Genomic DNA, 53,741 nt, shown 5'->3' with positions numbered 1-53,741 from the left:
GGATCACGGGTGTCGATCCGCGACGCGATCCGCATGGCCTCGCACGCCCACCACTACCTGACCATCTTCGACGACCACGGCCGAGCCCTGTACCTCGGCCGCTCGAAACGCATCGCCTCCGCCGACCAACGCATCGTGCTCATCGCCCGAGACCGAGGCTGCAGCTTCCCCTCCTGTACCCGCCCTGCGACCTGGTGCCAAGCCCACCACGTCACCGACTGGAACACCGGCGGCTACACCGACATCGACGGATTGACCTTCGGCTGCGACATGCACCACGCACTCGTCGGCACCGGACCCGGCAAGTGGGCCACCACCAAAACCGGAGCCCGACATCGCTACCCGGGCCGCACACTGTGGCACCCACCCGCCGGAATGGACCCCACACGCCGAGGCCTGATCAACCACGCCCACCACCCAGAAGAAGTCCTCTACCCACCCGACAACCACAACGACCCCGGCGACGAGGAACCACGACAACCCGCCTGACGGTCCGAACCAGTCTCGGGGCACAGTCCTGCCTGAAGCCAGCGCAACGCGCGGCCATGTCGAGCGTGCGCGCACGTCCGGACGGGCGGCGTGCTGTAAGCCGAGAGATCGACCCAGCTCGAGAGGTGGCTCCAGTCGACGCCCACCCTCGAATCCGTCGCCATCCGAGCAACATTCAGGCCCGGATGCGCCGGATGCTCGGTGTCGTACGTTGCTTCGGCGGTCCCGCTATGCGGGGAAATCCGCACTACGAGAGAGTATCTCGTTCGATCGTATGTCGCTCAGGTTCTGTTCCAACGCGTCGATGACGGCGTCGTACCCGCTGTTGCCCAGGATCAGTCGGCGTGGCGGCGGGTCCTGGGTCATCGCTGCGATCACCGCATGGGCACCGCGATGCGGATCTCCCGGTTGCACCCCGTTCATGTCGACGAAGGCTGCCCGCACCTGTTGCACCATGTCGTGGTACTCCGGAATCACCTCCGCGACCGGCTCTTCGGCGAATCCGGCGTACGCGTTCGTGCGGAAAGCCCCTGGTTCGACCGCCAACACGGAGATGCCGTGCTCGGCGACCTCCTGGCGCAGCGCATCGGTGACGGCCTCGATCGCGTATTTCGTGGCGCTGTAGTAGCCGAATCCGACCGCCGCCACGAGTCCGGCCACCGAGGACACGTTGACGATCCACCCGCTTCCGCGGGCGCGCATACCTGGTAGCACTGCGCGGGTCACGGACAGTACGGCGAAGAAATTCAGCTCGAACATCGCCCGTATCGAGGTCTCGCTCATTCCCTCGATCGATCCGTACCAGCCGCGGCCGGCGTTGTTGACCAGCACGTCGATACCGCCGAAGTGCTCTTCGGCTGTTCGTACTGCTCGTGCAACCTGTTCCGCGGCGGTGACATCCATGGGCACGACGAGAACGCGGTCACCGTACTGGTCGGCCCACGACGTCAGTTCCGCCGGACGCCGGGCGGTGAGTACCACGCAGTCTCCCGCCTCCAGCGCCACCTCGGCGTAGGCCATGCCGAAGCCGCCCGGTGTGCCACCGGTGATGAACCATCGCTTGCTCATGGCTCGATCACCAAGCGGTCGATCAGCGCGCCGTCCAGCGTGAAGCGGTAGTGCAGGTCGACGACTCCCCCGGGGAAGTTGCCTTCCAGGTGCTGCACGACGTCGACCGTCGAGCCGGTCGTGGTCGCCCCGGTGACCTCTGTTGTGTAGGTGTATTCGCTCTCGCTGACCGAGGCAGTCAGCCATGCCTCGATCTCGTCACGGCCGGAGTGGTCGTGGCCCTCATCGGTCACCACGGCGTCCGCGGTGAACACGGTGAGCGCTCGCGCGCCCTGTCTGGCGTCGAGTGCGGTCATGAACGTCTTCACGTTGTCCGGGAGTCCATCCCATTCTGTTGTCATGACCCCACGGTGATGCTTCCCCCAAGGGGAATGTCAACACTGGGTCTGCACCGGTATCCGTGCCCGACACTCGGTCCCGGCTTCCTGTTGACCTTGCCCTAGGGGGAAACTTCACGATGGGCCCAACCGACAACGCGAACGGTGCTACGGACAGGAGGACGCCATGGGCGCACAGGTCTCGATCGGCGACTTCGCAGTGATGACCAGCCTCAGCAGAAAAGCGCTACGCCACTACCACGAGATCGGGATCCTCGAACCGACTCTCGTCGACGCACACACCGGTTACCGCTTCTACGACACCAGCCAGGTCGATCACGCACACATCATTCGCCGATTCCGATCGCTCGGCATGTCCATCCCGGACATCAAGGCGCTGCTGAGTGCAGACGACGCCGCGGCCCGCACCGCGATCCTCACGAGTCATCTCGAACGGATGGAGATGCAGCTACAGCACACTCGCGATACCGTCGGCGCGCTGCGCGAACTACTCTCGCCCGTGCACGCACCCGCCGAGATCGAACTGCGCCTCGAGCCGGCCCTCGCCGTGTGGTCCATCGGCACCACCATCGAGGTCGCCGAGATCGACAGCTGGTTCGCGGTGACGGTCGGGAAACTGCGAGATGCAGTCGCGGCGAAAGGCGACGACTCCGAGGTCGTGCCGGGCGGCCTGTACGACCGGGCACTCTTCCTCGAATCCCGGGGCGAAGCAACGCTGTTCGTCGCAGCTCCAGGATCGGCGGACCCTCCGGACGGTATCCGGGCCCAGGTCCTACCCGAGACCCAGTTCGCGGTCCTCACACACTCCGGCGGTCACGAGGGTATCGACCGCAGCTACGCGGCCCTGGGGACGTACGTGAACGAACGACTGGTGAGCGGCCGAGGACCGATCCGCGAACACTACCTCGGCGCAACGCCATCGGAGCCGTATGCGTTCAGCGCAACCGAAATCTGCTGGCCCATCTTCGGTACCGCTCCAACGTCGGAATGATCCTCGCCGAGTCGGGTGGGGACAGGCCCTGGACCGAAAGCCGTTGACTCTGATCAGCGGACGAGTTCGTAGCGGGCGAGCCACAGCCCGGGCAGTACCTGAGTGTCCTCGGTGTGCACGAAGCCGAAGGCCTCGTACAACGTGCGTGCCGGTGGATTGTCTCGCCCGGTGGCCACACGCACGCGTTGTGCGACAATCGATTCCAGCATTGTGCCGACCAATGCCCTACCGATGCCTCGCCGATGGGCGTATGGAGCAACGACCAGGCGGTCGATCTCAGCCTCGGACCACGCTGCAGCCCCGAGGATGTCGTGCTGGTCCTGCGCGACGAGCCAGTGGACCTGCGCAGCGCACAGATCGTCCACCGACTCGTGCAGCAGCGGGATTCGCTCGTCGCCGATCAGTCGCGCCTCGACTGCATACGAACTCTTCTGCACCGCGAGAATCCGTTCGGCGAGCCCCCGATCGGCGGCAGGGTCGACGCGGACGATCTCAATAGCGACTACCGGCGGGTGCAGGCAGAGCGTCCAGTGCCGCAAGGTGATCCGGGCTCAAGGTCAGCGTCGCCGCTCCTGCGTTCTCGTCGAGACGCGACGTGCGTCGAGTACCGGGAATCGGCACCACGTGCTCGCCCTGCGCAAGAACCCAGGCCAAGGCCACCTGTGCAGGCGTCGCACCGAGGTCGTCGGCGACACCCGCGATGGCGTCGACGATCACGAGGTTCGCATCGAGGTTGTCCTGGCTGAAGCGTGGCAATCGCGATCGGAAATCGTCTGCGGCAGGGGTGGTTCCGCGGAAGTTGCCGGTGAGGAATCCGCGGCCCAACGGTGAGAACGGGACGAACGCCGCACCGTTGTCCTGCGTCCACTTCAGCGACGTGGCAAGGTGATCGCGTGTCCACAGCGACAACTCCGACTGCACCGCCGAAATCGGATGCACCTGCTGGGCTCGATCCAGCTGCTCGACGCTGAATTCCGAGACCCCCAGTGCACGCACCTTTCCTGCCTGCACGGCCTCAGCCATCGCGCCGATGCTGTCCTCCACGTTCACTTCTGGGTCCGGACGGTGGAGGTAGTACAGATCGATATGGTCGACGCCCAAGCGGCGCAGCGAATCGTCGATGGCCTGCCGAAGGTGATCGGGCTTGCCGTTGGGGCCCGAAATGACGGGTTCACCGGCGTCGCCGACGTGGGAGACGAGACCGCCCTTGGTCGCGAGGATCACCTCGTCACGCCGGTTCCCGATGGCTTTTCCGACAACTTCCTCGTTGGTGAACGGCCCGTACACATCGGCCGTGTCGATGAAGTTCACACCCAGATCGAGGGCATGACCGATCACTCGATCGGGGCTCTGCGTCTGATCGTCGGCCTTGTATGCCCAGGTCATCCCCATGCATCCGAGGCCTATGGCACCGACTTCGGGGCCGTCGTTCCACAGGGTTCGGGTCGGTACGGTGCGTGCGCTCATGCACTCGACGATAGAGAAGAAAAACCGTTGTCGCCCGCATTCGATGGGCGGCTAGCATCGCCACATGGCTCTTCCACACTCGAAGGTGTATTTCGGCGACCGTCTGGTCGACGCGCAGGACGCGACGCTCGGAGTGGCAACTTCGGCCGTTCTGTACGGTCTCAGTGTCTACACCGTCTTTCCGGTGCAGGTGGACGGTGATCGGCGTACCGCGTTTCGGTTGCTCGACCATTATCAGCGGCTGGTCGAGTCGTGCAAGATCATCGGCATCGACACCTTCGCGTCGCAGTGGACCTTCGAGAGGTTCGTCCAGGCGACGCGCGACGTGGTCGCCGCCAACGCTCCGACGACCGAGGTCTACGTTCGGGCCACCGTCCACGTGGACGAGTCGATTCCTGGAACGCGCGTGCGGGGCCTGCACACCACCGTGTCCATCTTCCTGTACGACGCCACCCCCATCGTTCCGCAGAACGGAATGCGTCTGAAAACGAGTGTGTGGCGACGCATCCCGGACAACGCCATTCCCTCGCGCGCCAAGGTGAACGGAGCCTACGTCAATTCTGTTCTGGCCAAACAGGATGCGATCGACAGTGGCTTCGACGACTGCATCTTCCTCGACATCAACGGTCACGTCTGTGAGCTCAGTGCCGCGAACATCTTCCTCGTCCGTAATGGAACGCTCATCACCCCTGACGTCACCAGTGACATCCTCGACGGCATCAACCGTCGGACGCTCCTGACGCTCGCGCGTGAAGAGGGGCTGACGGTTCAGGAGCGCACCGTCGACCTCACCGAGCTGTACATCGCCGACGAGGTCTTCGTCTGCGGCACCTCGGCGGGAGTTGCCCCGGTGTACGAAATCGACGGTCGCGCAATAGGAACGAAGGAGTCGGGCCTGGTGACGCTCACCCTGCGAAAGCGTCACCAGGCCGCGCTCACCAGCGACGAAGTGCACGGCTGGGTGAGTGTGCTGTGAGTGCTACGCCGGACAGGTGGAGGTGAGTCCGGCGATCAATGCTTCGGAGGCAGGCTGTTCGAGTGGATCGGCGGCCGGGTTGGGACCGGCCGTGGTCCAGGCCATCGATACCTGACGCTGACCGTCCGGGCTCGAGAACGCGTAGGTGCGGTAGCCGAAGCCGTTGCCGCGGTTGCCGAACACCAGCTCACCCGAACCCGGGTTGCACGTGTCTCCGCCCAGCAGCAGACCGAGTCCGTACGTCGACGGCGTCACGACCTGCATCTCGTCGATAAGGTTCTGCGGGATCAGTGTGCCGTCGAAGAGTGCTCTGAAGAAGGTGTTCATGTCGCCGACGGTCGAGACCACGGCGGCACCGGATGACCAGATGCCGGCGTCGTAATCGGTGACGTCGGTGTAGGTTCCGTTCTCGAGGACATAGCCGTGCAACGCGTTCTCGTCCAGAGCGGAATCGGTGGGGTACGTCGTGTCGGCCATCTCCAGCGGATCGAAGATCCTGTCCTGCAACGCTTGTCCGATGGACTTGCCGTCCAGTTCGGCGACGATCCGTCCGAGAAGAACATAGTTGGTGTTCGCGTAGCTGAACTCCTGGCCTGGCTCGCTCGTCCAGGGCATGGCCAGAGCCTGCGCGATCAACTCGTCGTCGGCGACGGCGTCGTTCGCACGGGCGGCAATCTGCTCCGCAGAGTCGAATCCGGTGAAGTAGTCCGGAACCCCACTGGTGTGATCGAGCAGTTGACGGACGGTCACCGGCTTGGGTAGCACCCCGGGAAGCAACTCGTCCACCTGCTGATCGAGCTCGAGTTTCCCCTCGTCGACCAGTTGCAGCACGACGGCCGCAACCATCGCCTTGGTGACGCTGGCGATCCGGACCGGGTCGTCGGCCGACGCCGCCTCGGTGCCGTCGCGCTCGACGAGCCCTGCGGCTCCCGACCACGAACTCTCGCCGTCGCGTACCTGCGCGACCGCGGCGACGGAACCGGCGTCGACCAGTGCGTCCAATGCTGCCTGAACGTCGTCGGTCTCGATGGTTCCGCTCGAGGGTGCGGTGGTGCTCGGCTCGACGGTCGACGGCTGATCGGTCGACGAGCACCCGGCGACCAGCAGGGACGTCGACACTGTGAGGGCGGCGAGGATTCGTAGCTTGCTCATGTCGTCGACGCTAACGACGCCCCGCAGATGATTTCAGTGTCAAATGTCAGTGATTTTCGATGAGTCAGCGACTCACCTGGCAGAAGTTGAGATGGTTCGAGAAGGGGTCTATGACTGTCATGGTCGGCCCGCCCGGCGCGTCGTGACCGATTCCCGGTCGGCTGCGTGGGTTGTTCTTCTGGAGCAGTTCGGCATTGAAGGACGCGACATCGGTGATCGGTATCCAGACGGAGGTTCCCGGAGTGCCGTCGCCGTAGTGTTGGGACAGATCCAGGGTGCAGTCCCCGCGCGAAAGACGGATGTACAGCGGCAGATCCGGCTCGAATCGATGTTCCCATTGGACCGAAAAGCCCAGATAGTCCAGATAGAACGCACGCGCTTCGACGTCGTCGAAGATGCGCAGAATCGGAACAGCCGGGCCGAATGCCGTCATGGCATCGAGTGTGGCACGTTCGGTGCCGCCTACACCAGGGCTGCGCTACTGCTTACCCGAATCCAGCAGCACCTCGGCCGCAGCCTTTGCTGCAGTGGCAGATTCGGTGAGTTCGGTGATGGCTGCGGTGGTTTGCGCACCTTCGGCGAGCAACGCGATCTGCAGTCCCACCGACGGAGCGCATCCGGCTTCGACGGCCAATCGAGTGACGTAGTCGATGAAGTTCTTCTTGTGCTGCTGTGCCGCGTCGGCGACCTCGGGCATGGTTGTACCGAGTTCACCGAACGAGTTGATGAAGGCGCACCCGCGGAAATTGTCCTCCCGGAACCAGTGGTCCAGAAAGTCGAAGATCGACAGCAGTTTCCGACGAGGTGACTCGTAGGCAGCGGCCTCGGCGTTGATGCCGTCGTTCCACTGCCGAGTACGACCACGAAGAACCTCGGCGACGATGGCGGTTTTCGAGGGAAAGAGCGAGTACAGGCGCTTGAGGGAGATACCGGCCTTGGCACGCAACTCGTCCATCCCCACCGCCTGGATACCGCGCGCGTAGAACAGTGCGTCCGCGGCGTTCACCACCTGTGCGCGTCCGATTTCCGTACTGGTCATCGCATACCCCTTGCCGAGAGAACCAACGTTCTCTACTGTAGTCCACATGCGCAGAGAACGACCGTTCTCCCGCTCGATGATCAGGACACAGGAAGGCAGGATCATGGCGTACATCAACGTCGGAACCGAGAACTCCACCCCCGTCGAGGTCTACTACGAGGATCACGGCTCCGGTCAGCCGGTCGTCCTCATCCACGGCTACCCACTCGACGGCAACTCCTGGGAACGTCAGTCACGGGCGCTGCTCGACGCCGGCTACCGCGTCATCACCTACGACCGCCGCGGCTTCGGCCAATCCAGCAAGCCGACCGTCGGATACGACTACGACACCTTCGCCTCGGACCTGGACAAGGTTCTGACCGAACTGGATCTGCGCGACGTCATCCTGGTCGGATTCTCCATGGGCACAGGCGAACTCGCTCGGTACGCGGCGAAGCACGGCACGGATCGCGTCGCGAAGTTCGCATTTCTCGCCTCACTCGAGCCGTTCCTGCTGCAGACCGACGACAACCCAACCGGAGTTCCGCAGTCGGTGTTCGACGGCATCGACAGTGCCGCGCGGGAGGATCGCTTCGCCTGGTTCGACAATTTCTACAAGGATTTCTACAACCTCGACGAGAACCTCGGGAGCCGTATCAGCGAGGCGACGGTACGTGCGAGCTGGAACACCGCGGCCAACAGCGCGCCCGTGGCCGCCTACGCCGTCGTGCCCACGTGGCTCGAGGACTTCCGCGGCGATGTGGAGAAGGTACGCGAATCGGGCAAGCCCACGCTGATTCTGCACGGCACGGCCGACAACATCCTGCCGATCGATTCCACCGGCCGTCAGTTCCACAAGGTGTTCCCGGAGGCCACGTACGTCGAGGTCGACGGCGCACCGCACGGACTGCTGTGGACGCACTTCCAGGAAGTCAACGACGCGCTGCTCGCGTTCGTGAAGTAGAGGCAAACGCAGAAAAGGGACGGCGAAATCGCCGTCCCTTTTCTGCGTCGGACTAGACCGCGACGACGCCGTCGTGGTCGCTGTAGACGATCTCGCCCGGGGTGAAGGTGACGCCGCCGAAGCTGACCGGCACGTTCTTCTCACCCGAGCCGGTCTGTGTGCTCTTACGCGGATTCGTGCCCAGTGCCTTGACGCCGATGTCGAGCGTGCGCAGGATCGCCGAGTCGCGCACCGCGCCGTTGACGATGACTCCGGCCCAACCGTTGGTGACGCCCCGGCCCGCGATGATGTCGCCGACGAGTGCGGTGTGCACGCTGGCGTCGCCGTCGACCACCAGAACGCCACCGTTACCGGGTTCGCTCAGAGTCTGCTTCACCAGCAGGTTGTCCTGGAAGCAGCGGATGGTGGTGATGGGGCCCGCGAATTCGGTGTGCTTGCCGTACTGGATGAACTGGGTGTCGCAGCTGCGGATGTCGGGACCGATCTCGTCGGCCAGATCAGCTGTTGCCTTGAATTCCACAGGTGAAGTCATGCGGCACAGACTATCGCCCGGACATCAACCGCGGCCGTGACGGCGTTCGTAGTCGTTTCGAGTGCGGTCGGCGCGGCTCTGCGCCTTCGCGTTGATCAACTGCGGATCGAGGCCGTGGATCAACAAGCGATGCCGCCGGTAGACGTTCATCAATGCGATCGCGAAGTAGACGAGCGGAATGAACAGCAGGGCCATCATCGCCAGCGACATCCACAGCGGTCCCGGGATCAACAAGAACAACAACAGCAGCGGGATGACGGGCACCGTGAACCGCGCGATGTAGCGGACCTGCGCTCCGTTGCCCACCAAGTCCTTGCGTACCCACTCCTGCATGGACTCGGGCAGCGTGCGACCGAACGAATACCCCAGAAATTGCAGCGGGCTCGGCTTCGTACGTTCGGTGGTCATCGCGCAATGCTAGTCCGATCTTCGTTGGTACATCTCACCGTTGACTGCGGATTATCTCATATGTGACGATAACGTCAGTTGAGTCGGTGGCATCGAAACGAGGACCTCCACTGTGATCGATCGCAGAACGCTGCTGGGCACTCTCAGTGCCGCGACGATCTCCGGGGTTGCCCTCTCGACCTTGACCTCCGCCATGGCATCGGCGTCCCCCGGCCTCACGTCGGCCGGGCTCGTCGACGTCCACTCGCACATGGTTCCCGACTTCTATCTCCGCGAAGCTCTCGCGTCGGGCATCGTCCTTCCCGACGGCATGCCGAAGTGGCCGTCCTGGTCGGTCGATGAGCACCTGCAGATGATGGACGGCTGCGGCATCGACAGCGCGATCCTGTCCGTCTCCTCGCCCGGTGTGCACTTCGGTGACGACGGAAAAGCGGCCGAACTGGCTCGACGGGTCAACGATTTCGGAGCCGGGGTGGTCGCGAATCGGCCCCGACTCGGGTTCTTCGCGTCCTTGCCTTTGCCGAACGTCGTCGATTCGACGGTCGAGGCCATCCGTGCGCTGGACCAGCTGCGGGCCGACGGAGTGACGGTGATGTCGAACGCCGGCGGAATGTATTTGGGCAACGCCGCTTTGACGCCACTGCTGGTGGCGCTCGATGCGCGATCGGCGGTCGTGCTCGTACATCCGACGTCACCGCCGAATTCGGGGGCAGTATCGCTCGGGCGTCCGGCACCGATGATCGAATTCCTCTTCGACACAGCACAAACCGTCGTCGACCTGCTTCTGCTGGGCGTGGTCGATCGATTCTCGAACATTCGCTGGGTGTTCACTCACGGCGGCGGAGTTCTACCACTGCTGGCGGACCGAGTCGATTTCTTCCGAACCCAGGTGGGTCTGGGGACCCCGACCACGCCGGATGTGCTGCAGCGCTTGTGGTTCGACCTCGCCGGAACTCCTGTACCGAGGCAGCTGCCCGCCTTGCTGTCCACCGTCGGCCCCGATCGTCTGGTCTACGGCAGCGACTACTGCTTCACGCCGATCGCCGCGGTACAGGACCAACTGCAATCACTCGACGCCGGTGCCGCGAACGGCGGACTGGACAACTGGCGAGGGACCACATCCGGCAACGCTCGCCGACTGCTCGATCGCTGATCCGAAAGAGGTGGACACTGCCGATGAAAGCGCAAGCACTGCAACCGATCGCCGAGCACTGGGACTGGCAGATCGATGCCGCCTGCCGCTCGATGCCGGTCTCGATGTTCTACCCGCCGTTGGGATTGCGAGGATACTCGCTGAAAAGCCTCGAGCGACAGGCGAAGCTCGTGTGCGAACGATGCCCCGTGATCGCACGCTGCCTGCAACACGCGCTCGACTCCGACGAAAAGCACGGAGTCTGGGGAGGATCGACCGCACACGAGCGTTCTGCGATGGTCCGCGTCACCCCTGACGAGCGGCGTTCGCGACAATGACATCACGAAGGTACTGCGCCAAGCCGTCGGCGATGTCGTTGTAGTGCTTGGCGAATCGCTCGTCCGCGATGTACATCTCCGCCAGGTTCACCTGCATCTCGTAGCCGCAGTCGTAGTACCGCTCGATCGATGCCCGGTGACGCTCGGCCAGTTCCCCGGCCTCGGTGGACTCCGGCGACACACCCCGCTGCATCGCGGCAGCGAGATCCGTTTCCAGTAGATCCGTCTCCTCTTTGACGGCCTTCCAATCGTCCTTGGTGAACGACGCCGTCCGCTGCTGCGACTGCTTCCACTCGTCGGTCTCGCCCCAGCGTTGCTCGGCTTCCTCGGCGTACTCCTCGCCGGGCCAGTTGTCGCCGAAGATCTCTCGCTGCTCCTCGGGAGTCAGTTGCATACCCATCTTTTTCGCCTCCATCATCTTGTCCACGGCCGCAGCCATTGCGTGCAAGTGATCGATCCGCTCGTTCAGTAGGTCGCGCTGTCGGCGTAGATGCGCCATGGCATCGACCGTAGGATCGTCGAGCAACGCCGCGATGGCGTCGAGCGGGAACCCGAGTTCGCGGTAGGTCAGAACCTGGTGCAGCCGTTCGACATCGGCGGACGAGTACGTCCGATAGCCCTTCGGCGTTCTGCCCGACGGCACCACCAACGCGATCTCGTCGTAATGATGCAGCGTTCGGACACTGACACCCACCAACTTCGAGACTGCCCCGACCTGCAAGCCGGCCGAACCGTTCGCGGAAGAATCACTCACGAAAGACACTGTGCCGCCTCCCGTGACGTGAGGGTCAAGCTACGAGCCTCGCGGGTCGTTCCGCAGGGTCAACTCTTAGCGGATGACGCGCTCGCACCCGGAGGTCGATTCTCCGGCGAGCCGCTGCCCGAGCCAGTCGTACGCTCCGGGACGGCCGTTGGTCTGCGCCAGAGAATGGTCCCCTGGAATCTCTTCGAGCCGGACCGACGCCCCCGCTGCGCACCACTGGTCCTGCACCGCCTCGGCACCCTCCTTGGGAATGAGGAAGTCCTGCAGTCCCTGGTAGATGTAGATCGGTGCGTCGGGCTTGCGCTGGCCCATGCGGTTCTCTTCGACGATCGCCTTGGTGATCGGATGCTCGAACACGTCGGGGACGTTGGAGAGGTTTCGCTGGTCCAGCAGCAGCAGTCCCGTGTAGGACAACACGTCCACGCATTGATCCTTCTGCGCCAGAGCCAGTCGCTTGCCGTTGTCGTTGGCGAGCTGCCGCATCTCCGGGTACTCGCGGGACAGGCCGATGGCCGCCGCAGTGAACAGACCCGATCCGATCTGGCCGTTCAGTGACGTCTGCAGAATCTTGTAGTCGGTCGGCGGGCCACCGAACGCGACGCCGGCAATGTTCAACTCCGGCGCGTATTCCGGAGCCAACTGCGCGGCCCAACCCGAGGCGATGGCACCGCCGGAGTAGCCGGTTATGCCGATCGGAGCGTCCGCAGCCACCCCCGCGCTCTGCGATGCGCGCAAGCCGTCGAGCACGGTGTGCCCTGAAACGAGACCGGCCGAATAGGCCTGTCGAGGACCCTGATAGTCGGTGACGACCACCGTGTAGCCGCGACCGAGCAGAATTCGAACCTGATCGATCTCCTTGTTGTTGCCCCGCGGCAGTGTGTACGACGGCGCGCACTGATTACCGAGCGAGTCCGTTGCCTCGTTGTATGCGACGACGGGACGATCTCCGGCTCCTGACCACGGCGCGGTGGGCGTCAGGACCGTCGTCGCCGCCGCGATGGGGCGGTTCTTGGAATCGGTCGAACGGAAGAGCAACTGAACGGACGACGCCTCGGGCGTCACCGCGACGTCTCGACGGTTCAGCACCGTGCCCGGCTGCAGGTTCTCGTACCCGGCCGGGGGATCGAACCACGCATCGCCCAGGGGGGTGGGAAGGTACGCAGCGGGGTCCGAAGGGGGAGCGACGAAGTCCTGAACAGGATCGGCTTGAGCCGGGCCTGCCAACGACAGCATCAATGCTGCGGCTCCGGCCAGAACGAGTGCCTTGCGCATGTGATTCCCACCCTGTAGCTCCGTACGCCCCGACGTCCGGTAGACCAGTGACCATCGTGCCATACGGTGGCGCAATTTCGGGTCTGTGAACTGAGCCAGCAAGCAGGTAGGTTGTCTGTTACTCCGAACACTACTCACCAGTAGGGACCCGTCCATGCCAGCACCGTCAGCTGCGACCTTCACCCGGCTCGCCGATCTCATCGCCATCCCCGACGCCGAATCGCGGCCGACGAAGACCATCACCGAGGTGTTCACCGGCAAGGAGCTGGCGACCATCCCGGTCGGTACCGCCGCCGATGCGACCGCCGCGATCGCGCGCGTTCGCGCAGCTCAGGCTGCCTGGGTCAAGCGGCCCGTGTCCGAGCGCGCCGAAATCTTCCACCGCTACCGCGACCTGGTGCTCGCCCACCGCGACGAGCTGATGGACATGGCGCAGGCCGAGACCGGCAAGTCCCGCGCCGCCGCTCTCGAAGAGGTTCTCGACATCTCGATGACCGCGCGGCACTACGCGCGCACCGCCGCGAAGCTGCTGGCTCCGAAGAAGGTCACCGGCATGCTGCCCGTGCTGACCAAGACCAGGGTCCGCTACCAGCCGAAGGGCGTCGTCGGAATCATCGCCCCGTGGAACTACCCGATGACCCTCGCAGTGTCCGACGCCATCCCGGCACTGCTGGCAGGCAACGGCGTCGTGCTCAAACCCGACAGCCAGACGCCGTACTGCGCGCTCGCCTGCGTCGAACTGCTCTACAAGGCCGGTCTGCCCCGTGACCTGTTCGCCGTCGTTCCCGGCCCGGGTTCGGTGGTGGGAACCGCCATCGTCGAGAACACCGAGTACGTCATGTTCACCGGCTCCACCGCTACCGGCCAGCTCCTGGCCGAGCAGGCCGGGCGTCGACTCATCGGATTCTCCGCCGAGCTCGGCGGCAAGAACGCGATGATCGTGGCCAAGGGTGCCAACCTCCGGGAAGTGTCCGACGCGGCCGTGCGGGCCTGCTTCTCCAACTCCGGCCAGCTCTGCATCTCCATCGAACGTATCTACGTCGAGAAGTCGATCGCCGCGGAGTTCACCGAGAAGTTCGGTCAGCGGGTGCGCAACATGAGCCTCGGAGCCGACTACGAATTCGGCATCGAGATGGGCAGCCTCATCTCCGAGGATCAGATCAAGACCGTCTCGGCCCACGTCGACGACGCCAAGGTCAAGGGCGCGACCGTCGTCGCCGGAGGCAATGCGCGCCCCGACATCGGCCCGCTGTTCTACGAGCCGACGCTGTTGACGAACGTCACCGAGGACATGGAATGCGCGGCAACCGAGACCTTCGGGCCGCTGGTGTCGATCTATCCCGTCGCCGACGTCGACGAGGCCATCGAGAAGGCCAACGACACCGAGTACGGACTCAACGCCAGCGTGTGGGCCAAGACCAAGGCCCAGGGCGAAGCCATTGCGGCACGGCTGCATTCGGGCACCGTGAACGTCGACGAGGGCTACGCACCGACGTGGGGCACCACCGGTGCTCCGATGGGCGGCATGGGCGTATCCGGTGTCGGACGCAGGCACGGTACCGAGGGCCTGCTCAAGTACACCGAGTCGCAGACCATCGCGACGACGCGTCTGCTCAATCTCGGTGGACCGCGCGGACTTCCGCCGAAGCTGTGGGCGAAGATCATGCCGCCCTTCGTCAAGGCGCTCAAGTACATCCCGGGTCGGTAGAACCGGGCCCGGCGACGTCGGGCGACGAGGGACGGTCTAGGTCGTACGCAGGACCGAGATGCTCAGGGCCCTGGTGAAGATCGAGTCGGTGCCGACTCGATCGAACATCGGCCACGACTGCCGATCGATTCCCTCGTCGTCGAATGTCGCCACGGGGATGTCCCACACTGTGGATCCGGTTCCGACGTCGATCCCGCGCAGCACTTCCGGTCCGAACAGAGTGGCGACGTCACCGTCGAGCGCACCGACCTCCGCGAAACCTCCTGATTCGCGACTCCACAGCGTGTTCCCGGTGTCGAGGTCGATTGCGGATTCGGCGGCTGTGTCGTCGTTGCGCAGCAGCGCCACCGAACCCGTGACGGCGTATGCCAGTCCGTTGGTCGACAGGAACGCAGCGGCGGGTCCGGTGATCTCCGGCGCAACAGCCCAGACCAGATTCTCGTCGGTCCACACGGGATCCGGATTCGGCGGCCGATAGCCGCCCGTCCCGAGCAGCAACGGGCTCTGCTCGGCGGGTGCGTCGAACGTCAGCCGCTGCAGGGTCACGGAATCCGTTGCAGCGAGCACGGATCCGTCGGCGTCGACGATCTCCGAACCTGTGACCACGGTGGGATCCGAGCAGTCCGTCCGCACCACCCGCACGTTGCCGTCGCTCGACGCGGTGCCCGAGCGAGCGCAGTTCGGAGCTGTTCTGGACCACCGGTTCACCCCGGTGGCGAGGTCGAAGGCGAACACTCCTCGGCCGTCGTCGAACAGCCCGATCCCGTTCTCGGTGTGCAGCGTCGAGGCGAACTGTGTGTTGGGTGAGGACGTGGAATCGAACTGCACCGACCAGTCCGCGTCCACGTCGTCCGCGGTGCCGCGAGACACCGTCGGCCGGACGCCCTCGCGGACCGCCCGAGAGGTGTACACGTGGCCGTCTGCGGTGGTCAGACCGGTGATCGGAAACGCTGCGTCCCGAGTACTCGATTCCCCGGATTCAGCGTCGACAGTGAGGATTTCGGAGGTCGTGCCTGCGGAGCCGCGGTAGCAGACGACCTGCCCGTCGACCAACTCCTCACCGCAGCCGACGACGTTCTCCGCGGGGGTACGCCACCGCACCGCACCGTCGGCGATGTGCAATCCCACCAGGGTGGCGTCGACGAACTCTCTGCCGTCGAGGCGGCCGACGAGCGTGACGACCGTCGAGCCGTCGGAGATGGAACCGGATTCCGTCGAATCGGTGTCGCTGCCCTGAACGGGATCACGAAACTGACCGCCCTCGACACCCACATCCGAGGGAGTGAGAGTCCAGCCCAGAGTCGGAGCAGGTCCTGTTGCACCGTCGATGGGAGTGCCGGCCGTCGACGCTCGTTCCTCGGTTCCGCACGACGCGCAGGCAAGCGCTGCTACCAGGACCGCGGCGGCGGAGACCTGGAGACGACGTGTCATGAAAGATCCTCCCGCCTGTGCAGAACCGAAAGATGGTGGACGGTTCGGTCTTGGAGCATAGAGAACGAAAAATCCCCGCACTCCCGGTGGGGGTGCGGGGAACTTTCGTCGACGCGCGAGCCTAGTTGACGCTGTGTCCGTTCAGTCCGGCGTGTGCGTAGTGATTGCGACTGTCGGGAATGTGGTTGTCTCCCAACACCCGAGCAATCTGCTGCTCACTGAGTCCGAGGCGACGAAGCCGCTCGCAGACGGCATCGAAATCGAGCATTCTCGCGTCGAGTTCCTGCTGCAGTGCAATCACTTCGGCGCGGATGGTCTCGGCCTCGTCCAGTGCCGCCAGCGTGTCCTTCGGCTCGGGTAGCAGCAGGGCGAGCAGCCGGTCACGTGCGTCGGTGCTCAGCCCCTCGAAGGGGCGCTGCCCCGGCTGCGCCTCGTGACGACCCTCGGCGCGGCCGCCCTCGAAGCGACGGTCGGTCTCGTACTCGGCGGAGACGTAATCCTGGGTGGCACCGAAGGAGGGAATCTCGGCGAGCTGGTCCTGCGGCTCATCCTTGGGTCCCTGGGCAGGGGTCGACGCGATGTCGATCGTCTGGCGCAGTGGGCGATTGGGAATGAAGACGACCGCGATCAGCGTGACGATCGCGACGAACCCGGCGATCATGAAGATGCGACCGGTCGCATCACCGTACGCGGTGCGGATGACTTCGAGGACCGGAGCAGGCAGTGAGGTGAGATCGAGCGATCCACCGCCGCCCGACGAGCTGTCGACGCCGAGCTGGGCCAGGCCGGCTGCGGACTTGTCGGCCACCCGGGTTGCCAGCAGGGAACCGAGAACCGAGACGCCGATCGCGCCGCCGAAGGTGCGGAAGAACGCAACAGTCGACGATGCCGCACCGACGTTCTGCACACTGACCGTGTTCTGCACTGCGAGAACGAGATTCTGCATCAGCATGCCGGTACCGAGGCCGACGATCGTGATGAAGATGCCGACCGTGACCAGGCTGGTGGCGTGATCGATGGTGCCCAGGAGCAGGAATCCGATCACCAGCAGGATGGATCCGGTGACGATGAACGGCTTCCACTTTCCGAACTTGGTGATGAGCTGACCCGAACCGACGGAGGCCACGAGCATGCCGAACACCAGTGGGATGGAGAGCAATCCGGCTTCGGTCGGGGTGTAGCCGCGAGCGGTCTGGAAGTACTGGCCGAGGAAGGTGGTGGCTCCGAAGAGGCCGACACCGACGGCGATGGAGGCGATGATGGCCAGGCCGGTCGTTCGCTCGGTGACGATCTTGAGCGGGATGATCGGCGACTTGTGCCGAGCCTCGACGACGACCGTCAGGATCAGCAGCAGAACTCCGCCGCCCACCAGGTAGGCAGTCTCACGGGAGATCCAGGCGTAGTAGTCCGCCTTGCCTGCGAACGAGACCCAGACGAGGAGAACGGAAACGCCTGCGGTGAGCAGGAGTGCGCCGAGCCAGTCGATGGAGACGTTGTCCTTGCGGACGGTCTTGATGTGCAGGGTCTTCTGCAGCAGTCCGAGGGCGATCACGGCAAGCGGCACGCAGACGAAGAAGCACCAACGCCAGCCGAGGGGGCTGTCGACGATGACGCCGCCCAGGATCGGGCCACCGGACATCGACACGGCCATGACCGCTCCGGTGTAGCCGGAGTAGCGGCCGCGATCACGCGGCGAGACGATGGTGCCGATGATGGCGATGACGAGTGCCGTCAGACCACCCATGCCTATGCCCTGGACGACGCGGGCAGCCAGCAGTACCGGCACGTTGTGTGCGAAGCCGGCGATCAGGGAGCCCGCGACGAAGATGACGATCGCGCTCTGGACCAGCACCTTCTTGTTGAACAGGTCGGCGAGCTTGCCCCAGATGGGAGTGGAGGCGGCGTTGGCCAGCAGGGCTGTGGTGATGACCCAGGCGTACGCGGTCTGCGAACCCTTCAGATCACCGATGATGGTGGGCAGCGCCGTCGAGACGATCGTGGTGCTCAGCAGCGCGGTGAACAGCGCAGCCAGCAGGCCGGTGAGTGCCTCGAGGATCTGGCGGTGCGACATCGCGTCGGGATCGACGACTGCCTGATTGGGCGGAGTTTCCGCAGATGTAGTCATGTTCTATCTCGCAATCGATTCAATGCGGACCACGTCCTGGTGCTGGGCGTGGGCGTCTTCGTTGAAGGTGTCGTTCAGTTTGCGGATCGAGTCGAGTGCATCGAGTGCCTCGGACTCGCTCCAGCCGCTCAGCATCTCTGCCAGGCGACGTGCGCGTCTGTCCCAGATTTGTTTCAGTCGAACCTGGCCGACGTCCGACACACAGACCCGGGACGCCCTTCGGTCGTCCGGATCGGGATGCCGATCGATGTAGCCGAGGTCGACGAGGTCCGCGATCTGCCGGCTGAGGGCGGACTGGCTGACGCAGAGCCTGCTGGCCAGGTCGGTCTGTCTGCATTCGCCCTCGGTCGCCAGGATGGCCAACACTCCGGTCAGCGCCTGCGGCAGGGGTGAATCCTCGACTCCGGTGGTCACGGCCCGCTTCAGCGTGCGCCCGAAGAGGAAGACCTCTTCGACCAGCGACTCCGCTGTAGTGGATCGAACTGCCATGAGTGCTCCAACGATGAGTTCCATTTACTTGCTGTCTGCAACCATATATATACATACATGCGCTAAGCAAACATTATTCCTGTCTGGTGGGTCACAGGGTTGGAGCCGGATCGCGATCGGCTCCTCGGATATGGATTCGTGCCTCCGATCGCAGTCGGAAATCCGAAACTGGGGAGTCGATCCGCGGTCGGGGTGGGCGATACAGTCCGGGCATGGACGTTGTGCGCGCGATGCCATTGCTCACGGTCACCGATCTCGATGCGGCGCTGGACAGGTACGTCCAGGTCACCGGCATGGAGGTGGTGATGAATCACGGGTGGATCGCCACGCTCGCGCCGTCGGGTGACAGTGCGGCGCAGCTGAGCCTGATCACCATCGATCCCACCGGGCCGGTCAACCCGTCGGCGTCGATCGAAGTGGACGACGTGGACGCGGCGTACCGGGCAGCGATGGACGCCGAACTCGAGATCGTCTACGAGATCACCAACGAGGAGTGGGGCGTACGCCGATTCTTCTTTCGCGACTCCGACGGCAACGTGGTGAACGTGCTCTCGCACATGTGAGATCAGGCGGGGTACAACAAGTCTCCGCGCCGGATACCGCGAAGAGTGCGGGTGGCCACGGTGAACCAGGCGGCGAGCAGCAAGAGGTACAGGGCAACGGCCAGAGCCTGCACCGCACCGAAATTCAGTGCATGTCCCAGGGCACTCGCCCCGGTGACGCAGGTGCCGACGGGAAAGGTGAACGACCACCACGTCAGCGAGAACCCCAGGTTCCTGCGCGCCGCGTGCACGGTGAGAGCCGTGGCGAGCGCGAACATCAGCACACCGAAGCCGCCCATGATCAGCCCGTAGCCGATGCCGAAGACGTGCAGTCCGACGGCGATCGAGGATTGTGCGCCGGTGAACACCGTCGATGCGTCGGTGCCGAGCAGGTTCGCTGCGGTGATCGACTGGCCGATGAGTCCCAGCGTGATCCACACGGTGGGAGCCGCGTCGACGGGCGGGAGACCGCCGTGCAGCAGACGCCCGTAGATCAGAGTCAGCGTGATCATCCCAACGATCAGCGACAGCCCGAACATCGCGTAGCAGGCGCACAGCAACGCCAGCCGCCATTGGCCCTCAGGTAGGTGCGGAAGCAGCAACGCCCCGGTCGACGCGGAGACCATCGGCGGAACGACGGGCATCAGCCATGCGGGTAGGGCTGTGACCTGCTCCCGGTGAACGGAGGTGATCATGCGGAAGGGAACCACGACGCTGGTGAGCAGACCGGTGATCGTCCCGGCGATCCACAGACCGGCGAACAGCGCGGTCGCCGCGGTGGATCCGAGCAGGTCCGTACCGAGGAGGCCTGCTCCCGCGCCGACGGTGAGCAGTGCCATCGGCGGAGCGCCGTAGAACTGCACCATCACCGGGTGCCGGGCATAGGTGACAGCTCGGTCGCGGTGCCCGATCCAGTGCATCGCGAAGGCCACACCGATCACGACGAGCGCCGTAGCTGCGCAGACCCAGACTGCGACCGCGAACACGTGCAGAGCCGGGGACTGCACCGGCAACGTCGCGGCCGCGGTGGCCACGATGCCGGTCCCCATCACCGCGGCGAACCAGTTGGGGGTGATGTGCTCGAAGGGCTGGCGGCGCACCACGCGGGTAGGAGCTGTCACCGTCATGTGTTCAGCCTGCGGGGTGCCGTGCCGGCTCGGTAGGCACCGGTTCAACACTCAGTCATAACCCAGGGTTATGGCTGCGTCTTCGCAGCCACGGTGAGCAACTCCGCGGCCGGTCCCCTCGGCGCGCGGCCGGACGGCCAGATCGCCCGCAGTTCACGATGCAGTGTCAGTCCTGGAATCGGTACGCGGACCAGGGTCCCGGCAGCCAGCTCGGGAGCGACGGCCAGTGAGCTCAGCACGGCTCCGCCTATTCCCGCTCCGACCGCGGACTTGATCGCCGTCGTCGAGGAGACCTCGAGGAGCGGCGAGGCCGGTTGCCCGAGACCCGCTGCTGCCAAGGCGCTTTCGTAGGCCGAGCGCGTCCCCGACCCGGCCTCCCGCGTCACCAGGGCGGTGCCGACGATCTCGGTGGCCGACGGCGCAGTGGCGGCCCACGAGTGGTCCGGTGCCACCACCAGCACCAGTTCGTCGGTGGCAACGGTACGGTGATCCAGAGCCGTAGGGACACTGGGGCTTTCGATGAAACCGAGGTCGGCGGTTCCCGCGAGCACCTTCTCGGCGACCACCGTCGAGTTACCCGAACTCAGCGTCGGCACGATGTGCGGGACAAGCGTGTGCAGCGTGACCAGCCAGCGCGGCAGTAGATACTCTGCGACAGTCTGACTCGCGGCAATCTGCACATGGCCGATGCGTTCGGCGTGCAACGTGGCGATGGCCGTCGCCAAGTCCTCGGCGGACCGAACGACCGGCGCAGCCCAACTGGCGACGAGCTCACCGAGTTCGGTCAGTACCGTTCCGCGCGCGCCCCGTGTCAGCAATGGCGCGCCGACGCGGCGTTCGAGGGCACGGATGCGCGCACTGGCCGCCGGCTGCGACATGCCGTGGGCTCTGCCCGCTCGCCCGATGCTGCCGAGCTCGGCCACCGACAGCAGCAGATCGATGCTGGTGAGATCGGCAACGTGAGGGGGAAGTGGCACGAGGCGAGCCTACGGCGGGGCGAGTCAGTACTCGCTGAACAGGTCCAACTCGCCGTCGGGCTCGGTGGTGTCCGCGGACTCGATCGCATCTTCCGTGTCTTCGAGATCGTCAGGCTCACTGCGCTCGTGCAGCACCGATCCCACCAGGGCGGTGACGTCGATGGCTGCGGGGTCGGGGAGGGGATGTCCCTCGACGAAGGCGAGTCGCTCGGCCGACAGGTAGGCCAGGCGCACGGCCTGGACCACGAGTACGCGCCGTAGACCCTCGGAGACCTCACCGCGTTCGCGGGTGACCGCAGCCAATCGCGAAATCGTCTCGGCACGACGGGCGATGCGGATGTCGGGGTGCCCGCGCTCGCGGCGGGTCTGCTCCGAGATCAACGATCGACGCAGCGACGCCGGGAGTGCGATGGGCTCCGAGACCGGTGGGATCTTCTCGTTCAGGATCGCCTTGTGTCGAGACTTGTCGATGGCCTCGAGGTACGCCGTGTACTCGTGAGCGTTCAGATCACGCTCGGCTGCGCGGAATCGTTCTGCGCCGTCGGACTTCTTGAGATCCTCGTACTGCCACAGCGGCCAGATCTCGATTTCCGCGACCTCGAAGACGTCGAGTACCCGCATCGCGACGGCGTCGGTGCGCTGGTTGGTCAGGTGACGCTGCACCCGAACGCTGAGCTTTTCCTTGGTCTGCCCCACGTAGATCGGCTCGCCGTCGTAATCGTAGAACGCATACACGCCCCACTTGGCCGCCGACCACACCCGGCCCTGATCGTCCCTCTCGCTCAGCACTTCTCGCAGGGCCGCGCGAAAGGACTGCACATCGTCCGCGGGAAGAGTGCTCTTGCGCGGCGCGACGGCAGACGACCGCAGCGAGGACTTACCGTGACTGGACATGCGCCGCAGCTGTATTCGATGCATGCATCGTTCCGCTGACCAGTGGCATCAGGTAGTGCTCCGCGAGCCACGTGACCACGGGAACGCACACCGCATCACCGAAACCGAAGAGCGCCTGGTTGTTTCGCAGACCGTCGAGTGTGTACTCGCCGGCACCCATCAGGCGAGCGTATTCGAGCGGCGTCATCCAACGCACCTGCAACCGGCCGTTGCCCATCTTCACCACCGCCTGCTTCGACGAACCGCCGCGGGCGGTACGAAGGCAGCCGGAGATGTCGTCGGGCCGAGCCTCCCAGACAGCGACGCCGTTGCGGGTGCGACGGTAGGCGGTGCGGTAGCTGACCTTGCGGGACTTCTTCAGAATCTCGATGCGCTGCAACTGAATCGGCGACAACGACTGCACGAACGCCGCGGTACGGGCTGTGTCCCACCACCGATCGTCTCGGTAGTCCATGCGCTCGACCACATCGCCGAGGCCGCTGGTCAACGGAATCGGCGGACTCGGCAACGGAGCGCGGTGCGTCAGCAACGTCGAATCGCCGTACACCGCCTGCAACCAATCCGGCCGCAGCTCACTGTTGGGATCGCGGGCATCCTCGGGGGGATTCTGCGCGCCGATCAGGAACAGGCGTGGCCGCGACTGCGGAACGAAGCGTCGAGCATCGATGGTGAGCACATCGACCGAGTAGCCGAGCTCGTTGAGTTCTCGCACCGCTGCGGCCAGATCGTCGCCGCCGTGACTGGTGGCCAGCCCGACGACGTTCTCGAGCGCCACCACCTTCGGCCGAGCGGCACCGAGCTCACTCAACACCCGCGTGAAATGCCGGAACGTCGAGGAGTTCTTGCCCGCCAGACCGGCGCGGCCCCCGGCCAACGACAGGTCGGTGCACGGAAACGACGCCCACGCCAACGACAAATCGTCGGGCAGGTCGTCTCCCCGGGTGTGGGCAACATCGCCGAGTTGAAAATGGCCTGCATCGTCACCGAAGTGCTGGCGATACATGTGGTGCTTGTCGCGCTCGATGTCGTTGGCCCACGAGACCTCGAAACCGGCCTGCTCCAAGCCCATTCGCACCAAGCCGATACCGGCGAAGAACTCTGCGACAGTGTGGATGCGGCCGAGCGCAGGTGCCGAGGATCCACCCGGCACCACAGTCAACTTCGGCATGCACTCAGGCTAGTACAGCGCACCGACACGGTTGTGCCTACCGCCGGCTCACGCGGTGGTCGCCAGCGCCGCGGCCAAGCCGAACGCCACCACCAGCAGGCAGACGTGTGCGGCCGCTCGTCCCACCGAGTGCTCCACCGTAGATCGGTGTGCTGCGACGGTCGGCAACCACGTCCCACGGATCCGGTGAGCCAACGCGACCAGGATCACCGTGGCGAGAACCTTCGCGAGAACGATTCGGCCGTAACCGGTCTCGACCACGGCGCCGAGGCTGTCGAGCTTCAGAACCGCGTCCAGCACCCCGGTGGTGGCCACCCCGACGACGCACCAGAACGCGACCCGCGAATAGACCGGCAACAGAGTCGCCCACGCCGATTTGCTCCGTAGACTCAGCGCCATCGCACCCAGTACACCGAGCCACACCGACGCGCACAGCACATGCACGGCAACGGCGAAGGATCCGAACGCGAACTGCGACATGTGACCGGTGATCGGCCGCGCCACCAGGGCGAGGGACGCCAGCACGATCACCGGAATCGGAGACCAGCTCGCCCCCGACCGATACCCGGCCACCCCGACGGCGCACAGAGCGAGCGTCAGGATCACCGTCGCCGAACCCAGACGGCCCACCGAGATCGAGGTGGCGAACGTGGTGAAAGCGCTCGGCGACAACGTCAGTGGCGTACGCCCGGCCGAATCGGCTGCCGCAGCGGCCAGCAGAACGAACTCGGCCACCGCCCACAGCCCCGACAGATAGCCGATCGCGCGCCACATCACCAGCGGGTCGACGGCGGGGCGTCGGGACTCGGAACTGGCGTCCAGGACAGCGAGAACTCCGAACCCCAACACCACCGAGCCCGACGCCACCGCGATCACCCGTAGCCACGACGACCCACCGGGAAAGGTGGGGTACGCCAGCGCGAATGCCGCCGCGACCCCCAGCAACGCCGCAGCTGCGGCGGCGAGCACCAACCGAACGCTTCTCTCGCCCACCGCAGCCACGTCGGTACTACTTCTGGGTCTTCGGCTTGCGCAGGGCGAACCCCAACGCGCCCGCGAAGGCCAGAACCGCGACCACGATCAACACGATGTGTCCGTAGCCGCCGAGGAATCCGCCGTCCGACTCCTCCGAGGTGCCCGACGCGTCGGCCGGTGCCCCGGGAGTGCCGGAACCTTCCTGCGTCAGCGTGAACGTCGCCGTGCCGCTCACGGGATGACCGTCGGCCGAGGTGATGCGGTACGCGAGGGTGTACTCGCCGATCGGTCCCAGTTCACCGACGTCGACGACGACGCTCTGGCCCTCGATGCGTGCGTCGCCCTTCGACCAGATGTTGCCGTCGGGCCCGACGACGTTGAGCGTGGCGAACTGCGACTGCGGCACCTCGTTGAACGACACCGACGCCGTCGCCGGAGACGAGTCGAGGGAGGAGCCGTCGGCCGGGCTGTACCCGGTGACCTGCGAATGCGCCGACGCGATCGGTGCGGCGATCAACAGCACCAGCAGTGCTGCGGCCGAGACGAGCAGTGCCTTCGTGGAAACTACGAGCGATCTCACGAGCGCCGCGCCCTGATCGTCGCGCCGATGCCCAGACCTGCGCCGACGGCTCCCAGTACGAGTCCGACGCCGGCGAGCCAGCGCGCGGTGTTGTCCTCCGACGTCGTCGACGCCTCCGCTGTTGCGGTGGTCTCGGTGTGGGTGCTGCCGTGCGCATCACCGCCGGCCGCGGCCAGAGTCAGAGTGGGAGCGGGCAATTCGGGCTCGCTACCGTCCTCGGTCATCGGCTCGTCCCAGTTCACGACCTCACCGTCGGTGTAGGTCTGAGTGGCCGGGAACGAGACGGTCTCCTGCTCGGGCAGCGGTCCCGCGGAGAGCAGGAACTGCTGGAACTGGCCCGGGCCGACCTCGGAACCGGGGTTCGCCGTCCACGTCACCGACACCGCCAGATCGGCCGAGTCCTTCTCGACGGTGGACGTCCAGCCCGGGATGGGCTGCGTACGAGCAGAATTCAAGCCAGGCAGGGTCACCTTGACCGAACTGGTCGAGGCAGTATCGGACTCGGTGGGAACGCGGAACGTCAGCACCGAGTAGCCGCCCTGCGCGGCGTCGGGTGCCGAGACGACGACGTGTGCGGACGCTGCGCCTGCGCCGATCAGCAACGCGCCGACGGTGGCTCCTGAGACGAACAGGGCACGGGAAAGAGAGCTCTTCATGGATTGGGTCATTTCTGTGCAGAGATGTGCGGGAAAAGGAGTGTCGGTCAGTAGATCGACACCGGGGGCCCGCGACGAGAGATGACCCAGTCGAGCGCAGTGCCGTCCACCGACGGAACCGCAACGGACATGGAGACGCGACCGACGGCGGAACCGTCGGGCAGGGGAGTGAGGAGGGCGAGAACCGCTCGGACGATGGAGGTGATCGGGCCGTAGATGCGCTCGGCCGCGGCGATCGTGAATCCGGCGACGACCGAGGCGACCGCGTGGAAGGCGATCATGGCTGTGCTGGGAAGCAGGGAGTGTGCGTGCATCTGAGCTGCGCTGCCGAGGCTCAGCGCGATGTGGGCGACGAGTTGGCCGGTCAGCAGAGCCGGGAGCAGCAGAACGGTCGAACGCCTGGGCAGGGCTGTCATGGCACCGATACCGATGCCGACGACGATCAGCAGGGCCAGGGCAGAACCGTCGGGCCAGTCGCCGCCGGCCATGCCGTGTGCGGCCACCGCGAGCGCCGCGGTGACGATACCGACAGCTCCGCCGCGAAGCGGGGCGGCGGAGCTGTCGGTCATCGGTTCGTTCAGGGGTCAGCGCACGCCGAGACGGGCGAGCAGATCGGCCTCGATGCCGTCGAGCTCTGCGGAGATAGCGGCGTGTGCGGTCTTGCGGCGAGCGGGCGGCATCTGCTCGGATGCGCGGACAGCGGTGGTCAGATCGTCGAGACGCTCGCTGATCGCGGCACCGAAGCTCTTGGTCTCGGGATCGGAGTGGCGCGCACCGATGGTGCCGAGCGACTTCTCGGCACCGGCGATCCGTGCGCTGAGCTTGCCGCCGTGGCCGGTGTACTCGCTGAGCTGATCGGGTGCAACACCGAGCTGCTGCGCCTTGCGGCTGTCGAGCTGCGCACGAACGACGGTCGCACCGCGGTAGAGGATGGGGGCCAACACCGGAATCAGCAGCCGGGCAATACCGAGATACTTGCGGATCTGAGCCACGCTCAGTGTTCCCTGCATCGCAGCTTTCTGCTGAGCCTTGAGAGCAGAGACCTGCGCCTTCTCGACGTTCTTCTGCGACTTGGCCTCCACCGCGCTGAGCTTGCGCTGTGCCTTCGCGATCGCCTTCAACTGCTTGCGCTCGTTCTTCGCGCCCAGCTTCGCTTCGAGTGTTGCCTTGTGCTTGAGAGCTTTGGCCTCTGCCTTGCGAGTGGCACGACCCTTACGCTTGCGAAACAAACCCATCGACAAGGCTCCTGACATGTGCTGCTGGGCGGGAAAAGTGCGTTCCACACACCTTATCGGGCGGTGGTGTTCGCAGGCTGACGGGCGGTGATCTGCACCGGCTGTCGGAGGGCTGACCTAATGTCTTGAAGTGTGAACGGTCGACGAGCTCCTGCACCCGTGCTGCTCGATGCCGGATCGTTGACGCGGTGCAGGCACCGGCTCTATCTCGACACCGCGTACGGATCGTTGCTGCGCGGTGAACCCGAGAACCCAGGGGTGCGGCAGCGTCGAGAAGCAGCTCAGGCCCACCGGGAGAACATCCGCGCGCAGCTGGCCGTGGACGATCCGATGCTGTGGACCGAGATCGACGAGCCCACCGCCCGAGACGCTGCCGACGCCACCGTCGCCGCCTGTCGGGACGGAGTGGAACGCATCTGGAACGCGGTACTGCCCCTCGAACGCGACACCGGTCGACGCGGGCGCAGCGAACTGCTCGTCCGCGACGCGTCCGGCGGCTACATCCCGGTGATCGTGGTCAACCACAAGGTCACCGACCCCGGCCGCGGCGCGCGCACCACCCCGCTCGATCGATGGTCTCCGGCGATCGACGAGACCCGCAAGGTGCGCAGCCAACTCCGCGACCAGCTCCGGCTCGCTCACCTGTATCGCATGCTGGCGCACGAGGGCCTGGCCACGGCCACGCCCGTCGGCGGCGCGGTGGGCTACAAGGGCGAATGCATGCTGGTGCACGATCTCACCTCGGTCCTCGACGAATACGACACCCGCTTCGCAGACCGGCTCTCGGTGGCACAGGGCACCGCGTTCACTGTTCCCTCCCAGGTCAGTGAGTGCCGATCCTGTTCGTGGTGGTTCGACTGCAAGCCGCAACTCGAGGCCGTTCGTGACGTTTCGCTGGTGGCCTCCGGTTCCCGCGCAGATGTGCTGCGCAGCGCGGGCGTGCGCACCATCGACGAGTTGGCGCAGTGGACCGGCCCGGCACCGGAGGAGTGGCCTTTCGGAAACTTCGACGACGCCGTGTCCGCGGCGCTGGCCTGGCGAGCCGACGTGCCGTTGCTGCGGCGCTCGGAGACCGTGACGGTGCACCGCGCCGACGTCGAGGTGGACGTGGACATGGAGAGCTATCAGGAACACGGCGCGTACCTGTGGGGCACGCTGCTCACCGAAGCGGGTGGCCCGCCGCCGACCTATCGCGGCTTCGTCACCTGGGATCCGCTGCCGACCGTGGACGAGGGCCGCTCGTTCGCGGTGTTCTGGAACTGGCTGATGGACACCAGAGCCGACGCGGCCGCGCGCGGCAAAACCTTTGCCGCGTACTGCTATTCACGGCAGGCGGAGGACAAGTGGTTGCTCGATTCGGCCCGCCGCTTCGCCGACGTTCCCGGGGTGCCCACCGAGGCGCAGATCCACGAGTTCATCGACAGTGAGCAGTGGGTCGACATCTATCAGGCCGTCAGTGATCAGTTCATCTGCCCGAACGGCAAGGGTTTGAAGAAGATTGCGCCGGTGGCAGGATTCGCGTGGCGTGACGACGAGGCCGGCGGCGAGGCGTCCATGGGCTGGTATCGGGAAGCCGTCGGATACGACGCGGAGCCCGACCACACGCAACGCGAGCGACTGCTCGTCTACAACGAGGACGATGTTCTGGCGACGAAAGTGTTGCGCGAGTGGATGTCCGACCGTGCGGAGAAGGAGATCCCGACGGTGGCGGACCTGCGCGCTCGCGCGTGACCCCGCACCGATCGGCGGGGCCACGCGGAGTGGTCGGTGGTTACCGCGGTGCCATGCGGATCGCGCCGTCCATGCGGATGGTCTCGCCGTTGAGGTAATCGTGCTCGGCGATCATCTGGACCAGCTGCGCGTACTCGGTGGGCTGAGCCAGGCGCGACGGGAACGGCACCGACGCCTCGAGGCCCTGACGGTATTCCTCGGTGACGCCGGCCAACATCGGAGTGTCGACGATGCCGGGCGCGATGGTGTTGACGCGGATGCCGACCTGCGCGAGGTCGCGGGCGGCAGTGATGGTCATCGCGTGCACGCCGCCCTTGGAGGCGGTGTAGGCGATCTGGCCGATCTGGCCCTCGAACGCCGCGACGGACGCGGTGTTGATGACGACGCCGCGCTGGCCTGCATCGTCGACGGTCGACTGTGACTGCATCCGGTTCGCGGCCAGCCGCATCACGTTGAACGTGCCCAGCAGGTTGATGGTGATGACGGTGCGGAACAGCTCGAGATCGTGCGGTCCCTTCTTGGACAGGATGCGCCCGGCCCAGCCCACGCCTGCACAGTTGACGACGATGCGCAGCGGCACACCGGATGCGACGATCGTGTCCAGGGCGGCCTCGACCTCGGCCTCGCTGGTGACGTCGGCGGGCAGCAGAGTCACCCCGGCCGGGACGCTGTCTCCGGCGCGCTCGATGGACTGCGGCAGATCGAGCCCGAACACGGTGACGCCTGCGGCGGCCAGACGAGCGGCCGTTGCGGCACCGAGGCCCGACGCTCCACCGGTGACAAGTGCTGCTGTTCCTGAAATCTCCACGTCGTACGATCCCCTTCGCTCACGGTGGCGGGCCGCGGCACAGGCAGCGACCTCGTAGTCGCTTGCACCATAACCGGCGGGACACCTCACCCACCTTCAGGCACCCTGGATGGGACCTACTTGATCCCGCTGCGCGCGAATCCGGCGATGAAGTACTTCTGGAAGAACAGGAACAGCAGTGCCATCGGCACGACGTTGATCAGTGCGAACGCCATCGTGGCACCGTAGTCGCTGTTCGCCTGGCCCTGCAGGTACAGCAGGCCGATGGGCAAGGTGAACAACTCGTTCTCCCGCAGCGCGATCAGTGGCCACGCGAAATCGTTCCACGATTGCAGCAGGCTCATGAAGGTGAGGACAGCGATCAGCGGTCCCGACAGGGGCAGCACGACGCGCCGGAAGATCTGCCAATGCCCGGCACCGTCGAGACGCGCCGCCTCGAGCAGCTCACGCGGAATGCCGAGCATGAACTGGCGTGCGAGGAACAGCCCGAACGCCGACGCCGAACTCGGCAGGATCACCGCCCAGTACGTGCCGTACAGGCCGAGGCCGACGACGATGCGGAACAGTGCCACCATGATCACCTGCACGGGCAACACCAACGTGGCCAGCGCGATGAAGAACAGTGGCGTCGAGAACCGAAACCTCAAGTGTGCAAACGCATATCCCGCGAGCAGGCTCGTGACCACGGTGATGATCGTGACCACGACGGCGATGGCGATCGAGTTGCCGAGCCACGTCGCGACCGGGAACGAGTCGAACACGCGAGTGACGTTCTCCCACGTCACCTGGCGCGGCCACAGGCGCAGTTCGCCGCCGCCCAGCAACTCGCCGCGAGTCGAGAACGCCACGGCGAGCATCCAGTACAGCGGAGCGACGGTGATCAGGCCGATGACGGCGATGACCACCGTGCGCAGTACCTGTGCCCGGCGAGCGGACGCGTTCCTCGGCCCACTCATTCGACCAGATCCTTCGTTCGGCTCGCGCGCCACTGTGCGGCGGCGAAGACGAGGGCGAACAGGAACAGCACCATGCCGATCGACGCGGCGTAGCCCTGATCGCGGGTGACGAACCCCGTCTCGTAGGCGTAGGTGACCAACACCGATGTCGCCCCGCCCGGTCCGCCGCCGGTGAGAACGAAGACCAGATCGAACACCTGGAACGAGTAGATGACGTTGAGCACCAGCAGGAAGAACGACGTCGGACCGAGCAGCGGCACCGTCACGTTCCGGAAGCGTTGGAACGCGTTGGCACCGTCCAACCGGGCCGCCTCGTACAGATCGGGACCGAGACCTTGAAGGCCGGCCAGGTAGATCAGCATGTTCAGCCCGGTGCGCCACCACACGGTGGCGATGACGATCGATGCGAATGCCGGCCCTGGAGACGATTGCCAGTCGATGGCGGGCAGACCGAGGAACCCGATCAGATTGTTGAGCACACCCGAGTTCTGGTCGAACACCAGAATGCCGATCAGGCCGGTCGCCACACCGGAGACGGCCATCGGCAGGATCACCAGCGAGCGCCACAGCGGCCGGGCGGGCAGCGCGGAATTGAGCAGTACGGCCGCGATCAGACCGAACAGCATCGACAGCGGAGTCACCAACGCGGTGAACAGCAGAGTATTGATCAGTGCCCGCCAGAACAGCGGATCCTCCACCAGGCGTGCGTAATTCGCTGCGCCGACGAACTCGCCTGCACCGAATCCGTCCGTCTGCTGCAGGCTGACGACGAACGCGGCGACGAGGGGAACGAGCACGAACACCGCCAACAGTGCGTAGCTGGGGGCGAGAAACCCGGCGGCTGCGAACGCCTCCTTCCTGGCCCCGGCGCGCTTGGTCTCGGCTTCGGGCCCTGGCCCGGTTTTCTGCCCGGCCCGGGTGATCGGTTCGGCCGTCATGCGCCGGTGACCTCGGCTATTCCGCTCTGCAACGCGGAGACGGTGGCAGCGGCATCCTGCGAACCCGCGAACGCGAGATCGAGCTGCTCCTTCAGAACCGGGATGATCGCCGACATCGACGGGGATGCCACCTGAGCTGCATCCTGCGGCTGCACGGTGGTCGCCTGTGCCGCGAAGATCGGAGCCAGTTCCGAGCGAACATCGAACTCGAGGTCGGAGTTGAGCAGGTCGTTGCGCGTCGGCAGCAGTGAGGCGGCACGGCAGAAGTTCCGCATCTGCTCCTGCTGGGTGACGAACTCGAGGAACGACGCCGCCAGCTCCGGCTGAGAGGTCTGCGACGTCGCCACCAGTGCGTTGCCGCCGAAGTCGCCGCCGCCCCGGCGATCTCGCGGCGCGTAGGTGGCCGTCCAATCGAAACTGGCCGTGGCATCGGCGTCGGGCAATTGGAACGCACCCGACCAGACCATGGCCACCGACTGCGAGAACCAGGCCTCGCTGGCGTAACTCGACGACGCGATGGTGTTGTTGGCCGGCACGTAGCTCTTCGAGAAGAAGGACGACGAGAATTCGACGGCCCGTCGAGCCTCGTCGGAGTCGATCAGTGGCGTCTTCTGGTCCTCGGCCAGGAAGGATCCGCCGGCCTGGAACAGCAGGCTGAGCCAGCGGGTGACACCGTTGCCCTGCCAGTTGTAGGCCCACGGGTACTGGTCCGCCGGCAGCGAGGAACGCAGTCGGTCACCGATCGACGCCAACTCGTCCCACGTCCAGGCGTCGTCCAGCGTGGTCGGAACCGAGTCGATACCGGCCTGCGACAACAGGTTTCGGTTCACCAGAATTGCCGAGGTATCGGTGTGGTGCGGCAGGCCGTAGGGAATTCCGCCGTTCTGCACCGCAGCCCACGCCGTCGGCGTGAACTGATCACGTGTGTCCGTTTCCAACAGCGGCGACAGATCCAGCAGTTGGCCGCGGCCTGCATACGCGCCGAACGTGTAGTACGGCACGCGGAAGATGTCGGGCGGATTGCCCGCCTGGAGCTGGGCGTCGATGTTGGTGAACATCTGCTCGTACGGCACCGCGTTGAGGGTGATCGTCGACCCGGGATTGGCCGCCTCGAACGCGTCGATCGAGGCTCGGAAGCCGGCCAACTCGGCGTCGGTTCCCCACGTGGTGAACGTCAGCGTGCCCTCGGCCTGGTGCGACGGGCTGGACTTGACGAAACCGCACCCCGCCAGCAGCAACGGCACTGCGGCGGCACCGGATCCGATCAGGAAGGATCGACGATCGAGAGGCATTGCTGGGCTCCGTTCATCGGCTGCCGGTGCGGCAGACCAACTGGTCCGCCGCAGGGTAACCACGACGGTCTGCGCCCAAACCCGGCCGTCAGCTTCGGTTGCGCCCGGTGTGGTCGTACTCGACTCGGTGTGCACCGTCGCCCAGGTCGTCGAGCAGAATCGTCGCCGCCACGGGACGGCCAGGAGGTAGGAGCCGGACCGTCACCGCGCCTGCTTCGGCGGCATCGAGTGCGCTCGACGCGGCGGCCACGATGCGTTCTCGGGCGTCGTCGTCGAGAGCGTTCGGAGATCGGTCGTCGAGCAGCATGACCTCCACCCCGCGGGCCCGCGCAGACCTGGCCGCGCGAGCGAGGTCGGGTCGAACGAGACCGCGGGCGCGCAGGGTGTCGCGAAGTTCGGCTTCGAGCAGCCGACACGCGAGGATCTCCTCGTCGGTGGGATCGGGACCGTCGGCGATGCGCTGCAGCAGCGGACGGGCCAAGGCGTCGAGACTGGCCAGCCGAGCGTCGCGTTCCTCGAGAACTGCCGCCGCGGCAGCCTGGGACGCGATGCGCACCGTCGACTGCCTGCGCAGCTCGAAAATTGCCGCGGCCAGCGGACGGATGGTGAACGCGAAGAACGTCGCCATCAACAGCGGCGCGATGTTGATGGCGCTGAACGAAAGTCCGTACAGAAATCCCTGACCCGTCACGACCGCCCAACCGATGGCCACGGACATAGTCAGTGTCAACCCGACCCACGCGGCCAGCGTCCGACCGCGGACGCACATGAAGGTGTAGATCACCAGTGGCATGCCCAGCGGCCACGTCTGCAGGCTCCCGTTCAGTGGTACCGGCACCACTGTGAAGACCAGGGCGGCTGCCACCGGGCCCGATAGGGTCATCAGTACGGTCGACCGCAGGCTCGGTGGGTCACCCGGCGCGCGGAGCAACAGGATGACCGCGGCCGAGAGCACCAGCACCGCCGCGTATTCGGGCCACACCGCGGACACCCCGGTCAGGGTCGTCGATGCACACACCAGGCACGCGAGGATGAAGAATCCGGCAACCGCATATGCAGCTGCCGACTTCATCGACAGCAGATCGCGAACGTCCTCGCCGTTCATCGCTTCCAGCCCAATCGCACGATGGTGCCTGCGGCGGAGGACACGATGTCGGCAGATCCGCCGTCGAGCTGCCGCATCCGGCCCTCGATGCTGACGGCGACGCCGAGTCGGTGGGGCGGCACCGAGCGTCGATCGAAGCCGATGCCGTCGTCCATCACGGTGATCTCCACCGTCGACGGAGCCAGCCGTGCTGTGACCGACCGTTTCGATGCCTGTGCGTGAATCAGACTGTTGCGCAACGCTTCGGCCAGTGCGGCAGCGATGGCTCGTACTGTCTCGACCGGGTACTGCTCCGTCCGCTCCAGCAAGTCGTCTTTCACGGTGAATTCGATCGACTCGTCGACCGTCGTTGCGGCAGACCGGAGCTGAGCCAAAACCTCGTCGGCCGAGAACGTTTCGAGGACGATGCCCGTGGTCAGGTCATCCAGATGCATCAGAGCCGAGCGGGCCTGACGCGCCAGGCTGGGAGTGCGGCCGTGGCGAGTCACGGCGAGCAGTGAGGACATGACCTCGTCGTGGATCAGCGCGTCCAACCGTTCGCGTTCGACCTCGCGCGCGGTGGCCGCAGCCGCCCGGGCTGCGTCGTCGTGTGTTGTGGAGATCGTCGCGTCGAGAATGCGTCCGGTACGTACCGCGGCCAGTGTTGCGGCGACGAACACCGTGCAGAACATCATTGCGAAGCAGATCTCCGCGACGATGTTGCTGCGGGGGAACGGTTCTCGCACAGCTTGATTGGAGAGCTGTACGAGAACGACGCTGACGGTCATGTGAACGAACGCCGGGACGGGGTGCCACACCGTCGCAGCAGCAAGTGCCGCCACGCCGGGAAATGCCGCGAGAAACGTTCCCCCCTGATCGAACGTCACGCCGTCCCAGGCAGTCCACCACAGCGCGGCCATGACCGGGAACGCCAGCGCGGCGATGGATCCGGCCGTACGAATCACTCCGATGCTGGGGTGAAATGTGGAGGCCGCGAAGGCGAAACCGGTGCCGAACACGACGGCCACTGTCGTCGGAGTCCACCACCCGGGAACGACGTTTCCGGTGCGTGCGATATCGGGAATCAACAGCAGCAGGTACGCCCCGTAACCGACACCGACGAATCGGCCGGTGATTCGGATCAGCCGATCGGTCGAGTGGTGCGCCGCATCGGTCGTGCTCACCTGCTGGTCGTCGTCCATGCACCCCTCCCGGGAGAGGAGTGTAAACCAAGGTCAGGCTTGTTCGATGGTGGTCTGCTTCTCCGATTCACGTGCGGCCCGGGTGCGGGAGCGTCGAACGAACACGGCGACGACGACGGCGGACATCACGACAACCGCTGCGGCAGCGATGTACGGGGCTGCGGTGCCCGGCATCAGGCCCTCGAAGAACAGGACGGCACCGAAGACGAAGAACAGGATGGCCGCGCCGTACTGAATGATGCGTTCCGGCAAGTGCTTTCCGAGCACTGCGCCGACCACGATGGCGAGTGCATCTGCCGCGACCATGCCGACCGTCGAGCCGATCCACACGCCGACCCAGTCGTTGTCGGCGGCGAGAGTGACGGTGGCCAGCATCGTCTTGTCGCCCAGCTCGGCGAGGAAGAACGCCGAGGCGATCGCGAGGAACGCGGATTTGGTGACCCGGGAGGCTTTCGCGCCCTCGTCGTCGGACAGGGAATCGCCGCGCAGCGTCCAGAGTCCGAAGATGACGAACGCGACGCCGCCGACGATGGAGATCAGCTCGGTGGGAATCGATACCCCGAGGAAGTGGCCGACCGCGACCGAGACCAGGTGCACGACGGTGGTGGCGACGGTGATGCCGCCGATGACGACGTACCACTTGTAGCGCAGGGCGAATGTCATGGCCATGAGCTGGGATTTGTCACCCAGCTCGGCGACGAAAATGACAGCGAAACTCAACAGTAATGCGGACAGCACAGAAGACTCCTCGGTCGTCGAACGGACCGAAGGTCTCGCCCACCGGAAGAACCGGTTCAGGTGCCGGGTCGCAGTTTTACGACCAGTATGTCGACACGTTGATTGGGGGCTACTCCCCTTCGCTGTAGACGACTTTAAGTGCCGTTTCGCGAATTGTCCAATGCGCCAATAAGTTTGGGCACCCGAAAAATCGTGTGCGGGGAGCGGTCAGGAGGCGAGGAGCATTGCCAAAACTGCGGTGTCGGGATCGCTGATCGGATCGAGGCCGACCCGGCTGACCATCGAGGTCACGGTGCCGTCGGATTCGGCCTCGACCCACGCCGCCCGGTGATCGAGGCCGAGATGCGGAAGACCGGGGAGCAGAACGCAGCCGGACGCCGCGCCCGCACACTCCGGGAGTGTCGGTGTCGTTTCCGACGGTGGATGCAGCATCAGCAATGCGGCGGGTTGCTGCGCGGCGAACCGTCCGGGAGCCAACGCGAAATCTCCGATCACCGGACCCTCGGCGACGACCAAGCCGACCGTCCCCGGCGCGGGGTCGTCGGGCAACTCCTCCCGCACCCCGAACACCGTCGACGTCGCCAACAGGCCCGGCATCGAGGCCACCCGCACGGCGAGGGCGAGAAATTGTGCCCATTCCTTGGTGGTGTCCGGCCAGCGGCCGGAGATCACGAATCCGCGTAGCAGACCGGCGGCGTGAAAAGGCGAGACACCGATGAGATCTCGATCGTCCATTGCGCATTCCTCCCAGACAGGTACAGGGCTCGAAGCCGGGTACACGACGTTGGGTAGGAAGAGAATGACGTGAAAACGGCTGGCACACAAGATGGGGAGAGTGCCAGCCGAAACGTAGCCGCCCCCGGCGCTGCCGGGCATTCGCGACGCTCGACCACGGGATCGCCTCGATTCGGGCGATCCCTGCGGCCGCGAAGGCATGACTCGTTCGACGAGACAGGGCCACCGCAATGGATGCGGTGGCCCTGTCTCGCAGTTGTTCGACTGTCGGCGATCTCCTCGGTTACGGGAAGATCAGACCCGGGGTCTTCGACGTCGCGGCCTCGAAACGAGCCTGGACGTCGGCCCAGTTGACGACGTTCCAGAACGCCTTCACGTAATCGGCCTTGACGTTCTTGTACTGCAGGTAGAAGGCGTGCTCCCACATGTCGACCTGGAGCAGCGGGATGATGCCGAGCGGCACGTTGGCCTGCTGATCGTAGAGCTGGAAGGTGAGCAGCTTCTTGCCGAGCGAGTCGTAGCCCAGAACTGCCCAGCCGGAGCCCTGCAGGCCGTTGGCGGCAGCGGTGAACTGTGCGCGGAACTTGTCGAACGAACCGAACTGGTCGTCGATCGCGGCAGCGAGCTCACCCTCGGGCTTGTCGCCACCGTTGGGCGAGAGGTTCTTCCACCAGATGGAGTGGTTGACGTGGCCACCGAGGTGGAACGCGAGATTCTTCTCCAGCAGGAAAATGGCTGCATGATCGTCGTTGTCACGCGCTGCGGCGAGCTTTTCGACCGCGGTGTTGGCGCCTGCGACATAGGTGGCGTGGTGCTTGGAATGGTGAAGCTCGTTGATCTCGCCCGAGATGTGCGGCTCGAGGGCGGAGTAATCGAAATCAAGGTCGGGCAAGGTGTACTCGGACACGTGGTTCCCTTCTCTAACGACGCCGTACCCATCGTGTGATGCGGGCACGTTCGTCCTACTGCGGATCATTCGTAGGGTTCAACCCAATCTCATTCCTACCCCCAGTGCAACAGTTGTAACCGAGATGCTTTTCTCGGAATAATTTCGCGTGAACGAGACAGTCGAATTGTTCGGCTGTGAATCCGCTCCGAATATCACGAAACAGTTGCGCATCGGCTGCGGATTGGTCCAATACATGAACGGAACCTAAACTCCAGGGTGTGGATGGGGACCGACCGAGCCGGAACACGGTCGACGAGTCCGTCGCCGTACAGCCGGTGATCGCGCCCCGAGTGCAGATGGACGGTGCCGACCTCCTTCGCGTCATCGCCGTCCTCGCGGTGCTCTACTCGCACATCTCGTTCTATCTGCTCGACGACGTCGGCGGCGGCTGGTGGATGATCGACGTCGTCGACACCGTCCTGATCCAGGACGCCGGCCTCAACATGCACCTGTCGTTCGTCGGCGTCAGCATCTTCATGCTGCTCACCGGCCTGCTGATCACCCGATCCGCCATGCGGCAATCGCGTCGGGACTTCATGGTCGCGCGTCTCGCCCGCCTCGTCCCGGCCCTCTGGTTCGCCATCGCGATGGCCGTCATCCTCGTCAAGCTCGGACTCAACGGAATGTTCAGCGGCCAACCCGGCATCACCAACGGGGAGGCATTTCTCAGCTTCTTCCTCGGCGGCTTCTTCCTCCGGCCCGAGGTCGCCGTCCTCGGTGTCACCTGGACCCTCGTCGTACAGATCGTGTTCTACCTCTACTGCATCTCCATGCGCGGAACGCTGCGCACCAGGCCCATCGTGGTGCCACTGGTCGGCGCAGCACTGTGCGCGCTGGTGATCGTCTACAACCTCTACCTCCCGCAGCCCTACACGATCCCGTTCCTGACCAAGGTCGCGGGCGTACTCCCGACCCTGTTCCTCGGCCAGATCATCTACCTCGGATGGGCACGACTGATCACCTGGCGATGGGTCGTCCTCGGCGTCATCGTCCAGATCGAAGTGATCCGACTGGCCATCGAAGTCCACACCTTCTGGATGGGCGGCACCTACCTCTGGACCCTGCTGGTCGTCACCGGCACCGTCCTCGTCCTCGCCCGATACGACGGACCCATCACCCGCTGGCCCGTCGTCAAGTGGATCGGCACCCGCAGCTACGCGATCTACCTGATCCACACCCTCGTGCTCTACCGCATCTACGCAACCGTCGAACCGCACCTGGGCCCCACCGCCGCCGTCCTGGCATTCCTGGCCGGCACCGCCGCACTCGCCGAAATCATCTACCGCTGGATCGAACTGCCAGCCGCACGACACATCAGCGCGCACTACTCACGCCTACGCACCCGATCCGCCGCCTGACCGAGCCCCCCATGGGCACTCAATGTGACATTCAGTGGACTTTTGGGCAGTCGATGTCACGTTGAGTGGACTCGGGCGGGTCGGTTTCTGGTCGGTCAGAGCTGCGGAAGAACCTCGGATGCGACGAGTTCGAGGTGATCGAGATCGGTGAGGTCCATGGTCTGCAGGTATACGCGGGTCGCGCCGATGGCTCCGAAGCTGCCGATTTTGTCGACGAGTTCGGCCGGGCTTCCTGCGGCGCCGTTCTCGCGTAGTTCGGACACCTCGCGGCCGATGGCGGCGGCGCGTCGTGCGATTTCTTCTTCGGTGCGGCCGCAGCAGAGGACGAGGGCGTTGGAGTAGACGAGGGAGTCGGGGTCGCGGTCGGCGGCTGTGCAGGCTGCGCGGACGCGACCGAACTGGGTCTCGGTGTCGGCCAGCGAGGCGAAGGGGATGTTGAACTCGTCGGCGTATTTCGCGGCGAGTGCCGGGGTGCGCTTCTTGCCTCCGCCGCCGATGACGATGGGCGGGTGCGGTGTCTGCACCGGCTTGGGCAGCGCGGGGGAGTCGGTGACGGGATAGTGCGTGCCCGCGTGCGAGAAGGTCTCGCCGACGGGTGTGTTCCAGAGTCCGGTGACGACGGCAAGTTGCTCTTCGAGTCGGTCGAAGCGTTCGCCGAGCGGCGGGAACGGAATGCCGTAGGCCTTGTGTTCGTCCTCGAACCAGCCCGCACCGAGCCCAAGGTCGACGCGACCACCGCTCATCGCGTCGACCTGGGCGACGCTGATGGCCAGCGGCCCCGGGTAGCGGAAGGTCGCGGAGGTGACGAGGGTGCCGAGCCGAATCGTCGAGGTCTCGCGGGCGAGCCCGGCCAGGGTGATCCAGGCATCGGTGGGGCCGGGGCCGCCGTCGCCGCTCATCGCGAGGTAGTGGTCGGACCGGAAGAATGCACCGTAGCCGAACTCCTCGGCAGATTTCGCGACGCGGAGCAGTTCGTCGTACGTGGCGCCTTGTTGCGGTTCGGTGAAGACGCGCAGCTCTGTGGAAGTCATGTTCGCCAGCCTAAACAGCGGATTATCGGAAGCGCAGACGACGGCTGTGTCAAATCACCATCGATCCACAGGCGGAGTTGGTATTCGGTACACCGCGAGACCGACTCGGAGCTTTGACCTGTGGATAGAAACCGGCACAGGCCCCGATTCTGTGGATCGATCTGTGGATACTGTGGATAACTCATGTGACTCGAGTGACGCAGGTCATAGCGAGACGGCGCTTCGGTCGACAGGACACGGGTGGCAGGCCCGCGCGGACGCGTGACAAGATCGAGGTGTGTCGCATCCCGAGCAGTCTCCCGCCGTCACCGTCGATCGTCTTCCGGTGCCGTTCCCGACGGCGGCCATCCTGCTCGACGTGCGCGAGGACGACGAGTGGCAAGCCGGACACGCACCCGACGCCGTTCACATCCCGATGGGCGACATCCCATCGCGCGCCGGTGAGATCGACAACCAGTCCGAGGTGTACGTCGTCTGCAAAGCCGGTGGTCGCTCGGCGCGCGTCGTCGAATACCTCAACCGCGTGGGATACGACGCGATCAACGTCGACGGTGGGATGCTCGCCTGGCAGGCCGCTGGTCGACCGATCCAGCGCGACGACGACCACGAAGCGAGAATCATCTAGATGTCGGCACCGCAGGGACGCGCTCAGGCGTTCCAGGTCTGTGCCCGCTGCAGCACTCGTTGGGCTGTCGGCGCACGGCCGGGTACGTGGTGCCCCCGCTGCCACGGAGTACTGCTCTCGCCGGTGTCCACCAGGGCACCCGCGCACGGTGCCCGAAACTTCCGATGGGTAGCCCGACCGGCGATCTCGTCGAGTAGAGCCGAGCGCCGCAGCCGATCCGTATCGCCGACCCCGACGCCGCACTACACCTCGACACCTACCTGGGGCTTGCGCGACGTACCCCGCGACCCCGAGGCCGATCGCAGCATCGGTCGCGTCGAGCGATACGCAGCCAACGCTCAGAACCTGGTCCTCGTCACCGCGATGTTGCTGGCGCTCGCCGCGTTCGCCGAAGTGTTCAGGTACGGGATCCTGCTGCACAACCGAGTGCGACTGATTTCGCCGATCACCCTGGCCGTGTCCGACGCCTTGGTGTACTTCGCTCAGGTCGGTGCACTCCTCATCGGTCTGGCGGCGCTGATCACCTCGTCCTGCTGGCTGATCGACCGGCGCAGACGTACCTTCGCTGCCGCCGGCTCCACCGATCCGCGCTCGGTGCGCACGATGTTGCTGATGTCGATGCTGCCGTTCGTCCGCATCGTGATGCCAGGGGTCTACCTCACCGAGGTGGTCCGCCTCAGAGGCGGTGCCGATGCCGACGTGCACCGCGAACTGACACTGGTTCGCATCTGGTGGGCGCTCTGGGCAGCGAGCAATGCGCTGGTGATCGTCCAACTGTTGTGGAACCTGCGTGATTCCCTTCAGGCCCGCGCCGACGGAGTTCTGTTGTCGGCGTTCGTGGCACTGGTGGCCGCGGTCTCGGCCGTATCGACCCTGGCCGTGATGCGCCGGCTGGAAGGCCGCACGCTGCGCGGCTCCGCCGTGTCACGACCGACCCGCTGGGTGATCGCCACCGGCACCGGGCAGAAGCCGAAGCAGCCCGAACAGCAGCAGCCCGAACAGAAGCAGCCAGAAGAAAAACAGCCCGAAGACAAGGAACCCGAGTACGAATCCGAGGCGGTGACGGCGTCGTGAGTCCCGATCGTCGTGGGCCACTGGTCGTCGCGCATCGAGGTGCGTCCGCGGCCAAGAAGGAACACACTCTCGCCGCCTACGACCTCGCGCTGCGCGAGGGAGCGGACGGCGTCGAATGCGACGTGCGGCTCACCAAGGACGGGCACATCGTGTGCGTGCACGATCGCCGGGTCGATCGAACCTCCAACGGCACCGGCATCGTCAGCGAGATGGATTTCGCCGAACTCGCCCGACTCAACTACGGCGACGCCGACGAACCCGCCGAACTTCTGACCTTGCACGACCTCATCTCGCTCGTCCTGGACTGGACCAGCAAGCCGGTGAAACTCTTCATCGAAACCAAGCACCCCGTGCGGTACGGCTCGCTGATCGAGAGCAAGGTTCTCGCCGAGCTGCACACGTTCGGGATCGGGGCACCCGCGTCGGCCGACCACTCGCGCGCGGTCATCATGTCGTTCGCGCCATCGGCCGTCTGGCGCGTACGGCGGTCGGCTCCGATGCTTCCGACGGTGCTCCTCGGCGACAGCTCGCACTACCTCGGTGGGGGAGCGGCGACGACCGTCGGGGCCACCGCTGTCGGTCCGTCGATAGGTGCGCTACGTGAGCACCCGGCCATCATCGACCGCGCAGCAGCGTCCGGCCGGGCCAGTTACGTGTGGACCGTCGACGAGAAAGAGGACGTGGAGCTGTGCCGCGAGCTCGGTGTCGGCTGGATTGCCACCAACCATCCCGGTCGAACGCGAGCCTGGCTCGAATCGAAGAACGTGTAGGTTTTCGGGCGTGGGTAAGAGCAAAAGAAACAGTGGACCGAAGCAGGACAGCAACCGCGCAGCGAAGCTGGCGAAGCGGGAAGCGGAACGGGCGAGCATCGAATCGGCGTCGACGCGCCCGTTCGAAGGCCTCGCTGCCGAATGCGACCTCGTCGCGCTGCGTGAGTTCGTCCCGTCGGCGACGGCAACCGCGCCGATCACCGTGGACGGTCGCACCATCACGCTGGCAACGGTACTACCCGGAGCCGTCGCGGCACTGGTGCGCGAAGACGGGGGCACCGTCGAGGGATTCGTCGGCCTACAGGTTCAGACGCAGTCGAAAGACGTTGCAGCAGATATCAGTAGCGCATTGGGTTGGGTGTCCACCGCGTCCGCGGGTGAGTCGCTCGAAGCCGCGAAGATCACCGACGCCACCCCCGCATTGACCGATGTGCTCGACGCGTCCGCGCTGCTCGAGATCACCGTCCATCAGGACTTCAACTGGTGGATCCCCGAAAGTGCCACTCCCGCAGCCGATGTGGCTGCCACCGTGGAGCGCGCGAACCAGGCGATCATGCCCTCGGCGCGGATCGAAGCCGACGGCGTCGTCGCGGCGTGGTGGGTGGATGCCGGCGACAAGGCGCACATCCGGTGGGTTCGTCCGGAGAGTGAGGACGACGTGATGCTCGCTCTCGCGCGGCTGCACGCTGCGGGTGATCTCAACTTGGGTGAGGGCTCGCGCTACGCCGGTTCGTTCCGCACACATGGACTGCTGGTGCCGGTGTTCGACCTCGATCCCGAGATGCACCCCACCGAATGGGCAGCGCCCACAAAGGAATTCGGCGAGAAGCTGGCCGAGGCTCTCGCTGTCGACGCTCCGCTCACGGCAGCGCAGCTGCGCTCACGTGACGGCTTGCGCGGTCGTCAGGTCACGTTGCGCTGACGGCTCCCGGCCGGGATGTGCGGCCGAGAGGAATTGCTCGGAAAAGCACATCGGGTGGCCGCCCGGACAAGAATCCTTGTTCGGGCGGCCACCCGTATGAGCGCGCTACTTGCCCAGACGTGCGGCGGGATCTACAGCGATCCGCCGGCGACGGTGGGTGCGCCCGAGTCGGCCGTCACGCTGGTGTTCATCTCACGGGCGACGAACTGCTCGAGATCGAACAGGTTGTGGCCCGCGCGATCGGCGATGTTGAGCAGCGTCTTCATGCTGGCAACTTCCTCGACCTGCTCCTTGAGGAACCACTGCATGAACTGCTCGCCGAGGTAGTCGCCCTCTTCGCGTGCGGTGCTCGCCAGAGCGATGATCTGCTCGGTGACGGTCTCCTCCTGCGCAAGCGCCAGGGCGATGGCCTCACGGGGATCGGTGAAGACGGACTTCGACGCGTCGACGCCGGTCAGCTCGACCGTGATGTCGCGATCGAGGAAGTACTGCACGATCATCATCGCGTGGTTGCGCTCTTCGACCGACTGCGCGTAGAAGTGCTTGGCCAGCTGCGGCAGATCGACATTCGCGAAGTACACAGCGGTGGCGATGTACTGCTGCGAGGCGTTGAACTCGTTGCGAATCTGGTCGCGGAGAAGTGCATGGAACTTGGTGTGGCTGGTTTCTTTGATGTCTACGCTCATGACGAGGACGATATGCCTGGTCAGAGGCGTTGTCATCCAAGTCGAACCTTATTGAGGCGAACGTAGCCTAATACAGTGAATCCTAAATGTCCGCTCTGAGCAGGGCGCAAACTACGCTCTTCCGGCTTCTTTCGGGGCATTGGTGGCGCGGATCACCGTCGAGCCGATCTCGCGTGCGACGTACTGCTCGATGTCGAACAGGTTGGTTCCGGCCCGGCGAACGATATTGAGCAGACTCTGCATCGCCGCCACCTCCTCGACCTGCTCGGTGAGGAACCAGTGGATGAACTGCTCGCCGATGTAGTCGCCGTCGGCCCGGGCAGCGCGCGCGAGCGCGGTGATCTGCTCGGTCACCGTCGACTCCTGAGTCAGTGCCAGTTCCACCGGTTCGACGACCGACCGGAATGCCGTCACCACGTCGTCGATGCCCGACGCGTCGACCTTGAGCCGATTGTCGATGAGGAAACGGATCATCATCATCGCGTGCCGACGCTCCTCGGCGGATTGAGCGTAGAAACGCGTGGCCAGCTGCGGTAGATCGTTGCGGTCGAACCACACCGCAATGGCGACGTACTGCTGCGAAGCGGTGAACTCGTGCCGGACCTGGGCGCGCAGAAGGTCGTGGAACGACGTACCGGGGGCGGCGGGCTGGGCAGACGGCGATGTCATGGTCCTCAACCTACAACCCAGGGTCGTTCCGCAGGCTCCTCTCCCGCCTACCGCTCACGCCTGCCGATCAGGGGCCGCCGGTCAGCAGTTCCGGCGGGATCTCGCGATCCTGTGCGATGGCGTCGAAGAATGCCGGCGCGCGAGTGTCGTCCCACAGCAGAACGTTTCCGACGTCGGAGTCCTGGAATCCGCCGACCGGCACCGTCGTGGTCACCGGGCCGCTGCGCATCGCCCAGGCCAGCGCGGCGAGGTTCCAGATGTGATCTCCCTCGTCGACGCTCAACGACGATACGGTGTCGGACACCAGCGGCCACAACCGCAGTGGGTTGAGGAAAGTCGAAGCGCTCGTTGCCTTTTCCAGAAGGGCCGACATGAACGCGCGTTGATTGTTCATGCGGTCGATGTCGGCCAGTGCCGTCGCGCGGGATCGCACGAATCCGAGCGCCTCGGCTCCGGTGAGATCCTGACAACCGGCGGCAATGTTGATGCCCGCCAACGGATCGTCGATTGCATTCTGCACGCACACGTTCACTCCACCGACCGCGTCGACGATCCCGGCGAAGCCACCGAATCCGATCTCGGCGTAATGATCGATGTGCACACCGGTTGCACCCTCGACCGTCTGTACCAGCAGTGGCGGCCCACCGAATGCGAAGGCCGCGTTGAGCTTGTCCTGGCCGTTGCCCGGAATCGACACGTACGAATCGCGCGGCAGGCTGACCATCGTCGGCGCGCCGCTGCCCTCGGGGATGTGAATCAGAATGATCGTGTCGGTGCGGCTCGGGCCCACCTCGCCGCCGGTCGCGAGCGCGGCTTCCTGCTCCGGCGTCAGGCCGGCCCGCGAATCCGACCCGACGAGAAGCCAGTTGGTGCCGGGGGTGTCGCCGATGCGCCCGGGATACGAGGTGAGGGCGTCAACGCGCGTCAACGAACTGTCGACGTAGTAGACGACACCTCCGATACCCAGCACGAGAACCAGCAACACGATCAGGAAGCGTCGTCCCCAGCGTCGGCGCCTGCGCGGCTTCGCCGCTTTCGGTGACCGAGAATCACGTTGCGGCCGAACAGGTTCGGGACGACGTAGCGCCCGCTGCACAGGCGGTTGCCTGCGCTCCTCGGTGAACGGCTCCGGCTGCTGACGCGGCGCGTATCCGGTGCGACCCGGTGGATCGTCCTGCGAACGTGAGTACTGACGCGTCGAATTCGCCGCATCCGCTCGAGCCGGATTCGACTGTGCTGGATACGACTGTGCCGAACGAGGTTCGGGTGCCTGCGACCAGGCCTGCTGAGGGCTGTCGCGTGGAACCGGTGTCGGCCGAGGTGGCCCGTCCGGCCCGGGAATGGGGCGGCCGTCGCGTCGGATGAACTCGGTACCCTCCGGCGGCGGCTGGCCCGGTCGATACCCACGTGGGGGCGGCTGTCGGCCGGGCGGCGGGCGGTTGGGCCGTGGCTGGGGCGGCTGTTGCCCGGGTGGCTGCTGACGGGGTCGCGGTGGACCCGGAGGCTGCTGCGGGGGTGGACCTTGCCGGGGCGCGGGATCGGGACGACCGTGCCGGCCGGGCGTGGATCTGTCCGCCGGCGGCGTTCGGTTCGGTGGCGGCGTTCGACCGGGAGGCGGCGTGCGCCGGTCCGGCGCGCCGTGCCGTCCATAGCGATCGTCGTCGTTCACGAATCGACTGTAACCGTCGTCGCGGGAACAGCGGTCTTACTCGACGTCCGATTCACGGGAGCCACGACAGATGTTCGCGCAGGAGGGCGTAGCCGACGAAGGCGACGATGTCGATCAGAGCGTGCGCGATCAGCAGGGGCCACAGTCTGCCGGTGCGCTGCCAGTAGCGGCCGAACACCAGGCCCATGAGGAAGTTCCCGACACCACCGCCCACACCTTGATAGAAGTGATAGCTGCCGCGCAGCAGCGACGAGCACAGCAGGGACGCGTTCTCGCTCAGACCGAGTCTGCGCAGGCGAGAGATCAGGTACGCCACGACGATGATCTCCTCGGCACCGGAGTTGGCCAGCGCGTACAGAATCAGTGCGGGCACGCGCCACCAGTGGTCGTCGAGGGCGCTGGGAACGACATTCAGGTTGAACCCGAGGGCGTTGCCCACCAGATACAGCGCCAGGCCGGGCAGCCCGATCAGTGCGGCCAGTCCGACGCCGTGACCGAGGTCGATCTTCAGCCGCGGACGGGCCAGCCCGATCGCTCGTGGTGCGAGATCGGCTCGCCACAGCAGGTACAACCCCAGGGCACCCCAGGCGCACAGACGCAGGATGCTCAGCAGCTGGAACAGCAGATCGATCAGGCTGAAACTCGACCGCGACGAGTTCAGCGCCACGGTCTGATCGGACAGGGCAGCGGTCTGCAGCGCGTCCTCGACGAGCGAGAGGATGCTGCTCATGCCGCTCAGGCCGAACGTCACCAGCAGGACGATCGCGATCTCGACCTTGATGGTGGTGCGTTCGCGGGCATCGGGCGGGGGAGCCGTGCTCGCGGGCGGCGGTGGCGTCAACCAGCTCTTGAAGTCGATCACCGCACGAGTCTGCCCTGTTTCGTGCGGTGAGGTGTCAGCCGCGGGCGCGCAGTCCGTTCAGGAACGGGCAACCGGCGAGAACGCGAAGCGCTCGACTGAGGGAGAGGACGTCCTGGACGGGCTCGGTGAATCCCAGCCGGACGTCGTTGTCGCCGCATTCGCCCTCGATCCGCAGTCGAATGCCGTAGCGATCGATGCCCAGCGGCCGGATTCGACCCTGCCGCAGCGACGGCGGGAGGCGTCGGGCCAATTGGGCCAGCAGGTCCGGGTGGTCGGCGTCGAGGTGCTCGAGCCAGCTGGTCTCCATCTCCCAGAAGGGATCGGGTTCGGCGGCCAGCAGTGTGTCGACGTCGACCGGCTCCGCTCCGGTGCTGTCGGCGACCACGGCGGAGGTGACGATCAGACGCATCAGCGAGGTGGTGTGGCCGACGTCGAGCAGGGCCGGATGCGGATGCTCGGCGGCCACCGCTCCGGCCATGGGTCGCATCAGCGATTCCGGAACCGGACGTAGATCGCCCCGAAGCCACACCAACGACCGCACCGGCTCACGCAGGGCGAGCGGCGCGTGATCGGTCAGTTCGAGGACGGCGGGCGTTCCGGCACGGGAGGACTGCCCGGTGACCGCACTGTCGAGGGAGTCGGTGGGGACGGCGAGGATCATCTCCCCGTTGGGACGAAGGTGGTGCAGGGTGGTGATCACCGGGCCGCTGCCGTCGATGGCCAGGGCTGCGCCCTCGGCGCGCATGCAGGCACTGCGCACGCGTTCGGCGGTGGTCGGTCCGGTGGTGGTTGCGCCGAGCATGGGCTCCTCCGATGCGATCGGTCAAGCGAGTAGGTGAGGCAAACCTAAGTTAGCGCGGTGTGGCGAGGATCGCAAGACCCAGGCCACGGGAGTGGAGCCTGCGGAACGACCCAGGCCCCGGGAGTGGAGCTTGCGGAACGACCCAGGCCCCGGGAGTGGAGCCTGCGGAACGACCCAGGCCACGGGAGTGGAGTCTGTGGAACGACCCAGGGCCGGGTCTACCGTTGAGGCGTGCCGATTCCGCTGACCCTCGGTGTGCCACACCGACCCGACCCGAACGCGCTCGTCCACGGACTGCTGCAGCCGATCTGTGCCGACGCCCACTCGCTCGCCGCTGCCCCGCGTGGATCCGAGTACGGCCCGCCCGTCGTGCGGGCTTCGACCCTGCTCGGACTGTCCGAGTCGGACGACCTCGGGCGCATCGCGGTGCACCTCGACATCGACCCCGACGAGCTCCGGGCCGGTAGGACCGGCGGTTACGAGGCCGTACGGTTCCACGTCGACGCCCCGGTCGAGCACCTCGCCGATGCGCTCACGCTGCGGTTGCCCTCGCCGTTGGTCGTCTTCCCGATGTTCGATGCGATCGACGTGGCCGAGACCGCGGAGGCCGTCGTCCTCGCCCACCGGACTCCGGGGATCGACGTCGGCGACACCCCACGGCGCATCGCCGACGTCCTCGCGGTGGTCTCGCACGCTGATGTGGGCCTCGTCGCCCGCGCCGAGTCCGGCGACGATGTGCTCGCGATCCTTGCTGCGACGGTGGCGTCGCTGCGCGGGGACGACATCGCCTCGGCCCTCGCCGCTCCGAACGTCGCCGCACTGCGGGCACTCATCCCCGAGGCTGCCGAGGCGGTGCGCGAGGTGCTGCTCGGAATCGAGATCGCCGACGCTGCTGCCGCCCGCGCCCGGCTCGTCGACGTCGGTTTGATCGCTTCACGGACGTCGACAACGTAACCTCGAGGCGTGCCTCGCATCGCTTACTTCGGCCCATCGGGAACGTTCACGGAGATGGCGCTTGCTCAGTTCGAGAGGCTCGGAACGTTCGGCGCAGTCGGTCTGGACGGGGCGGTAGAGCGGATATCGGCGTCGAACCCGCCGTCAGCGCTCGAGGCCGTGCGATCGGGTGCGGCCGACGCGGCCGTGGTCCCCATCGAAAGCTCCATCGAGGGAGCGGTTCCACCGACGCTCGACGCGTTGTCGGAGGGCCGCCGGTTGCAGATCGTCGCCGAGACCGAGATCGAGGTGGCCTTCACCATTCTCGGCGGTCCCGGTGTCACCCTCGATTCGGCCCGCACGGTCAGCGCCTACCCGATCGCACTCAATCAGGTGCGCCAGTGGCTGCAGGCTGCCATGCCCGACGCCGTGGTGCAGTCCGCGTCGTCCAATGCCGGTGCAGCAGAAGATGTTGCGGCCGGAATGGTCGATGCCGCGGTGTCGACGCGGCTCGCCGGTGAGCGTCTGAAGTTGCCGCAGTTGGCCGACGGGATCATCGACGTGGAGGGCGCAAGGACTCGCTTCGTGCTGGTGACCGCGCCGCAATCGGTGCCTGCGCGCACCGGTGCCGACCGCACCTCGGTGGTGCTCGAACCGCCGAACGATCCGGGCACACTGCCGGCAGCGTTGGCCGAGTTCGGAATTCGCAACATCGACCTCACGTTCATCGAATCACGGCCCACGCGTTCACGATTCGGAACGTACAGGTTCTTCGTCGACTGCGCGGGTCACATCGACGACCCGCTCGTCGCGGAGATGCTGGCCGCATTTCACCGCAAGATGCCCCTGCGCTTCCTCGGATCCTGGCCCACCACAACGGGAACGGGTGGATCGGTACCGCCGCCGATCGACGAACACGTGCAGTGGGTAGCAGACGTTCGTGCCGGACGCGGTGATCTGTGATGGGCAAACTGATTCTGGTCCGGCACGGTCAGACGACGGCCAACGTCGCGAAGGTACTGGACACCTCACCGCCGGGAGCCGAACTCACCGAGCTGGGGCACCAGCAGGCCGAGGCCTACGCGCGGACCTGGATCGGACGCGCACCCGCGGTGCTGGTGTCCTCGGTTGCGTTGCGCGCCAAGCAGACTGCCGGCTACATCGAGCGAGCTACCGGGGTTCCCCTGCTGGTGACCGAGGGAATCCAGGAGACCTTCGCGGGAGATCTGGAGGACCGCGACGACCCGGATGCGCACCGGGAGTTCACCGAGATCTTCAGTCGCTGGCACGCCGGAGATCTGGCGGCGACCGTGCCCGGAGGCGACAGCGGACATTCGGTTCTGGAGCGCTACGTCCCGGTGCTCGACGGCCTCCGCGCGCAGTACCTGGGTGACGACACCGCAGGCGACGTCGTCGTCGTCAGCCACGGTGCCGCAATCCGACTGGTCGCGGCGGTGCTGGCCGGCGTCGAGGGCACGTTCGCGGCCGACAACCATCTCGACAACACCCACACCGTCGAGCTGCTCCCGCTGCCGGACGGTGGATGGTCCTGCGTCCGGTGGGGCACGTTCCTGCCACCGTTCGAGGGCAAGGGCAGCGACAAGGCCGACAACCCGATCAGTTAGCGAGAAGGCCCTGCGCCGATGCGATCAGCTCGGTCAGGGCAGCGGTAACTCGGCGATCCGTTGCGCCGGTCAGTGAACTCCACGACGTGCCGTCGGCGGCGAGGGCGGAGGTGGCGAGGATGCGTCCGGCTCGGGTGTCGAACAGGGCGACCGGTCTGCCGGCCACATGGCGGGTGCCGTTGCTGCGGGCCACGGCCGTGATCTCGGTTCTGCCTGCGCACGTGGCCATCGCCGACGCCAGAGCCGCGGCGCGGTCGGGCACCATCCCGATTCCGCGTAGCCGAGACGCGGTTGCTCCGACGTCGGTCGGTGCCGCATCGAGTGCTTCGGCCAGCAGATCGGTGGGCGCATTGATACTGCCCGGGTCGAATGCGACAGCCGAGCCGATCGACACCGCGAGGTCTCGGGCCGGATCACCGTCGACGGCGCGGATGGTGACCACGTCGTCTCGCCGCACCGCCGACACCGTCATCCGACCGTCGGATGCAACGCAGATCCGAGTGGCCGGAACGGGCTCGGCACTCTCGACGTCGAACACACGGACCGAGACATACCAGCGAGGTTGTTCGAGAACTCGCATCCACTGCCGAAGATCCTCGTGGACGCGGCCGCCGGCCGACAGTCCGGCCGAGTCGAGGGAGCAGCGGCCACGCTCCAATGCGGAATCCCACGCAGCTGCGTCGTCGAAACGTGGGAACACGTTCAGGACGACGGGTAGCTCGACGATCGACAGTTCGTCGACCAAGAAGTCCATCTCGTCCGCACCGAGTGAGGCGATCGGCAATGTGTGGCCCACCGGCACGGTTCCCAAGTCGATCAACGGCCGTTCCCGTTGATGTCCGGCACGGTCGGATCCGCGCCGATGACGGACGGCGCGACGGTGCGGCCGTCCGCGAAGTGCTCGAACTGCTTGAGGTAGTCCGGGGTCTGGTGTTCGTCGTCCTCGGCCTGCCCGCGCGTGCCGGATGCCGGGGCGCCGGCCGCGCCCGTTCCGCGCTGAGCGAGGCCGCTATCGGCCGGGGATGGTGCGCCGAACGCCGTCGGGCCGCTCTGACCTGGACCGGCCGGCATCGAACCACCACCTCCTGGCCCCAACGCCGAACCAGGGAGTCCTACGCCACCGCCGAGCCCACCTGCTCCACCTGCGCCGCCGCCGAACGACACCGGACGCGTGGACGCCGGACCGACGGCAGGAGATGCCGAAACGCCGGGCGCGAATCCACCACCGGCCCCGACGCCACCGGACAGTGCACTCGACCCGATGTTGGAGGCGGCGGTGGCCACGGTCGAGACGCCGGTACTGGCGATGGAGGTGGCAGCACTACCGATCTGACCTGCCGCCGCGGCAACACCGGGATTCTGGGTTGCGGCCATCAAACCGCCGATCGCGGCCTGAACCGGCGATGTCATCAGCGCGCCGTCGGCGAATCTGCCGAGGCCGGTGCCGGAATCGGAGACGATGGCCGGCGGCCGGTCGAACGTGGTCTGGACGATGCGGTGCGAGGAGACCAGCTCGAAGCCCTCCATCACCATCGCGGCGCGGATGTCGAGCAGTCGATCGGCCACCTCGGCCGCCTCGTAGCTGCCGTTCATCACGCCACCCGTCGAGGCGGCGGTGACCTTGGCGGCCTGCACGGCTCCGATTTCGACGAGCGAGGGCATGGTCGCCAACGCGACACCGTACGAGGTGCCTGCCGCCGGGGCCTCGACCGAGAGCGCCGCGGCCTTGACTGCCGTGGCGGCAGTCCAGGTCGCGAAGCGGCCGAGCGCAGCCTGAGCGAGCAGTGCCGACTCGCCTTCCCAGCCTGCGGTCAGTGCCGCGGTGACGGCGGCGATACTCGCCGATGCCTCGGTGAACGCCGCAGCGACCGAACCCCACGCACCGCCGGCGACATGCAACGGCACCGGTCCAGGACCGAGCAATCGCGTCGAGTTTCCCGTCGCCGTGCGTGGCAGCCACACCACACCTGTCACTCCGAGCGTCATCTGATGGCCCCCATGATGTTCGAGCGTTGTCTGCTGCGGTCGAGTTCGGTGCGTCAGATACCGGGTAGGCCGGGCAGGCCCCCGGCGGTGTCGTCGTCGGTGGCCACGTAGTCCGCGGCCTGTTTCCGCAATTCCTCGGCTGCCCGGAGCAACTCCGAAATACCCTGTGCTGCAGCGGGTCCGAAGGTATCGGCCGCGGTGCCGAAGAATCGTTCGGTCAGCAACGAAACCTCGTCGGTGCCCGGTGGTAGCGGCCGCACGGGGATTGCCGTCGCAGTGACAGCTGCCTGCAAGCGAGCGGCGACGGCATCGAGTTCGGAGGCGGCGAGCTGCAGTGCCACCGGATCCACCTTGATGACGGTCATGAGCCACGCTCCTTGATCGAAGAACTTTGCGCTGTCGGTAGGTAGGACGCCGCCGTGTTCGGTTCGGTTCCCTCGACGCGAGAAAAATTCAGACGAACTTCCGGGCCACCGAGCCCACAGTCCATGCGCCGCCGCGACGGCTGACCGCCGTGCGCGTGAGCGGGGAGACGTCGATGCGCCAGAACGAGGACACCGGGGCCGCCAACACCAGCACCACCACGGCTCGAACGACGGCAGGAGAGGTCACCGCCAGCGTGCGGCCAGGCGTCGATCCGACAGCACTCAGCCACGTCTCGACGCGAGAGAACAGCGCGACGAGGGACTCGCCACCCGGCGGAACGAACGCCGGATCGCCCAACCAGGCCATCGCGTCGGCGTCGGGCAGATCGGTCATCTCGAGACCGGCCCACCGGCCGTAATCTATGTCGGCCAACGCGGGTTCGACCGAGATGTCCGAGCCGAAGATGCGCGCCGTGGAGACCGAGCGGGTTTCCGGGCCGGACAGGACGCGGTCGGCTCGGGGAATGTCGGTCACTGCGGCAAGGTCCCGCAGACCCGCGTCGTCGAGTGGTTCGTCGCCGGGAAACCGGCCGGTGCGCATCGCGTCGGTTCTGGCGTGGCTCACCAGGATCAGTCGGGTCACGGGCGCAGTCACTGGGTCATTGTGGCGCAGGCACCGTGTGGTTGTGGCGTAGGCACCGGGCCATTGCGGCATCGAGCTGCGGTGGATCGGGACAGCGATTGACACAGCATCGCGATCGGTGCCACAGTTCGCAGGTTAGACGCGATGTACGCAGGTAATCCGTTGAAAATCCGGAGCGGTTGCGCCACTGTGATCGACGTCGGGCATATGTCCGAATTCGAGAGTCAGAAAACTCGTTCATCGCATGGCCGTCCCCGTTTTCGAGCGGGGACTACGGGACGCATATCCCAGAAGGACACACCATGGCAATCATTCACGCACCCAGTAATACGACGGAGTCGGCTGCCCTTGCCGTCATCGTCGCCGCAACGATTCTGCTCGCTTTCGTCGTGCTCTACCTCGTCGGTTTCGATCAGGGCGCGATCTCCCGCAGTGGCATGTACATGCACGAACTGATGCACGACGGCCGCCAC

Annotated in this window: 60 protein-coding genes; 18 read left to right on the top strand and 42 right to left on the bottom strand. The window is 65.8% G+C overall.

Features of this window, described 5'->3' with window-relative positions; translation table 11 throughout:
- Positions 1–489, top strand: a 489-nt coding sequence (locus tag CH276_RS03125; RefSeq protein WP_141214656.1) for an HNH endonuclease signature motif containing protein, incomplete at its 5' end; no start/stop codon positions are given.
- A 228-nt stretch (positions 490–717) separates the two neighbouring features.
- Here the strand turns inward: CH276_RS03125 and CH276_RS03120 are convergent.
- Together CH276_RS03120 and CH276_RS03115 are read right to left on the bottom strand one after the other, a co-directional pair.
- Positions 718–1,557, bottom strand: a complete 840-nt coding sequence (locus CH276_RS03120) for an SDR family NAD(P)-dependent oxidoreductase (protein WP_094629274.1) — start codon at positions 1,555–1,557, stop codon at positions 718–720.
- Positions 1,554–1,898: a nuclear transport factor 2 family protein gene (locus tag CH276_RS03115; protein WP_254923904.1), complete on the bottom strand. Its 345-nt coding sequence runs from the start codon at positions 1,896–1,898 to the stop codon at positions 1,554–1,556. The genes CH276_RS03120 and CH276_RS03115 overlap by 4 nt, the downstream gene beginning before the upstream one ends.
- 163 nt (positions 1,899–2,061) lie before the next feature.
- Between CH276_RS03115 and CH276_RS03110 the strand changes: the two genes are divergently transcribed.
- Positions 2,062–2,886 (top strand): MerR family transcriptional regulator, encoded by an 825-nt coding sequence (locus tag CH276_RS03110; RefSeq protein ID WP_094629275.1) that lies wholly within the window; start codon positions 2,062–2,064, stop codon positions 2,884–2,886.
- A gap of 53 nt (positions 2,887–2,939) precedes the next feature.
- Here CH276_RS03110 and CH276_RS03105 read toward each other — a convergent pair whose 3' ends face one another.
- Together CH276_RS03105 and CH276_RS03100 are read right to left on the bottom strand one after the other, a co-directional pair.
- Complete coding sequence (locus CH276_RS03105; RefSeq protein WP_176459084.1) at positions 2,940–3,323, bottom strand: GNAT family N-acetyltransferase; 384 nt, start codon at positions 3,321–3,323, stop codon at positions 2,940–2,942.
- A 55-nt stretch (positions 3,324–3,378) separates the two neighbouring features.
- Positions 3,379–4,353 carry an aldo/keto reductase gene (locus tag CH276_RS03100; RefSeq protein ID WP_094629277.1) on the bottom strand — a complete coding sequence of 325 codons (975 nt, stop codon included), beginning with the start codon at positions 4,351–4,353 and terminating at the stop codon, positions 3,379–3,381.
- A gap of 64 nt (positions 4,354–4,417) precedes the next feature.
- Between CH276_RS03100 and CH276_RS03095 the strand changes: the two genes are divergently transcribed.
- Positions 4,418–5,329, top strand: coding sequence for an aminotransferase class IV (locus CH276_RS03095; RefSeq protein ID WP_176459083.1), 912 nt, complete (start codon positions 4,418–4,420; stop codon positions 5,327–5,329).
- A 3-nt stretch (positions 5,330–5,332) separates the two neighbouring features.
- Here CH276_RS03095 and CH276_RS03090 read toward each other — a convergent pair whose 3' ends face one another.
- The 3 genes from CH276_RS03090 to CH276_RS03080 all read right to left on the bottom strand — a co-directional run bounded on the left by CH276_RS03090 (position 5,333) and on the right by CH276_RS03080 (position 7,520).
- The gene (locus CH276_RS03090) at positions 5,333–6,481 is read right to left on the bottom strand and encodes a serine hydrolase domain-containing protein (protein WP_094629278.1); all 1,149 of its coding nucleotides are present in this window, start codon (positions 6,479–6,481) and stop codon (positions 5,333–5,335) included.
- Between the two features lie 64 nt (positions 6,482–6,545).
- The gene (locus CH276_RS03085) at positions 6,546–6,914 is read right to left on the bottom strand and encodes a glyoxalase superfamily protein (RefSeq protein WP_094629279.1); all 369 of its coding nucleotides are present in this window, start codon (positions 6,912–6,914) and stop codon (positions 6,546–6,548) included.
- A gap of 45 nt (positions 6,915–6,959) precedes the next feature.
- The gene (locus CH276_RS03080) at positions 6,960–7,520 is read right to left on the bottom strand and encodes a TetR/AcrR family transcriptional regulator (protein ID WP_094629302.1); all 561 of its coding nucleotides are present in this window, start codon (positions 7,518–7,520) and stop codon (positions 6,960–6,962) included.
- Between the two features lie 103 nt (positions 7,521–7,623).
- Here CH276_RS03080 and CH276_RS03075 point away from each other — a divergent pair, with 103 nt between their 5' ends.
- Complete coding sequence (locus CH276_RS03075; protein ID WP_094629280.1) at positions 7,624–8,463, top strand: alpha/beta fold hydrolase; 840 nt, start codon at positions 7,624–7,626, stop codon at positions 8,461–8,463.
- 52 nt (positions 8,464–8,515) lie between these two features.
- Here CH276_RS03075 and rraA read toward each other — a convergent pair whose 3' ends face one another.
- Both rraA and CH276_RS03065 read right to left on the bottom strand, forming a co-directional pair.
- Entirely contained in the window at positions 8,516–8,995 is a 480-nt protein-coding gene (gene rraA / locus CH276_RS03070) for a ribonuclease E activity regulator RraA (RefSeq protein WP_032397105.1), read from the bottom strand.
- 24 nt (positions 8,996–9,019) lie between these two features.
- Positions 9,020–9,403: a DUF5313 family protein gene (locus CH276_RS03065; protein ID WP_032397106.1), complete on the bottom strand. Its 384-nt coding sequence runs from the start codon at positions 9,401–9,403 to the stop codon at positions 9,020–9,022.
- A gap of 112 nt (positions 9,404–9,515) precedes the next feature.
- On the opposite strand from CH276_RS03065, the gene CH276_RS03060 reads away from it, so the two are divergent.
- Complete coding sequence (locus tag CH276_RS03060; RefSeq protein WP_254923911.1) at positions 9,516–10,556, top strand: amidohydrolase family protein; 1,041 nt, start codon at positions 9,516–9,518, stop codon at positions 10,554–10,556.
- A gap of 23 nt (positions 10,557–10,579) precedes the next feature.
- Positions 10,580–10,873, top strand: coding sequence for a WhiB family transcriptional regulator (locus CH276_RS03055; RefSeq protein ID WP_032397107.1), 294 nt, complete (start codon positions 10,580–10,582; stop codon positions 10,871–10,873).
- Here CH276_RS03055 and CH276_RS03050 read toward each other — a convergent pair.
- Together CH276_RS03050 and CH276_RS03045 are read right to left on the bottom strand one after the other, a co-directional pair.
- Positions 10,842–11,636, bottom strand: coding sequence for a MerR family transcriptional regulator (locus tag CH276_RS03050; protein ID WP_254923912.1), 795 nt, complete (start codon positions 11,634–11,636; stop codon positions 10,842–10,844). The two genes, CH276_RS03055 and CH276_RS03050, sit on opposite strands and share 32 nt — an antisense overlap.
- Positions 11,637–11,702: 66 nt before the next feature.
- Entirely contained in the window at positions 11,703–12,908 is a 1,206-nt protein-coding gene (locus CH276_RS03045) for a lipase family protein (protein ID WP_254923914.1), read from the bottom strand.
- A 154-nt stretch (positions 12,909–13,062) separates the two neighbouring features.
- Between CH276_RS03045 and CH276_RS03040 the strand changes: the two genes are divergently transcribed.
- Positions 13,063–14,616 (top strand): succinic semialdehyde dehydrogenase, encoded by a 1,554-nt coding sequence (locus tag CH276_RS03040; protein WP_032397109.1) that lies wholly within the window; start codon positions 13,063–13,065, stop codon positions 14,614–14,616.
- Positions 14,617–14,652: 36 nt separating this feature from the next.
- Here the strand turns inward: CH276_RS03040 and CH276_RS03035 are convergent, their stop codons facing one another.
- The 3 genes from CH276_RS03035 to CH276_RS03025 all read right to left on the bottom strand — a co-directional run bounded on the left by CH276_RS03035 (position 14,653) and on the right by CH276_RS03025 (position 18,661).
- Positions 14,653–16,047: an outer membrane protein assembly factor BamB family protein gene (locus CH276_RS03035; RefSeq protein WP_094629282.1), complete on the bottom strand. Its 1,395-nt coding sequence runs from the start codon at positions 16,045–16,047 to the stop codon at positions 14,653–14,655.
- Positions 16,048–16,168: 121 nt separating this feature from the next.
- Positions 16,169–18,172, bottom strand: coding sequence for an MDR family MFS transporter (locus CH276_RS03030; RefSeq protein WP_254923915.1), 2,004 nt, complete (start codon positions 18,170–18,172; stop codon positions 16,169–16,171).
- 3 nt (positions 18,173–18,175) lie between these two features.
- Positions 18,176–18,661, bottom strand: coding sequence for a MarR family winged helix-turn-helix transcriptional regulator (locus CH276_RS03025; RefSeq protein WP_032397378.1), 486 nt, complete (start codon positions 18,659–18,661; stop codon positions 18,176–18,178).
- Positions 18,662–18,873: 212 nt separating this feature from the next.
- On the opposite strand from CH276_RS03025, the gene CH276_RS03020 reads away from it, so the two are divergent.
- Positions 18,874–19,224 (top strand): VOC family protein, encoded by a 351-nt coding sequence (locus tag CH276_RS03020; protein WP_032397112.1) that lies wholly within the window; start codon positions 18,874–18,876, stop codon positions 19,222–19,224.
- Positions 19,225–19,226: 2 nt separating this feature from the next.
- On the opposite strand, the gene CH276_RS03015 is transcribed toward CH276_RS03020, so the two are convergent.
- From CH276_RS03015 to CH276_RS02975, 9 genes are all read right to left on the bottom strand, one after another.
- Entirely contained in the window at positions 19,227–20,330 is a 1,104-nt protein-coding gene (locus CH276_RS03015) for a TDT family transporter (protein ID WP_094629283.1), read from the bottom strand.
- 68 nt (positions 20,331–20,398) lie between these two features.
- Complete coding sequence (locus CH276_RS03010) at positions 20,399–21,307, bottom strand: LysR family transcriptional regulator (protein WP_094629284.1); 909 nt, start codon at positions 21,305–21,307, stop codon at positions 20,399–20,401.
- Positions 21,308–21,331: 24 nt separating this feature from the next.
- Entirely contained in the window at positions 21,332–22,201 is an 870-nt protein-coding gene (locus tag CH276_RS03005; RefSeq protein WP_141214655.1) for a GIY-YIG nuclease family protein, read from the bottom strand.
- The gene (locus CH276_RS03000; protein WP_254923916.1) at positions 22,185–23,369 is read right to left on the bottom strand and encodes a DNA cytosine methyltransferase; all 1,185 of its coding nucleotides are present in this window, start codon (positions 23,367–23,369) and stop codon (positions 22,185–22,187) included. The genes CH276_RS03005 and CH276_RS03000 overlap by 17 nt, the downstream gene beginning before the upstream one ends.
- 48 nt (positions 23,370–23,417) lie before the next feature.
- Complete coding sequence (locus tag CH276_RS02995; RefSeq protein WP_254923917.1) at positions 23,418–24,371, bottom strand: copper resistance D family protein; 954 nt, start codon at positions 24,369–24,371, stop codon at positions 23,418–23,420.
- A 7-nt stretch (positions 24,372–24,378) separates the two neighbouring features.
- Positions 24,379–24,924, bottom strand: coding sequence for an MprA protease, GlyGly-CTERM protein-sorting domain-containing form (mprA, locus tag CH276_RS02990; RefSeq protein ID WP_045197945.1), 546 nt, complete (start codon positions 24,922–24,924; stop codon positions 24,379–24,381).
- Complete coding sequence (locus CH276_RS02985; RefSeq protein WP_094629308.1) at positions 24,921–25,580, bottom strand: YcnI family copper-binding membrane protein; 660 nt, start codon at positions 25,578–25,580, stop codon at positions 24,921–24,923. The genes mprA and CH276_RS02985 overlap by 4 nt, the downstream gene beginning before the upstream one ends.
- 47 nt (positions 25,581–25,627) lie before the next feature.
- Complete coding sequence (locus tag CH276_RS02980) at positions 25,628–26,149, bottom strand: hypothetical protein (protein ID WP_094629285.1); 522 nt, start codon at positions 26,147–26,149, stop codon at positions 25,628–25,630.
- 15 nt (positions 26,150–26,164) lie between these two features.
- Positions 26,165–26,815 (bottom strand): DUF6474 family protein, encoded by a 651-nt coding sequence (locus CH276_RS02975; protein WP_032397385.1) that lies wholly within the window; start codon positions 26,813–26,815, stop codon positions 26,165–26,167.
- Between the two features lie 162 nt (positions 26,816–26,977).
- Between CH276_RS02975 and CH276_RS02970 the strand changes: the two genes are divergently transcribed.
- Positions 26,978–28,546, top strand: a complete 1,569-nt coding sequence (locus CH276_RS02970; RefSeq protein WP_094629309.1) for a TM0106 family RecB-like putative nuclease — start codon at positions 26,978–26,980, stop codon at positions 28,544–28,546.
- A gap of 40 nt (positions 28,547–28,586) precedes the next feature.
- Here the strand turns inward: CH276_RS02970 and CH276_RS02965 are convergent, their stop codons facing one another.
- The 9 genes from CH276_RS02965 to CH276_RS02925 all read right to left on the bottom strand — a co-directional run bounded on the left by CH276_RS02965 (position 28,587) and on the right by CH276_RS02925 (position 37,206).
- On the bottom strand, positions 28,587–29,354 hold the full coding sequence (locus CH276_RS02965; RefSeq protein WP_032397116.1) for an SDR family NAD(P)-dependent oxidoreductase: 768 nt from the start codon (positions 29,352–29,354) through the stop codon (positions 28,587–28,589).
- A 116-nt stretch (positions 29,355–29,470) separates the two neighbouring features.
- Complete coding sequence (locus CH276_RS02960; protein WP_094629286.1) at positions 29,471–30,310, bottom strand: carbohydrate ABC transporter permease; 840 nt, start codon at positions 30,308–30,310, stop codon at positions 29,471–29,473.
- Positions 30,307–31,248, bottom strand: a complete 942-nt coding sequence (locus tag CH276_RS02955; protein ID WP_094629287.1) for a carbohydrate ABC transporter permease — start codon at positions 31,246–31,248, stop codon at positions 30,307–30,309. Before CH276_RS02955 ends, CH276_RS02960 begins: the two co-directional genes overlap by 4 nt.
- Positions 31,245–32,540, bottom strand: a complete 1,296-nt coding sequence (locus CH276_RS02950) for an ABC transporter substrate-binding protein (RefSeq protein ID WP_094629288.1) — start codon at positions 32,538–32,540, stop codon at positions 31,245–31,247. The genes CH276_RS02955 and CH276_RS02950 overlap by 4 nt, the downstream gene beginning before the upstream one ends.
- 88 nt (positions 32,541–32,628) lie before the next feature.
- On the bottom strand, positions 32,629–33,645 hold the full coding sequence (locus CH276_RS02945) for a hypothetical protein (RefSeq protein ID WP_094629289.1): 1,017 nt from the start codon (positions 33,643–33,645) through the stop codon (positions 32,629–32,631).
- On the bottom strand, positions 33,642–34,826 hold the full coding sequence (locus CH276_RS02940) for an ATP-binding protein (protein ID WP_032397120.1): 1,185 nt from the start codon (positions 34,824–34,826) through the stop codon (positions 33,642–33,644). The genes CH276_RS02945 and CH276_RS02940 overlap by 4 nt, the downstream gene beginning before the upstream one ends.
- A gap of 33 nt (positions 34,827–34,859) precedes the next feature.
- Positions 34,860–35,564 carry a TMEM165/GDT1 family protein gene (locus CH276_RS02935; protein ID WP_094629290.1) on the bottom strand — a complete coding sequence of 235 codons (705 nt, stop codon included), beginning with the start codon at positions 35,562–35,564 and terminating at the stop codon, positions 34,860–34,862.
- Positions 35,565–35,771: 207 nt separating this feature from the next.
- Positions 35,772–36,299, bottom strand: a complete 528-nt coding sequence (locus CH276_RS02930) for a hypothetical protein (RefSeq protein WP_032397122.1) — start codon at positions 36,297–36,299, stop codon at positions 35,772–35,774.
- 283 nt (positions 36,300–36,582) lie between these two features.
- Entirely contained in the window at positions 36,583–37,206 is a 624-nt protein-coding gene (locus CH276_RS02925) for a superoxide dismutase (protein WP_045197953.1), read from the bottom strand.
- A gap of 260 nt (positions 37,207–37,466) precedes the next feature.
- On the opposite strand from CH276_RS02925, the gene CH276_RS02920 reads away from it, so the two are divergent.
- Complete coding sequence (locus CH276_RS02920; protein WP_254923918.1) at positions 37,467–38,606, top strand: acyltransferase family protein; 1,140 nt, start codon at positions 37,467–37,469, stop codon at positions 38,604–38,606.
- 95 nt (positions 38,607–38,701) lie between these two features.
- Here CH276_RS02920 and CH276_RS02915 read toward each other — a convergent pair whose 3' ends face one another.
- Complete coding sequence (locus tag CH276_RS02915) at positions 38,702–39,637, bottom strand: LLM class F420-dependent oxidoreductase (protein ID WP_094629291.1); 936 nt, start codon at positions 39,635–39,637, stop codon at positions 38,702–38,704.
- 277 nt (positions 39,638–39,914) lie between these two features.
- Here CH276_RS02915 and CH276_RS02910 point away from each other — a divergent pair, with 277 nt between their 5' ends.
- Genes CH276_RS02910 through CH276_RS02895 form a run of 4 tightly spaced genes read left to right on the top strand, consistent with a single transcriptional unit; the run spans position 39,915 to position 43,028 of the window.
- Positions 39,915–40,262, top strand: coding sequence for a rhodanese-like domain-containing protein (locus CH276_RS02910; protein WP_032396471.1), 348 nt, complete (start codon positions 39,915–39,917; stop codon positions 40,260–40,262).
- On the top strand, positions 40,263–41,336 hold the full coding sequence (locus tag CH276_RS02905; RefSeq protein WP_094629292.1) for a DUF4328 domain-containing protein: 1,074 nt from the start codon (positions 40,263–40,265) through the stop codon (positions 41,334–41,336).
- Positions 41,333–42,106, top strand: a complete 774-nt coding sequence (locus tag CH276_RS02900) for a glycerophosphodiester phosphodiesterase (protein WP_032396470.1) — start codon at positions 41,333–41,335, stop codon at positions 42,104–42,106. The genes CH276_RS02905 and CH276_RS02900 overlap by 4 nt, the downstream gene beginning before the upstream one ends.
- Before the next feature lie 10 nt (positions 42,107–42,116).
- Positions 42,117–43,028 (top strand): DUF5926 family protein, encoded by a 912-nt coding sequence (locus CH276_RS02895; RefSeq protein WP_094629293.1) that lies wholly within the window; start codon positions 42,117–42,119, stop codon positions 43,026–43,028.
- Between the two features lie 131 nt (positions 43,029–43,159).
- On the opposite strand, the gene CH276_RS02890 is transcribed toward CH276_RS02895, so the two are convergent.
- From CH276_RS02890 to CH276_RS02870, 5 genes are all read right to left on the bottom strand, one after another.
- On the bottom strand, positions 43,160–43,714 hold the full coding sequence (locus tag CH276_RS02890) for a ferritin (RefSeq protein ID WP_032396487.1): 555 nt from the start codon (positions 43,712–43,714) through the stop codon (positions 43,160–43,162).
- Between the two features lie 111 nt (positions 43,715–43,825).
- The gene (locus tag CH276_RS02885) at positions 43,826–44,383 is read right to left on the bottom strand and encodes a ferritin (RefSeq protein ID WP_094629294.1); all 558 of its coding nucleotides are present in this window, start codon (positions 44,381–44,383) and stop codon (positions 43,826–43,828) included.
- A 67-nt stretch (positions 44,384–44,450) separates the two neighbouring features.
- Positions 44,451–45,746, bottom strand: coding sequence for an LCP family glycopolymer transferase (locus tag CH276_RS02880; RefSeq protein WP_441344204.1), 1,296 nt, complete (start codon positions 45,744–45,746; stop codon positions 44,451–44,453).
- A gap of 358 nt (positions 45,747–46,104) precedes the next feature.
- The gene (locus CH276_RS02875) at positions 46,105–46,914 is read right to left on the bottom strand and encodes a CPBP family intramembrane glutamic endopeptidase (RefSeq protein WP_032396467.1); all 810 of its coding nucleotides are present in this window, start codon (positions 46,912–46,914) and stop codon (positions 46,105–46,107) included.
- 34 nt (positions 46,915–46,948) lie between these two features.
- Entirely contained in the window at positions 46,949–47,716 is a 768-nt protein-coding gene (locus CH276_RS02870; protein WP_032396466.1) for a DUF2470 domain-containing protein, read from the bottom strand.
- 231 nt (positions 47,717–47,947) lie between these two features.
- Here CH276_RS02870 and CH276_RS02865 point away from each other — a divergent pair, with 231 nt between their 5' ends.
- The 3 genes from CH276_RS02865 to CH276_RS02855 are packed head-to-tail and all read left to right on the top strand — an operon-like array spanning position 47,948 to position 50,274.
- Positions 47,948–48,670 carry a hypothetical protein gene (locus CH276_RS02865; protein ID WP_094629295.1) on the top strand — a complete coding sequence of 241 codons (723 nt, stop codon included), beginning with the start codon at positions 47,948–47,950 and terminating at the stop codon, positions 48,668–48,670.
- Between the two features lie 9 nt (positions 48,671–48,679).
- Complete coding sequence (pheA, locus tag CH276_RS02860) at positions 48,680–49,612, top strand: prephenate dehydratase (RefSeq protein WP_045197959.1); 933 nt, start codon at positions 48,680–48,682, stop codon at positions 49,610–49,612.
- Entirely contained in the window at positions 49,609–50,274 is a 666-nt protein-coding gene (locus CH276_RS02855; RefSeq protein WP_094629296.1) for a histidine phosphatase family protein, read from the top strand. Before pheA ends, CH276_RS02855 begins: the two co-directional genes overlap by 4 nt.
- Here the strand turns inward: CH276_RS02855 and CH276_RS02850 are convergent.
- The 4 genes from CH276_RS02850 to CH276_RS02835 form a co-directional block, all read right to left on the bottom strand.
- A complete protein-coding gene (locus CH276_RS02850) occupies positions 50,267–51,094 on the bottom strand; it encodes an ESX secretion-associated protein EspG (RefSeq protein ID WP_094629297.1) in 828 nt (275 codons plus the stop codon). The genes CH276_RS02855 and CH276_RS02850 overlap by 8 nt on opposite strands.
- On the bottom strand, positions 51,091–52,260 hold the full coding sequence (locus CH276_RS02845; protein WP_254923919.1) for a PPE domain-containing protein: 1,170 nt from the start codon (positions 52,258–52,260) through the stop codon (positions 51,091–51,093). Before CH276_RS02845 ends, CH276_RS02850 begins: the two co-directional genes overlap by 4 nt.
- A gap of 53 nt (positions 52,261–52,313) precedes the next feature.
- On the bottom strand, positions 52,314–52,625 hold the full coding sequence (locus CH276_RS02840) for a PE family protein (RefSeq protein WP_094629298.1): 312 nt from the start codon (positions 52,623–52,625) through the stop codon (positions 52,314–52,316).
- A gap of 88 nt (positions 52,626–52,713) precedes the next feature.
- On the bottom strand, positions 52,714–53,280 hold the full coding sequence (locus tag CH276_RS02835) for a histidine phosphatase family protein (protein WP_094629313.1): 567 nt from the start codon (positions 53,278–53,280) through the stop codon (positions 52,714–52,716).
- 290 nt (positions 53,281–53,570) lie between these two features.
- Between CH276_RS02835 and CH276_RS02830 the strand changes: the two genes are divergently transcribed.
- The coding region (locus tag CH276_RS02830) for a CbtB domain-containing protein (protein WP_094629299.1) at positions 53,571–53,741 on the top strand (171 nt) is incomplete at its 3' end.

It is taken from the genome of Rhodococcus sp. 06-470-2, from assembly GCF_002258235.1.
GTDB lineage: Bacteria > Actinomycetota > Actinomycetes > Mycobacteriales > Mycobacteriaceae > Rhodococcoides.
This window is presented reverse-complemented; position numbering and strand designations above follow the sequence as displayed.

What these genes read in the sequence shown, in the direction of transcription:
- CH276_RS02870 (WP_032396466.1), bottom strand. Translation starts at nt 47,716, where the DNA reads ATGCTCGGCGCAACCACCACCGGACCGACCACCGCCGAACGCGTGCGC.
- CH276_RS02960 (WP_094629286.1), bottom strand. Translation starts at nt 30,310, where the DNA reads ATGAGTGGGCCGAGGAACGCGTCCGCTCGCCGGGCACAGGTACTGCGC.
- CH276_RS03015 (WP_094629283.1), bottom strand. Translation starts at nt 20,330, where the DNA reads ATGACGGTGACAGCTCCTACCCGCGTGGTGCGCCGCCAGCCCTTCGAG.
- CH276_RS03095 (WP_176459083.1), top strand. Translation starts at nt 4,418, where the DNA reads ATGGCTCTTCCACACTCGAAGGTGTATTTCGGCGACCGTCTGGTCGAC.
- CH276_RS03020 (WP_032397112.1), top strand. Translation starts at nt 18,874, where the DNA reads ATGGACGTTGTGCGCGCGATGCCATTGCTCACGGTCACCGATCTCGAT.
- CH276_RS02940 (WP_032397120.1), bottom strand. Translation starts at nt 34,826, where the DNA reads ATGGACGACGACCAGCAGGTGAGCACGACCGATGCGGCGCACCACTCG.
- CH276_RS02890 (WP_032396487.1), bottom strand. Translation starts at nt 43,714, where the DNA reads ATGAGCGTAGACATCAAAGAAACCAGCCACACCAAGTTCCATGCACTT.
- rraA (WP_032397105.1), bottom strand. Translation starts at nt 8,995, where the DNA reads ATGACTTCACCTGTGGAATTCAAGGCAACAGCTGATCTGGCCGACGAG.
- CH276_RS02955 (WP_094629287.1), bottom strand. Translation starts at nt 31,248, where the DNA reads ATGACGGCCGAACCGATCACCCGGGCCGGGCAGAAAACCGGGCCAGGG.
- CH276_RS02985 (WP_094629308.1), bottom strand. Translation starts at nt 25,580, where the DNA reads ATGAAGAGCTCTCTTTCCCGTGCCCTGTTCGTCTCAGGAGCCACCGTC.
- CH276_RS02930 (WP_032397122.1), bottom strand. Translation starts at nt 36,299, where the DNA reads ATGGACGATCGAGATCTCATCGGTGTCTCGCCTTTTCACGCCGCCGGT.
- CH276_RS02840 (WP_094629298.1), bottom strand. Translation starts at nt 52,625, where the DNA reads ATGACCGTCATCAAGGTGGATCCGGTGGCACTGCAGCTCGCCGCCTCC.
- CH276_RS02950 (WP_094629288.1), bottom strand. Translation starts at nt 32,540, where the DNA reads ATGCCTCTCGATCGTCGATCCTTCCTGATCGGATCCGGTGCCGCCGCA.
- CH276_RS02915 (WP_094629291.1), bottom strand. Translation starts at nt 39,637, where the DNA reads ATGACTTCCACAGAGCTGCGCGTCTTCACCGAACCGCAACAAGGCGCC.
- CH276_RS02980 (WP_094629285.1), bottom strand. Translation starts at nt 26,149, where the DNA reads ATGACCGACAGCTCCGCCGCCCCGCTTCGCGGCGGAGCTGTCGGTATC.
- CH276_RS03100 (WP_094629277.1), bottom strand. Translation starts at nt 4,353, where the DNA reads ATGAGCGCACGCACCGTACCGACCCGAACCCTGTGGAACGACGGCCCC.
- CH276_RS03000 (WP_254923916.1), bottom strand. Translation starts at nt 23,369, where the DNA reads ATGCCGAAGTTGACTGTGGTGCCGGGTGGATCCTCGGCACCTGCGCTC.
- CH276_RS03090 (WP_094629278.1), bottom strand. Translation starts at nt 6,481, where the DNA reads ATGAGCAAGCTACGAATCCTCGCCGCCCTCACAGTGTCGACGTCCCTG.
- CH276_RS03055 (WP_032397107.1), top strand. Translation starts at nt 10,580, where the DNA reads ATGAAAGCGCAAGCACTGCAACCGATCGCCGAGCACTGGGACTGGCAG.
- CH276_RS03040 (WP_032397109.1), top strand. Translation starts at nt 13,063, where the DNA reads ATGCCAGCACCGTCAGCTGCGACCTTCACCCGGCTCGCCGATCTCATC.
- CH276_RS03085 (WP_094629279.1), bottom strand. Translation starts at nt 6,914, where the DNA reads ATGACGGCATTCGGCCCGGCTGTTCCGATTCTGCGCATCTTCGACGAC.
- CH276_RS03065 (WP_032397106.1), bottom strand. Translation starts at nt 9,403, where the DNA reads ATGACCACCGAACGTACGAAGCCGAGCCCGCTGCAATTTCTGGGGTAT.
- CH276_RS03045 (WP_254923914.1), bottom strand. Translation starts at nt 12,908, where the DNA reads ATGCGCAAGGCACTCGTTCTGGCCGGAGCCGCAGCATTGATGCTGTCG.
- CH276_RS03025 (WP_032397378.1), bottom strand. Translation starts at nt 18,661, where the DNA reads ATGGCAGTTCGATCCACTACAGCGGAGTCGCTGGTCGAAGAGGTCTTC.
- CH276_RS02975 (WP_032397385.1), bottom strand. Translation starts at nt 26,815, where the DNA reads ATGGGTTTGTTTCGCAAGCGTAAGGGTCGTGCCACTCGCAAGGCAGAG.
- CH276_RS03110 (WP_094629275.1), top strand. Translation starts at nt 2,062, where the DNA reads ATGGGCGCACAGGTCTCGATCGGCGACTTCGCAGTGATGACCAGCCTC.
- CH276_RS03035 (WP_094629282.1), bottom strand. Translation starts at nt 16,047, where the DNA reads ATGACACGTCGTCTCCAGGTCTCCGCCGCCGCGGTCCTGGTAGCAGCG.
- CH276_RS03120 (WP_094629274.1), bottom strand. Translation starts at nt 1,557, where the DNA reads ATGAGCAAGCGATGGTTCATCACCGGTGGCACACCGGGCGGCTTCGGC.
- CH276_RS03080 (WP_094629302.1), bottom strand. Translation starts at nt 7,520, where the DNA reads ATGACCAGTACGGAAATCGGACGCGCACAGGTGGTGAACGCCGCGGAC.
- CH276_RS02885 (WP_094629294.1), bottom strand. Translation starts at nt 44,383, where the DNA reads ATGACATCGCCGTCTGCCCAGCCCGCCGCCCCCGGTACGTCGTTCCAC.
- CH276_RS02945 (WP_094629289.1), bottom strand. Translation starts at nt 33,645, where the DNA reads ATGAACGGCGAGGACGTTCGCGATCTGCTGTCGATGAAGTCGGCAGCT.
- CH276_RS02845 (WP_254923919.1), bottom strand. Translation starts at nt 52,260, where the DNA reads ATGACGCTCGGAGTGACAGGTGTGGTGTGGCTGCCACGCACGGCGACG.
- CH276_RS02905 (WP_094629292.1), top strand. Translation starts at nt 40,263, where the DNA reads ATGTCGGCACCGCAGGGACGCGCTCAGGCGTTCCAGGTCTGTGCCCGC.
- CH276_RS03115 (WP_254923904.1), bottom strand. Translation starts at nt 1,898, where the DNA reads ATGACAACAGAATGGGATGGACTCCCGGACAACGTGAAGACGTTCATG.
- CH276_RS03030 (WP_254923915.1), bottom strand. Translation starts at nt 18,172, where the DNA reads ATGACTACATCTGCGGAAACTCCGCCCAATCAGGCAGTCGTCGATCCC.
- CH276_RS03005 (WP_141214655.1), bottom strand. Translation starts at nt 22,201, where the DNA reads ATGTCCAGTCACGGTAAGTCCTCGCTGCGGTCGTCTGCCGTCGCGCCG.
- CH276_RS03075 (WP_094629280.1), top strand. Translation starts at nt 7,624, where the DNA reads ATGGCGTACATCAACGTCGGAACCGAGAACTCCACCCCCGTCGAGGTC.